We start from the raw sequence: 55,416 nt of genomic DNA, 5'->3' as shown, positions 1-55,416 counted from the left end.
CGGGCGCCTTGGCGCAGATCCTGGAACTGGGCCGCACGGGCGCGATGAGCACTTGGTTCATCCTGGGTCTGCTGGTGTTGGCCGTCCTGGTGATCACCGGTATCGTGTTCTTCGAACGCGCACAGCGCCGCCTGATCGTGCAGTATCCCAAGCGCCAGATGGGCAACAAGATGTATGGCGGTGAGGCTTCTCACCTGCCGCTGAAGCTGAACACGGCCGGCGTCATCCCGCCGATCTTCGCGTCGTCGCTGCTGCTGCTGCCGCTGACGGCGGTGGGCTTCTCGTCGGCGGGCGGGCCGGAATGGCTGGCGACGGTCACGCGTTACATCGCCCACGGCACGCCGCTCTATATGCTGCTTTATACGGCGCTGATCGTTTTCTTCTGTTTCTTCTATACCGCCATCGTCTTCAATCCGACCGAAACGGCGGAGAATCTGAAGAAGTATGGCGGGTTCATTCCGGGCATCCGGCCCGGCAAGAACACGGCCGATTATCTGGACTTCGTACTGACCCGTTTGACGGTGGTGGGGGCCGCCTACATCACGGTGGTCTGTCTGCTGCCGGAAATCATGATGGCGGAATATGGGGCCGCCTTCTATTTCGGTGGTACCAGCCTGCTGATCATGGTCACGGTGACCATGGATACCGTGGCGCAGATTCACTCCCACCTGCTGGCGCATCAGTATGAAGGACTGATCAAGAAGGCCAAGCTGCGTGGGAGACGTGGATGAACCTGATTCTGTTGGGTCCGCCGGGCGCCGGTAAGGGGACGCAGTCCCAGCGCCTGGAGAAGAAGTACGGTACCGTACAGCTTTCGACCGGCGACATGCTGCGCGCCGCCGTGCGCAGCGGGTCGGAACTGGGCCAGCGCGCCGATGCCATCATGAAGGCGGGGCAGCTGGTGCCGGACGAGGTCATGATCGCCATGATCTCCGAACGGATCGACCAGCCGGACTGTGCCAAGGGCTTCATCCTGGACGGTTTCCCGCGCACGGTGCCGCAGGCGGCCGCATTGGACAGTATGCTGTCCGATAAGGGTCTGAAGCTGGATCATGTGATTGAGATGAAGGTGGACGGACCGGCGCTGGTCACCCGCGTCACGGGCCGCTTCACCTGTGCCAAGTGCGGCACCGGCTATCACGATACGTTCAAGCCGACGGCCATTGCCGGGGTTTGCGACAATTGCGGCTCCACCGAGTTCACGCGCCGCGCCGACGACAATGCCGAGACCTTCGGCAAGCGCCTGGCGGCCTATGAACGCGACACGGCCCCCATCCTGCCCTACTACGCCTCGCGCGGCGTGCTGAAGCAGGTGGGCGGCATGGCGGAGATCGACGAGGTCACCCGTCAGCTGGAAGCCATCATCGGCTGATCCAACGGGTCGGACGAAAACGCGAAAAGGGGCGGTTGCCGAGAGGGTGACCGCCCCTTTTTTCATTTCATTGCTTTGGAGTCCTCAGCTTCTCCAGCGCAAGACCGTATCCTTCACCGGATTGACGAAGTCCCGCCCCTCGGTCCTCGCGCGCTGATACTCGTTCTTCAGCTGGTGGTACCAGCGGGCCTGGGTATCGGCATCCCGGATCAGCATCAGGGTCGGGTCATGGGCCAGCCCCTGCTGCTGCATGACCACGATGTCCCGGTCCTGGCCCAGGAAGCGGCGGACGAAGCGGCGCAGGATGGGCTTGGCCAGATCGGCCCAGCCCAGGGTCCAGTAGAAGCTGTTGGTCACTTCGGTATTGTTGGCGTCCAGCGGCGTGACGGTGGTCAGGTTCACGATGCGGTGCCGGCCGGCGGCGATGTGCTCGGTCCGCACCCCGGGCAGCCGGAAGGTGATCTCCGTCTCCGGTGCCCCGCCCAGCAGCTTATAGGCAGCGGAGTTGGAGGAGGGGCGGTGCCGCTTCATGGCAAAGCCATAGGGGGCGGGACCAAAGGCCTTCGCCTTCTCATGGATGGACCGCGACGACCGCCAGAACCAGCTTTGGTGCACAAATGGCCCATGGGCGGGGTCCATCAGGCCGATGACGGCATGATCGACGGGGCAGGGGAAATGCATCACCTCCGTCAGGTTGGGCACCCTGCCATCCATGTCGGGCATCTGTGGCGGTTCGCCTTCCGGCACGCTGTCGCCCATCCAGATCCAGAGATTGCCTTGCGCCTCGGCCACGGGATAGCGGCGAACCTTGATGCGGGTGATATCAAAATCCTGCCCCTGGACCAGAGAGGGGATGGCGGTGCAGCCGCCATCGCCGTCGAATCGCCAGCCATGATAGCGGCATTCAACTTCCCGCCCGTCAAATCGGCCGCGGGACAGCGGGATGCCCCGGTGCGGACAGATGTCACGCAAGGCAAAGGCGTTTCCGTCATTGTCCCGCGCGAACAGGATGGGCTGACCCAACAGGGTCTTGGCCTGCATCTGTCCCCGTTTCAGTACGGCGGACGGCAGGGCGAAGTACCAGATGTCGGTCAGGAAGGCGGCTGTCATGGTTGGTCACGTCGAAAGCTGTCAAGGCCCGCACCATAACAGGACATGGGGTGCGGGTCAGGCCGGGGCGGTGGCCCAATTGCTGACTTTCCATGTCGGGTCTGCTATACTGAGACCCATCAATGCCCTTTTTGTGACCCTCTTTTTGTGACCATGGTCATCGGTCATCCGACGCCGCAGGCTTTCGGAGCAGGTCGGGTGTCAACTCTGAAACACCCTCTGTTTTTGTGTTTCACATTGTTGCATTGGCGGCTGTCACATTCGGAGTTTGGTCCTCCATCCTCCGAATGCGATCTGATCAGCGGCTGATTTCGCTGCCGTTTACAACCACGCCGTCTCCACATCCAGGACTGTGCGGTCCAGGCTGGTCAGAATGCCGGCCTGGGTGGCCGTCTTGGGCAGCTCATGGGCGAAGAACCAGCGGCAGGCCGCCAGCTTGCCGTTGAGGTGGTTGCCATCGCCCTTGCCCGCCGCCAGCCAGGCATCGGCGACCAGGGCCTGCCGCAGCCAGATCCAGGCCATGACGGTGTGCCCGAACATTTCCAGATAGGTGGTGGCATTGGCCAGCGACAGCGCCACCTGACCGCCGGCCCTGACCGTGCCCAGATGGGTGGTAACGGTGGCCACCCGTGCCAGCGCCTCGCCCAGCGATGCGGCATGGGCGGCCAGGGCCGGGCGGGACACGGCCTGGGTAATGGTGGCCGTGATCTCGGCACCCAGCACCGCCAGCGCCGCCCCACCCTCCATAAACACTTTGCGGCCCAGCAGGTCGTTGGCCTGGATACCGTAGGTGCCCTCATGGATCGGGTTCAGGCGGTTGTCGCGGTAATATTGCTCCACCGGATAGTCGCGGGTATAGCCATAGCCGCCCAGGACCTGGATGGCCCATTTATTGGCCTCCAGGCAATGTTCCGACGGCCAGGATTTGGCGATGGGCGTCAGCAGTTCCAGCAGCAGGGTGGCGCGGCGGCGGTCGGCCTCGTCCTCGGCCGTGCGCTCCTCATCCACCAGCCGGGCGCAGAGCAGGCAGAGCGCGATGGCACCTTCTGATGCGGCCTTTTGCTGCAGCAGCATGCGCCGCACATCGGCATGCTCGATGATGGGCACCATGGGGCTTGTCGGGTCGCGCGCTTCCAGCGGGCGGCCCTGCGGTCTTGTGCGGGCATAGTCGGCGGAATAGCGATAGCCGGCATAGCCAAGGGCCGCCGCCCCCAGCCCGACACCGATCCGCGCCTCGTTCATCATCTGGAACATGTAGGACAGGCCGTGATGGGCCTGGCCCACCAGGAAGCCCTGGCAGCGCCCTTCCTCGCCAAAGGACAGGATGGTGCTGGTGGTACCGCGATAACCCATCTTGTGCAGCAGGCTGACCAGCCGCACGTCATTGTCTGGGCCCAAGGTTCCGTCATCATTGACGCGGATGCGGGGCACGATGAACAGGCTGATGCCCTTCACACCGGCCGGTGCGCCCTTGATCTTGGCCAGCACCATATGGACGATATTGTCCGACAGCTCATGCTCGCCGGCGCTGATCCATTGCTTGGTGCCGGTGATGGTGTAGGAACCATCCTCATTGGGTGTGGCGCTGGTCCGGATGTCGGCCAGGCTGCTGCCCGCCTGCGGCTCCGACAGGGCCATGGTGCCAAAGAACCGGCCCGTCAGCATGGGCGCCAGGAACGTGGCCTGCTGCGCCTCATTGCCGAAACTGCGGATCAGGTTGCCGGCCCCGATGGTCAGGAACGGATAGGCGGCGGTGCTTATGTTCGCGGTTTGGAAAAAGCTGAAGGCCGCCTGCACGATGCACCAGGGCAGCTGCAGCCCGCCCAGTTCCTCATCATGATGGGCGGCCAGGAAGCCAGCGGCGGCGAAGGCATCCACCGCTTCCTTCACGGCGGGCAGCATCACCACCTTGCCGTTGATCCGTTCCGGCTCGTGCTTGTCGGCCTCGTGATAATGCGGCCCGAACTTCTCGTCCGCCAGGCCGGCGGCGGTGTCCAGCACCTGGCTCAGCGCGTCGCGGTCCAGATGGGAAAAGCGCGGGCGGGAGAGCAGGCTGTTCAGTTCCAGCAAGCCATCCAGGATGAAATCGATCTCGCCACGGTCCATCCGGCTCATGCCCGCACCCTCCCGATATCCGTTCATGGCCGAATCGTGCGCCGGCCTTTCAAACAGATGTTTAAAACTTTATTGGGGGAGTGTCGAGAGGCCTGTCAGCGTCGCCAGAAGGAGGGGCTGAGCAGTACGAAGACGGTGAACAGTTCCAGCCGACCCAGCAGCATGGCCAATGACATGACCCAGACAGCCATATCATGCAGAGGCTCATAATTGCCGACAGGGCCGATCATGGTCGACAGGCCAGGGCCGACATTGCCCAGCGCCGTCGCGGCGGCCGATATGGCTGTCACATAATCCAGGCCGGTCAGGCCCAGCAGCACGGCGAAGATCAGGATCAATGCGATATAGAGGAAGGTGAAGCTCATCACTGAGACGATGACGTCGGCATCCACCGGTTTGCCGTTATAGGTCAGCGGGATGACGCGGTTCGGGCTGAACAGCCGATTGATCTGCATGCGCAGGGCCAGCCACAGAATCTCGAACCGGAACATCTTGATGCCGCCGGAGGTGGAACCGGTGCAGCCACCGACCAGGGTCAGGATGAAGAACAGCGCCACCGGCCCCGGTCCCCACAGCAGATAGTCGGTGGAGGAGAAGCCTGTGGTGGTGATCAAGGACACGCAATTGAAGAAGGAATGGCGCAGCGCCTCCGTCAGGGGCAAATGATCCGTCACGACCAGATAGCAGGTCAGGATGCCCGCCACGATGCTGGTAAACGCCGCATAATGTCGGACCTGGCTGTCATGCCAGAGAGCCTTCACGTCACCCTTCATCATACTGATGAAGCGGACGAACGGCAGGCTGCCCAGGAACATGAACAGGATGATCACCCATTCGGCCGACGGATTCTGGAAATGCCCGATGGATGTGTCCTTGGTGGAAAAGCCGCCCGTACCCAACGCCGTCATGGCGTGGTTGATGGCGTCGAACATCGGCATCCCGGCGACCCGCAGCAGGATGATGCAGGCGATGGTCAGCGCCAGATAGACCCAGCCGAAGCCCAGCGCCATGTCGGCAGCGCGCGGCACCACCTTGTCGGACTTGTCCGACGACTCGCTCCGGAACAACTGCATGCCGCCGACACGCAGGAAGGGCAGGATCACGATGCCCATGCCGACGATGCCGATACCACCCAGCCAGACCAGCAGCGAGCGCCAGAGCAGCAGCCCCGGCGGCAGCGACTGAACGGAGGCATAGGCGCTGGCGCCTGTCGTCGTCAGGCCGGACATGGCCTCGAAATAGGCGTTGGCGAATGTCAGCCGCTGTTCGGCGAAGGTGAAGGGCAGGGCTGCGAACACGCCCACCACGATCCAGGCGAAACTGGTCAGCACAAAGGTCTGGCGCAGGGACAGCGCGATGCGATCCGACCGGTTCATCAATATCAGCAGCACGCCGAAGAACAGGGTCAGGGCCGATGATACGGCGAAGACCCGCCAATCATCCTGACCGGCCGCCAGATCGGCAATCATCGGCGCCACCATCGCGACCGCAATGACGGAGAGCAGAGCACCGATCACATAGAAGATGGGACGGACGTCCAGGGAGAGCATGGCACTCCGGTGGCAGGGCAGGATTCCGCCGCCAACCCGGCGCGGAATGCGTCACACACCCTTGTTGAAGGCGACGGTCCAGTCAAGGGCGCTTGTGCCGCGCGCAAATGGAACGGCCGGGGAAATCCCCGGCCGGCTTTCGATGATCCGACGGACCCGTTTATTCGATACCCAGCGCCGCCTTGTACAGATCCAGAAGCGCGTCCATCTCCTGGCGGTCTTCCTTGGCCATCTTGCGGATACGGATGATCTGGCGCATCACCTTGGTATCGAAGCCGGTGCCTTTGGCCTCGGCATAGATGTCCTTGATGTCGTCCTGGATGCCCTTTTTCTCCTCCTCCAGGCGCTCGATGCGTTCGATGAAGGAGCGCAGCCGGTCGGCCGCGATACCGCCGACATCATTGGAGGTTGCGGCGTCAGACATGGTGCCTCTTACCTTGCAAGATATGATGGAAAGTGCCGGGACCTTAGCCAGCCGGGATCGGGGAAGCAAGCCGGTTGCGCATCGACCCTGCCCATCACCGGGCCCAACGCCGCTCGGTGTGGCGCCCCGTGCGGCGGATGAACATCGCGTTGCCCCAGCTCTCCATGCCGATTTCAGCCTCGGCCAACCGGAATCCGAAGTCCTTCAGGATCTGGGGGGCTTCAGCCCCGCCGCAGCACCAGCGCCACACCCAATGCGGTCACGCCCATACCGGCCAGCGCCAGCGGGCCCAGCCTTTCCCCGAATAGGGCCCAGGCCATCAGGGCCGTGACCGGCGGCACCAGATAGAACAGGCTCGCGACCTTTGACGCCGCCCCGCGCCGGATCAGCGCAAACAACACAAAGATGGCGCCGATGGAGATGACGAGGGAGAGCCACAGCAGGGCGAAGACGAACCCTCCCGTCCATCGCACATGCATCGTCTCCAGCAGTGGGGCCAGCACGGCCAGGACGGCGCCCGTGGCGCCATACTGGATGGCCGTGCCGGTGCGCAGGTCCATGTCGGTGCAGTAGCGTTTCTGATAGAGCGTGCCGGCCGTGATGCCGAACAGGGCCATCACGCACAGGCCCAGCCCCAAGGGGGTGCCGACGCCCAGTGTCAGTTTCTCCCAGACCACGGCCAGGACACCGGCCAGACCCAGTCCCAGGCCCAGCCATTGCCGTCCGCTCAGCCGTTCCCCGAACAGCGGCCCGGCGGCCAGGGCGGTCAACAGCGGCTGAAGGCCGACGATGACGGCAACGGCGCCGGCCGGCACGCCCTGGGCCAGACCCATGAAGACGCCGACCAGATACAGCCCGTGGACCATCAGCCCGGCCAGCGCGATGCGCCCGACGGCGCGCCAATCCTGCGGCCAGGGCGCTTTCACCCAGACCGACGCGACGGCCAATATCGCCGCCACCAGCGCCATGCGCCAGAGCAGGAAGGTCAGCGGCTCCGCATGTGGCAGGCCCAGCTTGCCGCCGATGAAGCCCGTGCTCCACAGCAGGACGAACAGGGCAGGTGCCACCTTGCCCCAGTCGGGCATGGCGAGGCTGTTGGGGGGCGATGGCGCATTCATCATGGATCATCCGCAAACGGCAAACGGCCGCTCCCCTTTGAGGGGGAGCGGCCGTCGACCTTACGCACTGACCTGATAACGTGTGGTTATCTGGGATCAGTTGCTGTTCTTGCCCTGCTTGGCGACGATTTCGTCGGCAACGTTCTTCGGCACCGGATCGTAGTGCGAGAACTCCATGGTGTAGGAACCACGGCCCGACGTCATGCCACGCAGCTGGCCGATGTAGCCGAACATGTCGGACAGCGGCACATGGCTTTCGACGGCGATATTGTTGCCGCGCTCGATCTGACCCAGGATCGTGCCACGACGACGGTTCACGTCGCCGATCACGTCACCCAGGTAATCCTCGGGCACCACAACCTCGACCTTCATGATCGGCTCGAGCAGCACCGGGCCGGCCAGCTTCATCGCTTCGCGGAAGCAGGCCTTGGCGGCGATTTCGAACGTCAGGGCGTTGGAGTCGACGTCGTGGTACTTGCCGTCGATCAGCGTGGCCTTGAAGTCCACAGTCGGATAGCCGGCGATCACGCCATCTTCCTTCTGCATCTGCAGGCCCTTATCGACCGACGGGATATATTCGCGCGGAACCGTACCGCCGACGACCTTGTCCTCGAACAGATAGCCTTCGCCACGCTCGCGCGGTTCGAAGATGATCTTCACTTCGGCGAACTGGCCCGACCCACCGGTCTGCTTCTTGTGGGTATAGATGTGCGTGACCGGACGGGTGATGCTCTCACGATAGGCCACCTGCGGACGACCCATGACGCCTTCCACACCGAACTCGGTGCGGACGCGGTCCAGGGTGACTTCCAGGTGCAGCTCGCCCATGCCGCGCAGCAGCGTCTGGCCGGTTTCCTTGTCGGTCTCCAGACGCAAGCTGGGATCGGCGCGGACCATCTTGCCGATGGCGGCGCCGAACTTGTCCTGGTCCGTGCGGTTCTTCGGCTCGATCGAGACGGAGATCACGGGCTCGGGGAAGCGCATGCGCTCCAGCACCACGGGCTCGCTGGGATCGCACAGGGTGTCACCGGTATCGGTCTCGGCCAGCGACACGAAGGCGACAATGTCACCGGCGCGGCACTCGTCCAGATCGTTGGTGTCCTTGGCGAACATCTCCACGATGCGGCCGACGCGCTCACGCTTGCCACGGGTGGCGTTGTACAGGGTCGTGCCCTTGGACACGACGCCCGAATAGACGCGCACGAAGGTCAGCGAGCCGTACTTGTCGTTCAGCACCTTGAAGGCCAGGCCCGAGAACGGCTCATCATCGGAGCACAGACGCTCGCCGTTCGGGTTACCATCGGGATCCACCGTTTTGATGGCTTCCACGTCGGTCGGGGCCGGCAGGTACCAGACCACGGCGTCCAGCAGCTGCTGCACACCCTTGTTCTTGTAGGACGAGCCGCACAGCACCGGCACGAAGGCGCCGGTCAGCGTGGCCTTGCGGATGCAGGCGCGCAGGGTGTCGGCCGACGGCTCGGTGCCGTCCAGATAGGCTTCCATCGCCGCGTCGTCCATTTCGACGGCGGCGTCGACCAGCTCGGTACGGTACTGCTTGTACTGGGACAGCAGCTCACGATCGTAGGCGTTGGTGATCTTCAGCTTGTCGGCCAGATCATCCGTGACGTCCCAGACCTCCCACTTGGCGTCCTTCTCTTCGGAGAACCAGACATAGGCCTTCATCTCGACGAGATCGATCAGGCCGTGGAAATCGTCTTCCGACCCGATCGGCATCTGCAGGCAGATGGGACGCGAGCCCAGGCGATCCACGACCATCTTCACGGTGCGGCGGAAGTTCGCGCCCGAGCGGTCCATCTTGTTGATGTAGCACATGCGCGGAACTTTATAGTTGTCCGCCAGGCGCCAGTTCGTCTCGGTCTGCGGCTCAACGCCGGCCACACCGTCGAACACCACGACCGCGCCGTCGAGCACGCGGAGCGAGCGGTTCACCTCGATGGTGAAATCCACGTGGCCCGGGGTGTCGATGACGTTGATCTTCTTGTCCTTCCAGAAGCAGGACACGGCCGCCGACTGAATCGTGATGCCGCGCTTCTGTTCCTGCTCCATATAGTCGGTCGTCGTCGACGTCTTCAGATCCTTGGTATCATGAACGTCGATGATCGTGTGCTTGCGGCCCGTATAATACAGGATGCGCTCGGTCGTGGTCGTCTTGCCGGCATCGACGTGGGCGATGATGCCGATATTCCGAATATCAGAAAGCGGGGTAGTGCGGGGCATTAGAAGGGCTCCGTCGTCCAGCGTCGTGTCAAACAGATCAACCGACCCGGCGTGGTGAGGTCGAGTGGCATGGCTAGAGCGGGAGGACCACGGATAAGGCGATACCGATCCCGCACGAAAAAAACCGGGGTGCCGATAGACGCCTAGCGCCTCGGTTCCCCGGTGGCGGCCTATTTAGCGCGGTTGGGCGCGGATGCCAAGGGGGGATATGGCATGACCGGTAAGCGCGGGGGGATGGGGAGGGAGTTACCGGGTAACGGCAGGCTCAAGTGCTTCCCCGCCAGAGGAGATCCACAGGGCACGCGCCTTGGCATCGAATGAGATGAAGATATCGCCACCCATGGCCTCGCCTTGATGGGCGATAGCGCCATCGCCGAAGTCGCCACCGGTGCGGAGGAATGCCAAGCCGGTCTGTACTGCCAGATCATCCGTGACGACGGTATCGACGGATAATATCGTTTCGATAGCGGTGGCGATGCTGCGTGGTGGAAGCCGGTAACGGCTGCGCAGAACCCATGCGACTTCACAGAATACGGTTAAGGGTATCGCTATAAGCGCGGCATTGGCCAAGATCGCTTGAGCTGACATAGTTTGATCAGGATCATCTTCGACCAAGGCCCGGATGAGGACGTTGGTGTCGAGCGTGACCTTCACCGCTCTCCAGCCCAGCCGGCGGCGGCGGCCTCGTTGATCTCCTCAATCGTCAGGACCGGTTGCCCTGGGCGCTTTAATATACCGAAGATGCTGGAGATCGGCAGACCCGACTTGGCACGGACCTGTGCGCGGCCGGAGGGCAGCAGATCAATCACCAGCTTGTCGCCTGGAGACAGGCCGAGGTGGCGCATAACCTCCGGCTGCAGGGTTATCTGCCCTTTGGTTGAGATTTCGGCTTCAATCGACATGGCAACCTCATCTGAGGATCGCAAAGTACACCAGCACTGTACCATTCCCCGCCCTAAATGAAAAACCCCGCCAGGATCGCTCCCGGCGGGGTTTCTCGAACTCGAACCACTCACCTGAAATCAGGCGGCGGCCTCTTCGTCGTCGGCAACGATCACCGGGCCGCTGTCCAGGCCCTTGGCCGACACGTCGCGGTCAACGAACTCGATGATGGCCATGGGCGCGTTGTCGCCATAGCGGAAGCCGGCCTTCAGGACGCGGGTATAGCCACCCTGACGGTCCTTGTAGCGCTCGGCGATGACGGTGAACAGCTTGTTCACAACGGCATTGTCGCGCAGCTCGGCATAGGCCAGACGCTTGTTGGCGAGGCCGCCTTTCTTGCCCAGCGTGATCAGCTTCTCGACGATCGGACGCAGGTCCTTGGCCTTCGGCAGGGTCGTCTTGATCTGCTCATGCTTGATCAGGGCGTTGGCCATGTTGGAGAACATGGCCAGACGGTGGGAGGTGGTGCGGCTGAACTTACGCCCGGACATTCCATGACGCATGGGTACTCTCCTTCATAGCATGGCACCGCTGGGCGGAACCGATGGCGATCCTTGCAAGCGCCGGTACCCTTTCGGGCCAGTACGGCAAGGTTTGGGCGGAATGCCCAGAAACTTTTGCACTGCCTTGACCGGCAAGGCGGTCAAGGGGAAGGCGGCGGACCATAGGGACCGCCGCCGACAAGGTCAAGCTCAGTACGGCTCTTCCAGACGCTTGGCCAGGTCCTCGATATTCTCGGGCGGCCAGTTCGGGATCTCCATGCCGAGATGCAGGCCCATCTGGGCCAGCACTTCCTTGATCTCGTTCAGCGACTTGCGGCCGAAGTTCGGGGTGCGGAGCATCTCCGCCTCGGTCTTCTGCACCAGATCGCCGATATAGACGATATTGTCGTTCTTCAGGCAGTTGGCCGAACGGACCGACAGTTCCAGCTCGTCCACCTTGCGCAGCAGGTTCTTGTTGAAGGGGATCTCGTCCGCCTTCGACTCGGCCACGGCCGCCTGCGGCTCTTCGAAATTGATGAACATCTGCAGCTGGTCCTGCAGGATGCGGGCGGCGATGGCCACCGCGTCTTCCGGCGTGACGGCGCCATTGGTCTCAACGGTCAGCAGCAGCTTGTCATAGTCCGTGGTCTGGCCGACGCGGGTGTTCTCCACCTTGTAGGCGACCTTGCGGACGGGGGAGAAGATGCTGTCGACCGGGATCAGGCCGATCGGGGCATCTTCCGGACGGTTCAGGGAGGCGGGGATGTAGCCCTTGCCCGAATGAACGGTCAGTTCCATGTTCAGGCGCGCACCGGAATCCAGCGTGCAGATCACGTGATCGGGGTCCAGCACCTCGATATCGGCGCCGGTGTCGATCATACCGGCAACGACGTTGCACGGACCTTCGGCGCGCAGACGCATGCGGCGGGGGCCTTCGGCGCCCATCTTCAAACCCATCGCCTTGATGTTCAGGACGATGTCGGTCACATCCTCGCGCACGCCGGGGATGGAGGAGAATTCATGCAGCACGCCGTCGATATGGATCGACGTGACAGCGGCACCCTGCAACGATGACAGCAGGACGCGACGCAGCGAATTGCCCAGCGTCAGAGCGAAACCACGCTCCAGCGGGCCAGCGACGACGATGGCTTCACGCTTCGGGTCGTTGCCCGGCGTGATTTCCAACTTGTTCGGCTTTTCGAGAGTCTGCCAGTTCTTCTGGATCACAGCTGTGCCTCTTGCCATCGGGGTAGAACAACATCCCGGAACAGGGGTTTCCGTTCAATTCTGGGTAGGCGCGATGGCGTGCGCCCACCTTTCCCGAACGGATGCTGTTCCGGGACGAGATAGGTACAGAAATCAGACGCGGCGCTTCTTCGGCGGGCGAACGCCGTTGTGCGGGATCGGCGTCACGTCGCGGATGGACGTGATCTGGAAACCGACGGCCTGCAGGGCGCGCAGAGCCGATTCACGGCCCGAACCCGGACCCTTCACTTCGACTTCCAGCGTCTTCATGCCGTGTTCCTGGGCCTTGCGGCCCGCGTCCTCGGCCGCCATCTGGGCGGCATAGGGCGTGGACTTGCGCGAACCCTTGAAACCCATCGTGCCCGACGAGGACCAGGCAATGGTGTTGCCCTGGGCGTCGGTGATGGTGATCATGGTGTTGTTGAAGCTGGCGTTCACATGCGCGACGCCAGAGGTGATGTTCTTGCACTCGCGACGGCGAAGACGCGCGGCAGCTGCATTGGGCTTGGCCATTTGGTCCTACTCCGTCTCTTACTTCTTCTTACCGGCGATCGGCTTGGCCGGACCCTTGCGGGTGCGCGCATTGGTATGCGTGCGCTGGCCGCGGACCGGCAGGCCCTTGCGATGACGCAGGCCGCGATAGCAGACCATGTCCATCAGACGCTTGATGTTCATGGCGGTTTCGCGACGCAGGTCGCCTTCGACCTTGTAGTCGGCGTCGATCGTCTCGCGGATGCGCAGGACTTCGTCGTCGGTCAGCTGGTTGACGCGGCGCTCGGCCGGGATGCCAACCTTGGAGCAGATGTCGGTAGCGAACTTCGGACCGATACCATGAATGTACTGAAGGGCGATAACCACACGCTTAGCCGTGGGGATATTGACGCCAGCGATACGCGCCACGTGTCTTCTCCTCGTTATGTCCGGCCCGCTGGCCGGACGATCTTCGTCCACGTCCCGCCTGCCGGCTCCGGTACCCGTGGCGGGGCGTCCGGTTGGCTTCGGGACATCTCATCCGAAAAAACCCTGGCGGTTGCCGGGGCCTCCAAATGCATACGCACGCCACAACCGCTCCCCCGTCTTTCACAAGATGGGCGGGCAGACATGAACGCACACGTCCAATCCCCCGTCTTTCACAAGATGGGCGGGCAGACATGAACGCACACGTCCAATCCTAGGGTCCAGGATCAGAGGCGCGGAGTATAGGCAGGGGCAAAAGGGAGTCAAGCCGCATCAATGCGCTGGACGCAGGGTCGGCCAACGGCCTGACGCATGACTTGTTTGCTCCCTCAAGCGCCGGGCGGGCGCATCCGCCCCCTTAGGCCGGCAGTCGCCGGCCTAAGGGGGCACGTTTCCTGCGGGCAGGATACCCGGTCACATGCCCGCGCACCAGGGCTGGCGTTTGCCACCCTGATAGGGGCGGGCATGGCCGGCGCGGATCATGGCCTGGGCCAGGTCGGTGCCGTCGGCCAGCGTCACACGGGCCCTCACCCGTCCGCCATATTTGTCGTACTCGACATCGTGCAGGCGGATGGAGCCGTCGCCCTTGCCCTCTGTGGCCGGCGCCACCAGGGCCGCCAGCTTCTGCCTGGCGGCCTGGGCCATGCGCTTCTCATCGGCGCAGTCCGACCGGCTTTCCGGCGTGTCGATGCCGTCCACACGCACCCGCGTCGTCACTTCCTGGTCCAGCCAGATCACGACGCGCACACCTAGCGTGTCGCCATCCACCACCTCTGTTACCCGCGCAGACACCGGGCCCGCCACCCTGCTGACGGCCAGAGACGGCACCGCGCCCAGCGTCAGCAGGGCGGCCGCGGCCAATGTCAGGGGCAGGGAACGGCGTGACATGGTGATGGTCAGGGTCCGGAAAGGGTGCATGCACGTCATTCTATGCGCATGTGGCCCCGAACGGAACAGGAATTTGTGACCATCGTCCTAAGTTGAATATACTTAGGATCATTAACGCATCTTAAACCTACAAGTAGGTTCATGTGCAACCATGAGGATCAGAAGTCGCTGCAACGACCCTTGAATTCCCAATCGCCGAAACGGGTCGGTTCCGGTCCGGCGGGACCGCCGATCTCGCCGGGCGGCTGGACCACCGGGGGCTTGCGCGTGGCGTCGGTCTGGGGGCTTTCGGGCTTCTTCTCGTCGCTCATGGTGCACTCCTTATTGTATGAGGCAGATATGGCGCGGGGCATCGACGCTGCCAAGCCTTGATGCAAGCGGGGCAGGGGCCATATCAGGAACTTGGGGTCGATCCGACCCGTTATGACAGGCATGAAGGAGCCTTGAGGGGAGATCATGAACGGCTATTTCCGCACCGCGATGCTGCTGGCAGGGCTGACCGGCCTGTTCCTGGCCGTCGGCTTCATGTTGGGCGGGCAATCGGGCATGGTCATCGCCTTTGGTCTGGCCGTGGCCATGAACGTCTTTGCCTATTGGAATTCCGACAAGGCGGTGCTGCGCATGTATGGCGCCCGCCAGGTGGATGCCGCCACCGCACCCCAGTTCTACACGATGGTCCAGCGGCTGGCGCAGCGCGCCGAACTGCCCATGCCCAAGGTCTTCATCATCGACAATGACCAGCCCAACGCCTTTGCCACGGGCCGCAACCCGGAGAATGCGGCCGTGGCCGCCACGACCGGCCTGTTGAACCGCCTGTCGGCGGAAGAGGTGGCGGGCGTGATGGCGCATGAACTGGCGCATATCAAGAATCACGACACGCTGATCATGACGGTGACGGCCACGCTGGCCGGTGCGCTGTCGATGCTGGCCAATTTTGCGATGTTTTTCGGCGGATCGCATTCCAACGATGAGAATCGCAGCAACCCGCTGGGCATTGTCGGCGTGCTGCTGGTCTCCATCCTGGCGCCGATCGCCGCCATGCTGGTGCAGATGGCCATCAGCCGCAGCCGCGAGTACGAGGCCGACCGCATGGGGGCGGAGATCAGCGGCCGTCCCGACTGGCTGGCCGACGCGCTGGAGGGCATGCAGAGCGGGGCGGCCCGTGTGATCAACCAGCAGGCGGAGAACAATCCCGCCACCGCTCATATGTTCATCATCAATCCGCTGCATGGGCGCGGCATGGACAGCCTGTTCTCCACCCACCCCCGCACGGAAGAACGCGTGCGCCGCCTGCGCGCCATGATCATGGGCGGGGGCGTCCCGCCCCGCCGTCCCGCCAACATCCCGCCGCGCCGTGGAGGCAGCGTGCCCAATGCCGGTGGTGGCCCGCGCCAGGGGGGATCGCCCTGGAGCTGATTACCGCGCAGGTGCGGCCGACGGGTCCCGTGCCCAGCGCCGCGCCGACCGCGTCCATGAAGGTGCCGGCCACACCAAAGCCGTTACAATACGGACAGGCAATCGGCGATCAGGTCGGCCAGGCCGACGGCGTTGGTCGGGTGGGGGATGCCGTCGGCCGAAATCACGGTGTCGATCCCCGCCGCCTTGAAGGTCGCCAGCCGTTCAATGGGGAAGACGGCATGCACGGTGGCGGCCAGCACACGGGTCGCCCCATGGGCATAGGCGACCTTGGCGGCATCAATCAGGGTGGCGCCGGAGCTGACGATATCGTCCACGAACAGGATGGTGCGTCCCGACAGGTTGGTCCCTTCCGGCAGGCCGACGCAGACGTCATGGTCGCCGCGCCGCACCTTCAGCCCCACAATGCCCTGCACCCCGGCAGCCGCCGCCGCACCCTGCACCAGATGGTCGGATTCCTCGTCCGGACCCAGGATCACCCAGCCCTGATCGGCCGCGCCTTGCGCCTTTGCCCAATGGCCCAGCAATGGACCGGCGGTCAGGGCGGCGGAACGGCCGCCGGGGAATATCTCGCCCAGGTCGTGGGTGCGGTGCAGATGTGGGTCGACGGTGACGATCCGGTCGAACAGGCCCCCCAGCCAGTTCCCCATGATACGCTGGCTCACCACCTCGCCGGGCCGGAACTCCATATCCTGGCGCATATAGGCCAGATAGGGGGCGACCAGCGTCAATTCCTTCGCCCCCCGCTCGCGCAGCGCGCCGGCCAGGAACTGCAATTCCACCAGCTTGTCGTTGGGACGGTCCAGGGAGCGCACGATGATGGCGCGTTCGGGGGCGGCCTCCAGCCGCACCAGACTTTCGCCATCGGGGAATCGGTGCAGCCCTACATGGTGCAGCTTCACCCCCAAGCGTGCCGACAGGTTGCCGGCCAGGGCCTCGCCTTCCGGAAAGCCGATCAGAATATCCATGCTCGTTCCATCCCCACCGGGCCGTCTGGCCGGGCCCTTCTTATGACATATGATGATCAAATTACACCTGGCAGTGCCGATCGCGCATCCGGGAAGCACGAGGTGCCAGATCAGTATGGCGGAATTTGGCATTTTTGATTATCGGCTGTAATATCGCGTCGTTTCGGTCATTTTGCCGCAATTGTTCCAGGACCCGCTCTCGCGCGGCTTGCTTCGATCGTTGCGTTCACGGCATCTTCGCATTGGCGTCGTTTGAAAGGGGTGGCCCGATGTGGGGGCTTGGCGGTAGCAGCGGCATGGATCCGTTGGAACTCTCCGACAAGGAGTACGCTGCCCTGGAGGAGGCGCTGATGGCGTCGGCCCGCGGCCGCGCGTTCCTGCGCCAGCGTGACCGGCAGACGCGCATCGTGGCCCAGGATGACTGGCGTGCCCTGCTGAGCAGCATGACGGAGCAGGTGGGACGCCTGCAGGGCATCGGCGGCGGGGGTGGAGGCCCCTTGGCCGCCGTCGCCGACCAGAGCCCGCATATCCACATCATGCGGGAGGAGTTGAAGCAGCTCTCCAATTATATTGAGCAGACAAGGCAGGAGATCGCGCAGCTGCGCCCCATGGATGCCGGTGCAAACCGCATCATGGCCGCCACGAACGAACTGGACGCCATCGTCACCGCCACCGAGCGCGCCACGTCGGACATCCTGAACGCCACCGAACGCATCCAGGCGCTTGTGGCCCGCCTGCCGCAGAACGACATCACCAACGATATCGATGCCCAGACCATCGAGGTCATGACGGCCTGTTCCTTCCAGGACATCACGGGCCAGCGCACCACCAAGGTCGTCAACACGCTGCGCTATATCGAGCAGCGCGTGAACACCATGATCGAGATCTGGGGTGTGGAGGAAACGGGCAGCAGCAAGCAGGTGGGCACCGACGGACTGATCGCGCTGCGCCCCGACGACGAGCGCCCGGACAAGCACCTGCTGCATGGCCCCGCCATGGAGGCCGTCAGCCAGGCCAATATCGACGCGCTGTTCGACAGCCTGGACGGTCCGGTGAAGGCCGACGCCAATGACGACCTGACCAACATGGATGATTGGGGCTTGTCGGCGGCGGAGGTGGCACCACCGCCCCCACCACCACCTCCGCCACCGCCTCCCCCCCCGCCGCCACCGCCCCCCCCACCACCACCCCCGCCGCCACCTCCGCCGGCAGCCGGGGCCACCGTGTCGCAGGCGGATATCGACGCCTTGTTCGGATAAACTCGTATGTCCGCAGATCCCAATCATGTCGCCCCGCGTGTGCGCCTGACCCAGGCGCAACTGGATCGTGCTTGTGAGCGGCACTTGGCCTATCTGTCCGGGATGCAGGGCGGAGCGAAGCTGAGCCTGCCCTTCTTCGATCTGTCGGGCCTGTCCTTCAATGCCCGCAACCTGACCAATGCCAACCTGTCGGGCGCCATCCTGCGCGGTACCAGATTTGTGGGCGCCAAACTGGACTATGCCGACATGTTCGGCTGCGATCTGACTGGGGCGGATCTGTCCAGCGCGCAGCTGACGCGCACCGACCTGCGGGCGGCCAGTCTGCGGGGCGCCATCCTGCGCGGCGCCAAGATGGTGGAATGTGATCTGCGCGATGGCAATCTGGCGGTATCCACCCGCGCCGACTTCAAGGTGCTGGGCCTGGATATCGGTCCGGCCGACATCTCATCCGCCGTCATGATCGATGCCGATCTGACGCGCGCGCGCCTAACGGGGTCATGCGCGCGGGCGGCGGACTTCTCCGGCGCTACCCTGGCGGGTGCCCAACTGGCCCGCGTCGATCTGCGCAATGCCCAGTTCAAGTCCACCAATCTGGACGGTGCCGATCTGGTGGATGCCGACCTGCGCGGCGCCGACCTGTCGGGTGCCAAGGTCTCCGCCCAGGCGCTGGAAACGGCCATCCGAACGGATGAGGAGGCGCTGCGCCGCGGCGTGAATGTGGGGGCCGACCTGCCGCCGCCACCATTCGCACCGGAGGCCGAACCCAATAGCCCGCCGCCGCCCGAGCGGCTGGACGCCATGCTGCGTGCCCATGCGCAATGGGTGGCAACCGGCGGGCAGGCGGGCCATCAACTGGATATCAGTGGCCTGGACCTGTCGGGCAGCGATATGGCAGGCCGTGTCCTGACCCTGATGAAGGCGACCGGCGCCAATCTGCGCGGGGCCGATCTGCGTGGCGCCCAGATGCAGGCAGCACAATTGTCGGGCGCCGACCTGCGCTCCACCAATCTCAGCTTCGCCGATCTGCGCGGCGTCTGCATGGACCGCGCCAACCTGATCGACGCCAACCTGGAAAAGGCCAACCTGTCCAAGCTGAAGACCGCCCGCGGGCACGAACTGCGCACCTCCCTGGTCCGCGCCCGCCTGGCCGCCGCCATCCTGCGCGGCGCCGATCTGTCGGAGGTGGATTTCACCGGTGCCGACCTGACCGAAACCGTGCTGGAGGGTGCCATTCTGGACGGCGCCACCATCGAGGCGGCGCGGGGGATCACGCTGCCGATGTAGGGCCTGCAGGGTCACGCAGGGTGATGGCGTCGTGAACCATCATGTCAGATCATATATTGATCACATTGTCGCGGGCTTGATTGGTCAGGGTAACGTTGATCGGCGGGTTGCATTCCGATCCGGGATTGCCGATCAGGGTCCGGGTCGCGTCCGCGCCCTCAATCAGCACGGGGATCGGACAATTCTCGGCAATATTTCCGGTCCAGGTGGAGCGGACATGGTTCCACGTGTCGAAACCGACCAGACAGTCCACAGCCGTGCATCCGAGATAGCTCACACCCGTCGCGGGGACATAGCAGAACATCTTGCGCGGATCAGGGGCCCAGCCAAAGCCGGTGCCGATCCCGATCTCCGATCCTGTATTGCCCGTGATATCCAGCACGGTGACAGAAGTCGCCCTGCAGCCGCTGAAGCTGATATCGGCACCCCAGGCGCTGAAACCGGCGGCTTGCTTGTCCTGCGGGTTGATGGCGGTGATGTTGGAGACGGTACAGTTCGCGATACTGATCCCAATCCCATAAACCTCCAATCCCGTGGCCTTGGCCCCGGTATTGTACGGGGCGGGACCGTCCAGTACGCCGGTTGCCGTGAAATCCTCCACCGTCACAAGGGCGTTCAGGAAAACCGACATGCCATGCGCATCATCGCATGACCCGATCATGTTCGTGGATGCGCAGGCGATATAGGACAGCCCGACACAGGCGATGGGGATAAAGCCCAGGACCGTATGACCGTGGGTACGGATATTGCCGTTGAAGTAGGATTGAAAATCCTGGGCGGTGCAGTTGGTGGTCGTGATATCGCTGCACAGCAGGTAATTGAATCCCTGAACCGCCCCATCATAATTCACCATATTGGCCGCCGTGCAGCCACTGACGGTCCCGCCCAATACCCCCAGCAGCTGAAACGCCGCCGCAGAGTCCGATAAGGTATAGAAATACTGGCTGGTGCAGTTGGTGATGCTCACGCCCAGGGCAAATGACACCTGGATGCCGCAGGGGGTGGCGTTGCGGATGGTCAGGTTGCGATATTCCACACCCGTGACAGTCACGCCGTCGATGGTCAGTGCCGATACATGCGTGGCCTGGATACCGTAAAGGCCCATATTGGCCAGCGTTCCTTGCAGGATGCTGACCCCGTTTGCACCCAACACCTTGATGCCGACGATGGCTTGACTGCTGTCGCCGATCTCCGCCGACAGGCAATAGCCGCTGAGATCAAGCGTGATGTCGTTGCCGACAATGGTGATGGCCGTCGCCGCCGATCCCGATGGCGGCGACCATGTGATATCGCCGGCCAACGTGTAGATGCCGGGCTGCGAGATGATTATGCCGTTCGGCGGAATGGCGTTGATCTGCGTGGAGAATTGCAGAACACCTTGCAATGCCGCCGGTTCGCTTTGCAGCAAGCTGACGCTTGTATGATGCTGGCACATGCCCAGAAAATCCACCTCCTGGAATAGGCTGTGCGCGCGCAGCTTCTCGATCACGGTCTGTGGATTTTTGAACATCAACGGTCTCCCGATCAGGCGCCACCGCCGGAAAGGGTGCCTTGAACTTCCTATAAGTGCAATTGGTAAATATTAGTCATATAACTTATCTGGAAGGGAACTCCCCTGACCTCCCAACCTTGGCGGTCGAGAGGTCAGGATGCGCTGTCACACTCAGCTGCGGTTCATGCGGCTGTTGACCAGGTCGTTGACCACATTGGGGTCGGCCAGCGTGCTGGTATCGCCCAGCGCCTCATGCTCGTTGGCGGCGATCTTGCGCAGGATGCGGCGCATGATCTTGCCCGACCTTGTCTTGGGCAGGCCCGGTGCCCATTGGATCAGGTCCGGTGTGGCGATCGGGCCGATTTCCTTGCGCACCCAGGTGACCAGCTCCTTGCGCAGTTCCTCCGTCGGATCCTCCCCGGCGTTCAGCGTCACATAGGCATAGATGCCCTGGCCCTTCAGGTCGTGCGGATAGCCCACTACCGCCGCCTCGGCCACCTTGGGATGGGCGACCAGGGCGCTTTCGATCTCCGCCGTGCCCAGCCGGTGGCCCGACACGTTGATCACGTCATCGACGCGGCCGGTGATCCAGTAATAGCCATCCTCGTCCCGGCGGCAGCCGTCACCGGTAAAGTACTTGCCTTTGAAGGTGCTGAAATAGGTCTGGATGAAGCGTTCATGGTCACCGAACACCGTGCGCATCTGGCCCGGCCAGCTATCCACGATGCACAGGTTGCCCTCCGTGGCGCCGTCCAGGACGGTGTCTTCATTATCCACCACCTGCGGCTGGACGCCGAAGAAGGGCAGGGTGGCCGAACCCGGCTTTTGGCCGATGGCGCCCGGCAGCGGGGTGATCAGGATGCCGCCGGTTTCCGTCTGCCACCAGGTATCGACAATGGGGCAGCGGCCATCGCCGACCACGCTGTGATACCAGAGCCAGGCCTCTGGATTGATCGGCTCGCCCACCGAGCCCAGCAGGCGCAGGCTTTGGCGGCTGGTCTTCTTCACCGGGCCCTCGCCCTCGCGCATCAGGGCGCGGATGGCGGTGGGGGCGGTGTAGAAGATGTTGACCTTGTGCTTGTCGATGACTTCCCAGAACCGGCTGGTGCTGGGGTAGTTGGGAATGCCCTCGAACATCAGGGTGGTGGCGCCATTGGCCAGCGGGCCATAGACGATATAGCTGTGGCCCGTGACCCAGCCGACATCGGCCGTGCACCAGTAGATGTCGCCCTCGTGATAGTCGAACACATACTGGTGCGTCATCGACGCATAGACCAGATAGCCGCCGGTGGTGTGCAGCACGCCCTTGGGCTTGCCGGTCGAGCCGGAGGTGTAGAGGATGAACAGCGGGTCTTCCGCGCCCATCACCTCCGGGGCGTTGTCGGCGGAAACCTTGGCAGTCTCCTCATGGTACCAATGGTCGCGGCCCTCCTTCCAGCCGACGGCCCCGCCGGTGCGCTTGACCACGATGACGGAGGTGACGCCCGGCGCCTTTTCCAGCGCCTTGTCGACATTGGCCTTCAACGGCACCTTGCGCCCGCCGCGCAGACCTTCATCGGCGGTGATCACCAGCTTGCTGTCGCAATCGACGATGCGGTCATACAGGCTGTCGGGGGAGAAGCCGCCGAACACGATGGAATGGACCGCCCCCACCCGTGCACAGGCCAGCATGGCATAGGCGGCTTCCGGGATCATCGGCAGGTAGATGGTGACGCGGTCGCCCTTCTGCACACCCTGTGCCTTCAGCACGTTGGCCAGGCGGCCCACCTTCTCATGCAGTTCGCGATAGGTGATGTGGGCGCTCTCTTCGGGGTTGTCGCCTTCCCAGATGATGGCTGTCTGGTCGCCGCGGGTGGCCAGATGCCGGTCGATGCAGTTATAGGCGACGTTGGTGGTGCCATCCTCGAACCAGCGGATATCGACATTGCCCTCAAAGCTGGTGTTCTTCACCTTGGTATAGGGCGTGAACCAGTCGATACGCTTGCCATGCTCGGCCCAGAAACCATCCGGGTCGTTGACCGACTGTTCGTACATGGATGTGTATTTGGCCGCATCGACCAGGGCCCTGCCGGCCACCTCTTCCGTTACGGGAAAGAACGAAGGGCTGCTCATGGCGTTGTTTCTCCCAAGGGTTGGCGGGCCGTGCCTGTCGGCGGCCTTTATCTCTGCCGGGACCCCTGTGCCGGCGGCGGTGTCATCCGCGCCTGTCGGTCCCGATCGCTTGCGCAATGTTATGTAAGCATCGGCCGGCCTGTTTGGAACATGTACATTCGTCGTGCGGTCATTTCGACGCATTCAACGGTTTTTCCTGGACAAACATCGTCCCGCCATACCGCGTGCGGGGACTTGCACAGCATGGTATGATTACCCCGGTTTCATCGAACGGGGCGGGCGGGGGCATGAGCGGGATGATTCCCAAGGGGGACGGTATGGGCCCCGTCGGAAACGATCTGGCGCAGTTGGGTACGCGCACCAGCCTGATGACGCTGAACCTGCTGCTGTCGGTCGTGCCGACGGGCGGTACGGGATTTGGCGAGGCTGCGGCCGCGGCGCGCAGCTTGTCGCGGCGCATTGACGCGGCGGCGGGAAGCTTTGAAGAAATCATGCGCAAGGCGGGGTGACATCGACGGTCATCAGGAATGGCCGTCGATGTCCGGCGGCGACTGCCGCAGCGCCGCTCATGCGGCGTAGCCAAGCCCACGGATGTGGGCGCCGGCGACTGAGGAATATGAAAAGGCCTACTCCCCGACCGCCACGAGCCCATCCGTCACGCTGAGCGGCACCGCCCGCAACGGCCGGCCCGCACAGGGGCCGATGATGCACATGCCATCCTCCACCCGGAACTGGGCGCCGTGCGTGCTGCACTGGAGATAGCGGCCGTCGATGCTCATGAAATCGTCCGGGTCCATTTCCAACGGCACCCCGACATGCGGGCAGGAATTGCGATAGCCGAAGACCTGATTGCCCCTGCGGGCCACCAGGATCTTCACCTTCGCCTCACCCTTGGGCCAGTCGAAGCCGCGTGCCGTGCCGTCGGGAATCTCCTCCACCCGGCACAGGACATGTCGGCTCATGCCGCGACCCCGGCCAGGGCGCAGATATGCGTCCATTGGGCATCGGTGACGGGGCAGACGGACAGGCGCGACTGGCGGAGCAACTGCATGTCGGCCAGGGCGGGATCGGCCTTCATCTGCTTCAGCGTCACCGGATTCTTCACTGGAGCCACGGGCGCCAGGTCGACCATGACGAAGCGGCCGGCCGGATCGGACGGGTCCGGATAGGCTTCCCTGACGATCTCGGCCACGCCGACGATCTCCAGCCCCTCATTGGAATGATAGAAGAAGGCGCGGTCGCCGACCTTCATGCTCTTCAGGTTCAGCGCCGCCTGATGGTTGCGCACGCCATCCCAATGGGTGCGGCCATCGGCGACGAACTTGTCCCAGGCATACTTGAAGGGTTCGGACTTCACCAGCCAGTAGGCCATAGCTGTTTCTTCCCTTTGTTCCTCAGGTGCGGGCCGGAAGTCGCCGGCCTTACGGCAAAACCTTGCGATACGGACGGATGCTGACCGACTTGAACAAACCGGCCTTGGCATAGGGATCGGCGGCGGCGAAGGCCTCGGCGGCGGCCTTGTCGGCGAAGTCCAGGACCAGCAGGCTGCCCACCGGCTTCTCACCGGCGTCATCCAGCAGGGGGCCGGCGATGATGATGTGGGCCATCTGGCTCTCGAGATAGGCCAGATGCTCCGCCCGCGTGGCCAGGCGCAAGTCCAGGCCGCCGTCCTTGTCGTGACATTCCAGGATGAAGTGCATGGGATGTGTCCCGTCGGTTGATGTTCCGACCCCATGCTTAGCCTTGGCTGGCGCCGACGTCCAGCGTCAGGCTTCCACCAGTTCCAGCAGCCGCCCGTCCGGCGCGAAGCAGGCGCAGATCAGCCGTCCGCCGAACCCGGCCCCGCCATCCAGGCTGGCGGTGAAGTCGGTGACGGTCGGGCCCGGCCCATGCGCAGGGTCATAGCCGCGCACGACGCGGCGGAAGCCGTTATAGGGCTCGGCAATGCGGGCGAAGCTGTTGCCGCCCCACCAGAAGATGTCGGCCTGCATATGCAGCGGCTTGGCCGGGTCCAGCCCGGCATTGACGAACAGCAGCTCCGTCGGGCTGCCATCCGCCGCACTGGTATAGGCGCAGCGCCGCACCGCATTCAGCAGATTGTCATGGCCCGGCGCGGTGCGGATGGCGGCGCGCAGTTCCGCCGTCCAGCGGGCCAGCGTCACCGCCCCGTCGCGGGCCGAGGCCAGCCCATGCTGGGCATTGCCACCATAGGCGGCCAGCGTCGCCTCCAGCCCCTGGTCGACCATCCATTTCAGCACGGCCGCCGGGTCGGGCGCGAACTGCAGCTGAAGCAGCTTGTGCCACATCTCCTCCTGCCCGCCGCGCAGATAGGTGATGTCGGTGACCACGACGCCGCGCATGGCCAGGATATGGCGGCGGAAGGACAGCAGTTCCTCCACCGTCTCGCGCACCGCGGTGCCGCGCCCGATCATGTTGCCCAGATAGACCAGCCGGTCACCGGGCTGGAAGCGCTTGCCGACATCATCATGCAGGGCCGCCAGCCGCGTCGCCTCGCCATGCACCGCTCCCACCGCCCACACGCGGCGTGGGCGGCCCAGCAAAGCGTATTTGCGATCATCCGACATACGGGACCTGGCAGGTTCTTTCTCGCCCGGACAGTGTAGGCGGTGCGGCAGTGCAAAAAAAGGGGCGTTCAACGTGTGAACGCCCCTTTCATACTAAATACCCCACCATTTTAACAGCGGGATGCTTGATCTTGTGGCAGTACCACCCTGTTCCTCACGGCTTACGCCGTTGGGTCAGGCAGCCTTGCTCAGCACGGCTTCCAGCTTCTCGGTGGCCTTGCGCTCGTCGATCATCTCGACCACGGCCAGTTCGCGGGCCAGACGCTCCAGCGCGGCATGATAGATCTGCCGCTCGCTGTAGGACTGATCGGACTGGTCTTCGCCACGATACAGGTCGCGCACGACCTCCGCGATGGAGACCGGATCGCCGGAATTGATCTTCGCCTCATATTCCTGGGCGCGGCGGCTCCACATGATGCGCTTGATCTTGCTGGGGCCCTGCAGGGTCTCCATGGCGGCCTTGATCCGGTCCTTGGTGGACAGGCGACGCAGGCCGGAGGCCTTGGCCTTCGCCACGGGGACCTTCAGCGTCATCCGTTCCTTTTCGAACTGGATGGCGTACAGCGTCACGCTCATCTCGGCGATGCTGTGGGTCTCGATCCCGATGATCTGGCCGACCCCATGGGCCGGATAGACGACGTGATCCCCGGTGGTGAAATCTAGGCTTTCGGACATGTTCGGTTGCTCTCTTCTTCCGCGCGGGCGACAGGCACCCAGGGGAACAAAAATGACTGGAGCCCCGACCGCACAGGCGGCGGGACTGCTCACTCAAAACGCTGCGATGGCGAAAGCGGTCGGCACATCAAGCCACAATCACGGGCGCCGTGCCGATCCTCGCTGAACTGAATATAGTCGATGTTACGCCAACATGACAGAGGCGGAACGCGGTGTTCGCCCTTGGTTCCGCGCAAGGCGCGTTATGTCGGTCATGCGCCCATCGCATGGGCGGGGCGGAATCTTCCTAATCAACGGTCAATATCTGGACCGCCACTTCCCCGACGGCACCGGGGAAACACCCCGGTGCCACTGGTTTTAAGCCGATTACTTGGCCGGCTTGGGGCTGAAATGCTGGGCGAACTTGTCGGGCACGCCCTTCCAGGCGTCGGCGTCGGGCAGCGCGTCCTTGCGGCGGTTGATCACCGGCCACTGCGCGGAATATTCGCGGTTCATGGCCAGCCACTGTTCGGCCCGCGGGTCGGTGTCAGGCAGGATGGCTTCCGCCGGGCATTCCGGCTCGCACACGCCGCAATCGATGCATTCGTCGGGATGGATGACCAGTGTATTTTCACCCTCGTAGAAGCAGTCCACGGGACAGACTTCCACGCAATCGGTGTACTTGCACTTGATGCAGGCCTCGGTAACGACGTAGGGCATGCCCGAACTCCAACAAACTGCCGCGCACGGTAATGGGGGTTACCAGTGGGAGAGGTAGACAATCCGCGCAGCCGGTGCAACAGCTTCCATGGTATCAGCCGACATGCGCCGGCCAGAGGGCTGCCCCACAACATCATTGCCGATGGGCCGAAGATGATCGATGAGAAACGCCATGCGCCCGCCACGGCGCGCAACCGACAGCCGCTGCTCGATGCGTTGCGCCCCCACCTGCCGGCCACCGGCCTGCTGCTGGAAATCGCCAGCGGCAGCGGGGAGCACGCCCTTTTCCTGGCGGAAAACCTGCCCGACCTGACCCTGCAGCCCAGCGATCCCGACGCGGCCGCCCGCGCCAGCATCCGCGCCTGGACAGGGGGGGCGGCCAACATTCGTCCGCCGCTGGCCCTGGATGCCGCCGATCCCGCCACCTGGCCCGACCTGGCGCCCGACGCCATCCTGTGCGTCAACATGATCCATATCGCCCCCTGGTCGGCGGCGCTGGGCCTGTTTGCCGGGGCGGGCCGGCTGCTGCGGCCCCGTGCGCCGCTGTGCCTTTACGGTCCCTACAAGCAGGGCGGGGCGCACACCGCCGACAGCAACGCCGCCTTCGACGCCGACCTGCGGGCCCGCAACCCTGCCTGGGGCGTACGCGATCTGGAGGCGGTGACGGCCCTCGCCGCCGGGCACGGGTTCAAGGAACCGGTGGTGATTGCGATGCCGGCCAACAATCTGACGCTGGTGTTCCGGCGGGAATGATGTTTCTCCCTCTTCCGCTTAACGGCAGAGGGAGAAACATCATTGCCCCTCAATAATCCCACTGGAACTGCACGCCGACCTTGCTCTCGGTGCCGACCTCGCCGCGGGCCTTGATATGGTCGGTGATGCCATATTCCACCGTGGCCTTGCTCTGGCCCGTCCCCAGTTCCTGCTCCACGCCGATATAGATATTGTCGCCGATATAGCGGCCGGCGGCGACCGTGCCGGCCCCGGACCCATCCTCGCTGCCCCGGAATTCCAGCCGGTCCACGCCCAGCGAGCGCTTCACATTGTCCACGAAGCCGGGGCCGCCGCCGAACAGGCCGGACAGTTGGGCTGCCGACTGCGCCAGCTGCACCGCCTCCAGCGCCGACAGCTGCCCGGCACCGCGGTTGAACAGCAGCCGGGCCAGCACCTCATCCTCCGGATAAGGCGGCTGGGACGACAGCTTGACGGTCGGTTTGGACGGGCGGCCGGTGACGGCGACGATGGCGGTCAGGTCGCCGCGCTGGGTCTGCGCCTCCACATCCAGGGAGGGATCGAAACTGCCATCGCCCAGGAAGGTGATGTTGGCCCGGCTCAGCGCGAAGGTCTGGCCCAGCAGTCCCATCTCGCCCTTCACCAGGGCGACATTGCCCGACAGCAGCGGCGTGTCGGTGGTGCCGCGCAGCTTGAGCGAGGCCTTCAGTTCCGCATCCAGCCCGCGCCCACCGATATAGATCTGGTTGGGTGCCTCCACATCGATATTCAGGCGGATGACGACCACCGACGGCGCCTCCGTCCCCGCCGGCTTGGCATCGGCACTGCTGACGGCACCCGGTGGGGCCACCCGGCGGGGATGGTTGATCTCGATGACCTTCACCTCCACCACCGTGGGCGGCAGCTTGTCGGGGATGCGGATATGGGCGTTGGCCACGTCGACACGGCCGGCGATGGTCATGTCGCTGGGTTTGCCGGTCACCGTGATGTCGGCGCCGGCGAAGGCCTCCACCATGTCGATGCCGGCCAGCTTGGCCTTGTTGGCGCTCAGCCGCAGGTCGATCTGTCTGTCGCCCAGTTCGGGGCGGAAGCCGACGCTGCCGGCCAGGGCAACGGTACCGCCGCCGGGAGTCTTGCCCTCGAACTTCTCGATGGCCAGGCCGTGGGGGTCGCCCTTCAGCACGGCCTGGATGTCGGTGATCAGCGTGCCCCAGCGCTGGTTCTCATAGCGGGCATTGTCCAGCGTCACGGTGCCGGTCAGTTCCCGCGCGGCCAGGGTGCCGCCCAGGGTGAGGTCCATCACCATCTGCCCGCCCAGCCGGTCGCCGCTGGTGGCCAGCAGGTCGTTCAGCCGGCGCAGCGCCAGATTGCCCTCCAGCCGGCCGCTGATGGGCTTATCGGTGGGCAGGACGATATTGGTGACCGCCCCCTGCATCTCCAGCGGCAGGTCGGCCCGGCCCGACAGGCCCACGCCCGATCCCGCACTGTCGATGCGGGCGGCAAGCGCCACGCGCCCCTTCTGCCAATCGGCGGTCAGGGTGGCGCCCAGCGGTGACGGACCCTTCAGCACCTGCGGCGCCAGGGCGAATTCCGACAGTTTCAGGTTCAGATTGCCCCGTGGATCGGCCAAAGTGCCCGACAGGCTGGCCGTGCCGTCCAGATGGCCATAAAGCGTCAGGGTCGGATCGATCAGCCGCACCCAGGTCAAGGGCAGTCTGGCCAGCGTTACCTGCCCGTCCAGCCCCCTGGGCGACAGGTCGGCATTCACCGCCAGCCGCGCATCGCCGGCCAGCAGCACCAGACCCTGCACCCCCACGACACCATTGCCGAAGGAGAGGTTGGCGGGACTGGCCAGCCGGAATTCCGTATCGGCATAGGCGCCCGACAGGCTGCCCAGGCCCAGGCGGGTGATGCCATCCTTCGCGCCCGTGGCCAATTGCCCCTGCATGGCAAGACGCACGGGCGACGATCCACGCTTGCCCGACAGGTCGAAGCCCAGCGCCACGGCCGACAGCGGCCCTTTGGCCGAGCCCTTGATCGTCTCCAGGTCCAGGGTACCGGCATCGATGCCGCTGATGGTGAAGCCGGCATCGACGCTGGGCGTTTTGCCCGCCCCGTCCAGTCGGGCGGCCAGATGGATGGCCGCCACCTTCTGCCCGTGCCAGCGCCGCCACAATTCCTTGAAATCGGCCGTCACATTGGCCGATTGCTGGCCATTGGCATGGGAAAGCGCCACCGACAGCGTGCCATTGCCCCAGACCTCGTCGCCGGCGATGAAGGCCAGGATGCCCAGATCCGGTACGGTGCCGGACAACTCGCCACTGGCCAGACCCGTGGTGGTGTCCAGGGTCAGGTCGCCTGCGATCCTGTTCAGGCCGATCACCGCCTCGATCCCGGTCAGCGACAGGGTTGATCCGTTCTGGGTCAGACCGCTACCCAGCGCGATGCGCTGGCCGTTCAGGCTGCTTTCCAGGGCCACATGGCCCTTGGGCGCCCTGGGCAGGCCTTCCATCTGCGCATCCAGCTTGGTATCGACCAGATGCAATCCATCCACCACCAGCCCATCGCCCGCCATCTCCAGCAACAGCGTATCGGCCGACAGGCTTTTCAGCCGGGCGGTGACGGCACCGGCGATCTGGACACCGAGCGCGGGGGAAAGAGGGGATAGGTCCGCCACCTCCGCCGCCAGATCGGCGGTGATGCCCTTGGGACCATAGCGTCCCTCGCCCCCGACCTTCAGGCGCGGATTGGTCAGCGACAGGCGGCGCAGCACCAACTCCTCGCCCAGGCCGACATCGGCAAAAATCGCCGTGGTGCCGATCAGCAGCGGGTCCAGGGCCGGGATGCCGGCCGCCAGCTCCTTGCCTTCGCCCTCCACCACCAACGCCGTCTGCCCGCCCGTGCGGCGCAGCTTGCCCTCCACCGCCAGGGACCCGGCCAGCGTGCGCCCCGCCAGTCCCGACAGGGGCGCCAGATCGCGGGCCGACAGGGTCAGGGCCAGTTCGCCATCACGGCCCCAGCCGGTCAGCGCCCCGCTGGCCGTGGCCGACACTGCACTGCCGATGAAGCCGGCCTTGGCGATATTGATGCCGCCCTTGGCCGGTGTGACGGTCAGTTCCGCGGCCAGATCGGCCGTGGGCCCGGTCAGGGCGGCCAGCGGGCCGGAAGCGCCCTGCATCCGGACGTCGCCGATGATCTCCACCGTGTCGCGCCCTTTGGCCGTCAGCTTCACGCCCAGGCTTTTCAGCAGCAGGTCGGGCAGGGCGACATTGTCCAGGGTCAGGTCGGTGGCCACCTGCGGCGCCTCCGGGGTGCCCGTCAGCGTGATGCTGCCGCGTGCCGCACCCAGGCTGGCCGGCGCCGTCATCGGGGCCAGGATGGCGCCGTCGGGCAGTTCCACCCAGGCGCCGATATTGATGGCGCGGGTCTTGATGTCGAAGGCGCCACCGCCGGAGATCTTGCCGAAGGCCGCACTGATGCCCACCCCATCCAGTGCCAGCTTCACGCCAGGATCGATCAGGCCACCCGCCCCGATGCGCAGGTCGGGCCCGATCAGCGGCCGGATGGAGGGGGGCAGCAGTGCCTGCATATTGCCCGACAGGTCCAGGCCGAAAGTCAGCTTCGATCCCGACGGGCGGATGCGGAATTCGGCTCTGGCATCGGCGGCGTCGCCGGCCTTGGCCGTGGCGCTCCCGGTCCAGTCGGTCAGCGGCCCCTCACCCTTCAGGGTCAGGGTCACGGGCGGGCGGCCGGGAATGTCCAGCATCTCCGCCAGCAATCCGTTGCCCTGCTCCGTGGCTTCCACCGCCAGGGTCAGGCGGTGGCCGGGCACATAGGCACCGGCGATGGTCAGGGTACCGGGTCTTTCGTCGATGCGCCGGATGTCCAGCGTTCCAGCCCCGCCCAGTTCACCGGCCGGCAGTTTTGCCTGCCCGGCCACGGTCAGCACGGCCGGGCTGCCGCCCAGCAGCGCCGCCCCCAGCGTCACCCGGTCCAGCGCCAGCGTCGCGACATTGATGGAAACCGGCAGCCGGGGCAGCGCACCGGTATCGTTGGGGTCCTCCGGCTGCGGCAGGGGCTGGCGCGCCACGTCCACCGTGGCGGCGGTTAGGGTTTCGATGCGGAGGCTGCGGGAGAACAGGGCCCAGGGGTTCCAGGCCAGATGCGCGTCGGTCACGGTCAGCCAGACGCCGTTGGCATCCGCCAGGGTCAGGCGGGCGAGTTTCAGGTCGAAGACCGACCCGTCCGCCCCCTCTACCACCAGCCCCGGCACAGTGCTTTTCGCCTGGGCCAGCACGAAATCGCGGCCCGATGGCGTGGCCAGCCAGATGCCGGCCGACACGGCCAGCACCACCACCAGGGCCACCAGTCCCGCCAGCCCGGCGGCGATCCAGATCAGGACGGAGCGCAGGTTCGTCGTCTTGTCCATCTCCATCCCCTCAGAAGGCCTGGCCGATGGAGATGTAGAACTGGAACGACTTGTCCCCGTCGCGCTTGTTCAGCGGCACGGCCACGTCCAGGCGGATGGGGCCGATCACCGTCAGGTAACGGCCGCCGATGCCGGCGGCATAGCGCAGCCCCTGGCCCAGCTTGGGATATTCCGTCGTATAGACATTGCCGGCATCGATGAAGGGCACGATGCCGATCTCATCCGTCACCATCACCCGCATTTCGGCTGACATCTCCAGCAGCGACACACCGCCCAGCGGCTCGCCCTCCGCGTCGCGCGGCCCGACCTCCTGATAGCCATAGCCGCGGATGGACCCGCCGCCGCCGGCAAAGAAGCGCTTGTCGGCCGGCACGTCCAGCAGCCCGCCGCCGATGACCGCGCCATAGACCCCGCGCAGGGCCGCGACATATTTGCCATTGTCGCTGAAGTCGAAATAGCCGCTGCCGCCGACGCGCGCGATGGTGAAGCTGCTGCTGTCGCCCAGGGCCGCCAGATAGGGGGTCACCGCGCCTGACAGGCGGAAGCCCTTGGTGGGGTTCAGCAGATTGTTCGACTTGTCCCAGGTGATGGCGGCGGGAAGGCCGACCAGGGTATTCCTGGTCGTCTGGGTATTCTCTTCGATATGCGACTGTTCGGCGGTGACGCCCAGGCTGGCCTTCAGCCCCTTGGCCAGCTGCCGCTCCACTGCCGCCGTCACCACCAAGGCCTTGCGGCGATAGGCATCGGGCCGTTCCGACAGGGCCTCGGCCGACAGGTTGAGGGACTGGCGCCGCGACAGGAAGTCGGGCTGCTGATAGGTGCTGGCCAGGCGGTAGTCGAAATCACTGGCACTGGTCTCCCCGCGACGTGCGATGCCGGCGACGGACGCGTCCACGCGCAGCTTCTCCGCATTGCCCATCAGGTTGCGGTCGCCCCAATAGGCATTGGCGCCAAACCCGTCCTCTGTGCCGTAATCGGTGCCGAATCCGACATAATTCATCTCGCGCTCAGCCAGATCGACGATGACCGGGGCCCGGTTGTCCGCCGTCGGCTCATCCGCCAGCCGCAACCGGACGGAGGAGAAGACGCCCAGATTGGCCAGGGCCTCGCGGCCCTCTTCCATGGCGGCGGGGTGATAGATATCGCCCGTGCGCCAGGGCAGGCGGCGGCGCGCCGCACGTTGCGATACCTCGTCCAGCCCGTTGAAGGTCACGTCCCCAAACGTCACCGACGGGCCCGGATTGACCATATAGGTGACGTCCATGCCCTGCACCGCGTGGTCCACCGCCAGCTGGCGGTCCAGCAGCCTGGCATAGGCATAGCTCTGTTCGGCCAGCCGCGGCAGGATGCGGCCCTCGGCATCGACCACGGCGGGCGCGCGGGCCGGCGACCCGATATTCAGGCCCAGCGCATCGGCCAGCGGTGCGCCCTTGGGCAGGGGGGCGCCGTCCGGCCCCGACAGGGCCACGCGGGTGATCTTGTAACGCGCCCCTTCCTCCACCAGGATCAGCACCTTGGCGGGCACCACATCGACGTCGATCTCGGCATTGACGATGGCGTCGTAATAGCCTTCGGAGCGCAGGGCGGCGCGGAACCTGTCCAGGTCGGCATCGGCGCGGCGGCCCAGGCCGATGGGGCTGGGTGGCGGCTGGTCCTTCAGCTCGATCAGGCTCGACACCTCATGCAGCAGGCGGGACAGGTCGGGCTGGTCCTCCACCCCATGGATCGACACTTCGTATTTCGTTTCCTGGGCATGGGTTTGCGATGCGGCCAGCATGGCGGCCGCCGACAACATCCAGATACGCCATCTGCCTTGGCTCATTATCCTCCCCCGGTTGCCGGCATGGTGGCATGGGGCGGGGTCGGCTTTCCAGGGGTAAGGCCCCGGCGCTTTGGTGTTAGGCCATGGGATAGGCACAAGTCCTTGCGGGAATATTAACTTCGTCTGTCCAAACGCAGGGCTGCCCCACCTTCTGCACCCTACCCGATGCGGTGCGAACCAATTATATTGCGCCGCGATAACAGCCCGGCCACCCAGTTCCCGCCCTCAAGCGGCGCAACAGGGTGGCCGGGCGTTTTTCATGCGCGAACCCCGATCCGGCGGACCTGGTCTATTGGGCGGCGCGCGACCAGCACCAGGCACGCAGGACCGTACCATGCAATTGCGCAACATCGCCATCATCGCCCACGTCGACCACGGCAAGACCACTCTGGTGGACATGCTGTTGAAGCAGTCCGGCACTTTCCGTGAGAACCAGCAGGTCGCCGAACGCGCGATGGACAGCAACGACCTGGAGCGTGAGCGCGGCATCACGATCCTGGCCAAGTGCACGTCCGTCGTCTGGAACGACGTCCGCATCAACATCGTCGACACGCCGGGCCACGCCGATTTCGGCGGTGAGGTGGAGCGTATCCTGAACATGGTGGACGGTGTCTGCCTGTTGGTGGATAGCGCCGAAGGCCCGCTGCCGCAGACCAAGTTCGTGCTGGGCAAGGCCCTGAAGCTGGGCATGCGCCCGATGGTCATCGTCAACAAGATCGACCGCCAGGACGCCCGCCCCGACGAAGTGCATAACGAGATTTTCGACCTGTTCGCCAGCCTGGACGCCAGCGACGAGCAGCTCGACTTCCCCACGCTGTTCGCCTCGGGCCGCAACGGCTGGGCCGTCACCGACCTGAAGGATGAGCGCAAGGACCTGACCCCGCTGTTCGAGCTGGTGGTCAACCACGTCCCGGCGCCCAAGGTCGGCAGCGTGGACGAGCCGTTCACCATGCTGGCCACCACCCTGGAAGCCAACCCGTATCTGGGCCGTATCTTGACGGGCCGCATCCAGTCCGGCCGCGTCAAGACCAACATGTCGATCAAGTCGCTGTCGCGCGACGGCAAGCTGATCGAGCAGGGCCGTGCGTCCAAGGTCCTGGCCTTCCGCGGCCTGGAGCGCGTGCCGGTTGACGAGGCGCAGGCCGGTGACATCGTCGCCATTGCCGGCCTGGTGAAGACCACGGTCGCCGACAGCATCGTCGAGATGAGCGTCGATACCGCCCTGCCGGCCCAGCCGATCGATCCGCCGACGCTGGCCATGACCTTCTCGGTCAATGACAGCCCCCTGGCCGGTCGCGAAGGCGACAAGGTCACCAGCCGCATGATCCGCGACCGCCTGATGCGTGAAGCCGAAGGCAACGTCGCCCTGCGCATCCGCGAGACCGAGAGCGCCGACGCGTTCGAGGTTGCCGGCCGCGGTGAATTGCAGCTGGGCATCCTGATCGAGACGATGCGCCGCGAGGGCTTCGAGCTGTCGATCAGCCGTCCGCGCGTGGTGATGAAGACCGACGCCAACGGCCAGCGCCTGGAGCCGATCGAGGAAGTCGTCGTCGACGTGGACGAGGAATTCTCCGGCGTCGTCGTCCAGAAGATCGCCGAGCGCAAGGGCGAGATGCTGGAAATGCGTCCGTCGGGCGCCGGCAAGCTCCGCCTGGTGTTCCATGTGCCGTCGCGCGGCCTGATCGGCTATCAGGGCGAGTTCCTGACCGACACGCGTGGCACCGGCGTCATCAACCGGCTGTTCCACGATTATGCCCCTTACAAGGGCACGATCCCCGGCCGCCGCAATGGCGTGCTGATCTCCAATGCCGAGGGTGAGGCCGTGGCCTATGCCCTTTGGAACCTGGAAGATCGCGGCCCGATGATGATCGAGCCCGGCTGGAAGGTCTATGAGGGCATGATCGTGGGTGAGCACACCCGCGAGAACGACCTTGAGGTCAATGTCCAGAAGGGCAAGAAGCTGACCAACATCCGCACCACCAGCAAGGATGAAGCCGTCGTCCTGACGCCGCCCATCCGCATGGCGCTGGAAAAGGCCCTGGCCTACATCCAGGACGACGAGCTGGTGGAAGTGACGCCGAAGTCCATCCGCCTGCGCAAGAAGCTGCTGGACCCGAACGAGCGCAAGCGCGCCGAGCGTCAGGCCGAAGCCGGCTGATCGACCGTTCGCGGTTAAGGATTGAAAGGGGGAGGCCGGGGCAACCGGGCCTCCCCCTTTTTTGATTTTCCACGCGGATGACGTAGGGCGCCTGCAATGGTATCGTTCCATGGACGCTAGGATATCGGAGGTCCAGGATTACCAAGACCCAGTTCGAGGCCATCAAGGATGCTTTGACGGAATATACCCGCAAAGCGACCGTATCCGCGCAGCAGGCACGCAAGACCCTGGTTAACGAAGGGATTGCGACCGTTATGGCAAATTGAACGCCAGGTACCGTGAAGAGCAGGCCACAGTCTCCTAACGAGCCGGCCGCACACCATCCGCCCCCCCCCCAATCCCGGCGAAATCATGACCGAAGGCCTCGCCGCCCTTGCCGGAAATGGCTCCCTTTCCCCTCGTCGCACCCTTGCGACCCTGCAATCGAAATGGAATGCTGATCTGGGATGAAGGTGCGCAGCACCTCGACCGGTAGAGGACCAGCATGGCCAACCGCGTGAAGCAGCTTGCCGAGATGCATATCGGCCGGCACCTTGCCTATAGCGACAGCGAGCGCCGGGCCGACGAGGCCAAGGGTGCGCGCGATGGGGAGAAGAATTTCCCGCCCCTGGACGCGACCCAGAACCCGGTGCAGGACCAGGTCCTGGCCCAGGTGACCGCCGATTTCGCCGCCTATGAGAAGGCCCGCCAGGCCCATCTGGCCGAGCTGGAGGCGGGCGAACGCCAGAAGGTCAAGGAGCGCGACGAGGAACTGGTCAACCGCCGCACCGGCCTGCAAGACGAGCGGCAGCGGGCCCTGCACGACCTGTCGCACAAGCTGGGCCCCGACAGTCCCGAATTCCGCGATCTGGTGGAACGGCGCACCGAGGCCGTGGCGGCATCTGGCAAGCTGGAGGCGGAACTGGCCCGGCCGCTGCGTGTGTCGCTGGTCTGGGTCTACCCGTTCCTGATGCTGCTGGTCTGCTTGGCCGAAGTGCCGGTCAACCGCATGGCGTTCGAGTTCTTCTTCCAGGAAACGCCGCTGCTGTCGCTGTTCATCTCGCTGGTCATCGGCGGGGTGCTGGCCCTGTTCGCGCATTTCATCGGGCTGTGGCTGCGCCAGGCCAGCGGGCAGGAGACGATGCGGGCACGGCTCTCCTATTATCTGGGGGCTGGCATTCTGATTGGCCTGTCGGGGACGCTGGTCTATTTCATTGCCGCCGTGCGTGAGCATTTCCTGCGCCTGCTGGAGAGCGATACCAGCAGTTCCTTCGCCGACCTGCTGCGCCAGGGCGACCTGACGGTCACCGCGACCCAGGTGACGAATGTCGAGCTGGGATCGGCCGGCTGGACCCTGCTGGTCATCAATCTGGTCATCCTGACGGTGGGTGTCGTCGCCTCCTTCGTCCGCCATGACCCGCATCCCGATTATGAGCGCCTGTCGCGGCGGGCGGAGAAGGCGCGCCGGCAGGTCACGAAGCGGGAGGGCGATTACAATAAGCAGCGCGTGCAGGTCGCGCGTAAATATGACGACATGATCGCGGCGCTGAATCGCCAGATCGAACGGCTGGAGAAGGATATCGCTGAAACCCAGGCCCAGCAGAAGGCATCGGCCGCCGATTATGAACAGAGCCTGCGGCAGGTCGGCATGACCAGCCATAACCGCCTGATCAATTACCGTATCGGCAATCTGCGCGCCCGTGGCGACGGCACGCCCGCCTGCCTGCGTGACATTCCCTCGGCGCTGCAGATCAGCGCCCAGGTACAGCGGGCCGTGCGCGGATGAGGGAGCGGGCGCTTCTCCTGGCCTTCACGCTGCTGCTGGGTCTGGCGCCGGGGGCACTGGCGGCGCGGCAGGATTACTGCAAGCTGGGCACGGGTACCGTGGCCCTGCTGGTCGATCGCACCACGGCCTATGACCAGCAGGATATCGACATCCTGGTGGCCGGGCTGGACCGGTTCGTGGGGGAGCTGAAGACCGGCGACCGGCTGGTGGTCCACACCATCACCGACGACCATGCCGCATCCGCCCGCATGTTCGAGGAATGCGTGCCCGGCTGCCCGGATGGTGGTGGCCTGACCGACTGGATCATGGCGACCTGCAAGCCCACATTGGCCAAGGCTGAGAACCGGGATTTCCGGCGACGCCTGGCCCAGGTGCTGGTCGGCATGCTGAAGGAGAAGCGATCCTATCCAAGGTCGGAGATCCTGCGCACCATCGACGGGGTCGGCCGCACCTACAAGCCGCAGGGGCTGAAGCGGATGATCGTCTTCTCCGACCTGCTGGAGCATTCCCAGGTGTTGTCCTTCACCGCCCTGTCGGAACAGCCACCGGCCCGCAACCTGCGCGCCGTCACGGAACAGCGGCTGCTGGCGCCGCTGGACCATGTGCAGGTGGACATGTTCGGCTTCGGCCGGTCGCATGAACCGGGCCGCAAGGCGCTGCCGCGCCCGATGGAAAACCGCATCCAGGACTTCTGGACGGCCTATTTGCGCGACAGCGGCGCCGGTCCGGTCAGCATCGGCCTGTGGTATGGCGGGGCGGACCGGTAGGTCCACCCCGTTGGCATCACCGACCATCCAGCACCCAGTCCGGCCGCACCCAGTGGCAGGTATAGCCGTTGGGCGTGCGCTCCAGGTAATCCTGGTGGAAATCCTCCGCTTCCCAGAACGGGCCGGCATCGGTGATTTCCGTGACCACCTTGCCGGGCCAGCGGCCGCTTTCCTCCACCTCCGCCTTCACATGGCGGGCGGTTTCGGCCTGGGCGGCGTTTTCCACGAAGATGGCGGAGCGGTACTGGCTGCCGATATCATTGCCCTGGCGATTGGCCGTGGTCGGGTCGTGGATCTGGAAGAAGAATTCCAGCAGGCGGCGATAGCTGAGATGCTCGGGATCGAAGCTGATCTCGATGGCCTCGGTATGGCCGGTGCGGCCGGTCTTCACGTCCTTATAGGTGGCGTTGGCAAGATCGCCGCCGGTATAGCCGACGCGGGTGCCCACGACGCCCGGCACCTTGCGGATCAGGTCCTGCATGCCCCAGAAGCAGCCGCCCGCCAGAATGGCGCGTTCGATGGCCATGGTTGCATTCCTTGTTGTGAACATCACTTGGCCTCTTAAACTGGTGATGATGCGATCACAAGTCCAGGGCCGGGACGGCGCGGGCCATGGGGCACCTTTGCATCATCGGCGTTCGACAAGCCGGGTTTGGCGGGGTACATCCCCACGCCATGAATGATGCGACCACCAGCCCGGCCGACGGCGCGCTTGCCACGCGCGGCGCTGCCCTCGACCTTTTGTTCAACGTGCTGGCCAAGCGCGTACCGTTCGATGACGCCTGGGACGCCAGCCGGCCCTTGCGGTCGCTGGAGCCGCGCGACCGCGCCTTCGTGCGCCTGCTGGTGGCCACCACCCTGCGCCGGCTGGGCCAGATCGATGCCGCCATCCAGTCCACTTTGAACAAGCAGGGCCAGCAGTTGAAGGCCGTGGTGCAGGATATCCTGCGCCTGGGCGCTGCCCAGCTGCTGTTCCTGGGCACGCCGGCCCATGCCGCCGTCGATACGGCCGTGGAGCTGGCGATGCTGCGCAAGCAGCATCCCTATAAGGGCCTGATCAACGCCGTGCTGCGCCGGCTGGACCGGGAACGTGACGCCATCCTGGCGGTGCAGGACCCCGGCCGCCTGAACACGCCCGACTGGCTGTGGCTGTCCTGGCGCAAGGCCTATGGCACCGCGCTGACCCGCGCCATCGTGGAAACCCACCTGGAAGAAGCGCCGCTGGACATCACCGTCAAGGGGGATGCCGCCGCCTGGGCGGAGCGGCTGGAGGCTGAGCTGTTGCCCATGGGCAACCTGCGGCGTGCGGCCGGCGGGCAGGTGACGGAACTGGCCGGTTTCGATGAGGGTGGCTGGTGGGTGCAGGATGCCGCCGCCACCATCCCCGCCCGCCTGTTCGGTGACCTGAACGGCCTGGACGTCATCGACCTGTGCGCCGCCCCCGGCGGCAAGACCGCACAGCTGGCGGCGGCCGGCGCCCGCGTCACCGCCGTTGACCGGTCTGACAAGCGGCTGGTTCGCCTGACCGACAATATGCTGCGCCTGGGCCTGGGCGCGCAGGTGGCGACGATCGTGGCCGATGCAACCGAATGGCGGCCCGACGCGCCGGTGGATGCCGTGCTGCTGGACGCGCCCTGTTCGGCCACCGGCACCATCCGCCGCCACCCCGACGTGGCGCGGCTGAAGTCGGAAGAGGATGTGGAGAAGCTGGGGCGTATCCAGTCCCGCCTGCTCTATCGCGCCGTCGACATGCTGAAGCCGGGCGGCACCCTGGTTTATTGCACCTGCTCGCTTCAGCCGGAGGAGGGGGAGAACCAGATCACCAACCTGCTCTATCGCCGGCCGGAAATGCAGGTCGTGCCGGTGACAGCGGACGAGGTCGGTGGGCTGGCGGAACTGATCACCGCCGACGGCTATGTCCGCTGCACGCCGGGCCATCTGGCCGACATCGGCGGCATGGACGGGTTCTTCGCCGCACGGCTGCGGCGCGTGGGCTGATTACGGCCCCTCCATCCGCCACACATCCTTCACATGCCGGGGCAGCCGCCTGGGCAGCACGGCCATCAGGTCGAACCGTATGGCATGATGGGCCAGATGCGGGCGCTGGGCCACGAACTGGCTGATGGCGGCATAGCGGCGGCGCCAGCTGACCCGCGGCAGCGATGACAGGGCCAGCACCATGTCGCGCCTCGCCTTCACCTCCACCACCGCCACCACACCGCGCTTGGCAGCGACGATATCGACCTCTCCCACCGGCAGGCGCAGGCGGGTGGCCAGGATGCGATAGCCCTTCAGCCACAGCACCAGACAGCACAGCCATTCGGCGATGCGGCCCAGCCGTTCGGCGCGGCGGCGGTCGAAACGGTCACGGACCCGTGCCATCGCCCCCCGTCCCGAGCTGCAAAGCCCGCGCATAGACCTGTTTCTTGGGCTGGCCGGTGATGGTGGCGACATGGGCTGCGGCATCGCGCACGCTCATTCCGCCGGTCAGCGCCTGGCGCAGCAGACTGTCCATGTCGGCGGCGTCATTGGCGGCGGCATCGGCGGCGGGCGGGCCGATGACCACCACGACCTCCCCCTTGGGCGGACCCTTCTCCGTATAATGCCGGGAAAGCTCGGATGCTGTGCCGCGCCGCACCTCCTCGAACAGCTTGGTCAGCTCCCGCGCCACCGCCACCTCGCGGTTGCCCAGGGATGCCGCCACATCGCCCAGCATCTCCGCCAGCCGCTGGGCCGATTCATAGAAGATCAAGGTAGCGGGCAGGGTGCGGAACAGGTCCAGCTCCGTCCGGCGTGCCGCAGACTTGGATGGCAGGAACCCGCCGAACAGGAACCGGTCGCTGGGCAGGCCCGACAGGACCAGAGCGGTGATGGCGGCGTTCGCACCGGGCAGATGGGTCAGGGCCAGACCCCGATCCTTGGCCTCGCGCACCAGCTTGAAGCCCGGATCACTGACCAGCGGCGTGCCGGCGTCGGATACCAGGGCGATGGATTGCCCATTGGCCACCTTGTCCAGCAGCACCGGCCGCATCCGGGCCGCGTTATGGTCGTGATAGGGCAGCATGCGGGTGCGGATGCCGTACCGGCGCAGCAGCTTGCCGGTAACGCGCGTATCCTCGCACGCGATGGCATCGACCCCGCGCAGGATGTCGAGCGCGCGCAAGCTGATATCGCCGGCATTGCCGATGGGGGTGGCGACAATGTAAAGCCCCGCCGCCGGTTTACGGATGGCGTCGCTGCCGCTAGGCTGCGCCACCACATCGTCATCGCCCTCCTCCGGGAACATCCCGTCAAGGTCGGTGTCAAGGTCGGGTTGGTCGTCCATGATGGGTGACGTCAAGGGGAAGGGGTTCCGAATGCGTGGGAATGAAGGTCGGCGCGGGGCGTCGTGGCTGGTGACACTGGTGGCGTCCGTGGGCCTGCTGGCCGGATGTGCCAGCCCCGGCAGCGTACCGGCCCCGGCCCCCACCCCGCAACCCCCGCCGCAGGTGACGGCCCCTCCGCCGACCCCCGCACCGCCGGTGGCCGAACCCGTGGCGCCCAAGGATGACAAGGTGCGCGTGGGCCTGCTGCTGCCCTTGACCGGTGCCAATGCCGCCCTGGGCCAGTCGATGCTGGACGCCGCCCAGATGGCTTTGTTCGACCTGGGCGACGACAAGTTCACCCTGCTGCCCCGCGACACGCAGGGCAGCCCCGGCATCGCCGCCACGGCGGCCCAGGGGTTGGTCGAGGAAGGGGCCGGCATCCTGCTGGGCCCCCTGTTCGGGGCGGAAGCCGCGGCGGTCAAGCCGGTGGCGGCCCGTGCCGGCCTGTCGGTGCTGAGCTTCTCCAGCGACTGGACCATGGCCGGCGGTGGGGTCTGGACCCTGGGCTTCCAGCCGCAGGAGCAGGTGCGCCGCGTGGCGGCGCTGGCGGCGGCGCGCGGCTTGCTGCGCTTCGGCGTGGTGGCCCCCTCCACCCCCTATGGCGACGCGGCGGTCGCCGCTTTGCGGGAGAGCGTGGAACAACTCGGCGGCAGCGTCACCAAGGTCGAACGCTATACGGCCGGCGCCACCAACCTGACCGAACTGGTCAAGCGCCTGTCGGATTTCGACCAGCGCCAGGCGGCATTGGGGGCCGAGCGTTCCCGCCTGACCGCGTTGGGCGACCCCGAATCGCTGGCGGCCTTGCGCCGCCTGTCCAATGCCGACACCTTCGGCCCGCTGCCGTTCGACGCCGTGCTGATTGCCGAGGGCGGGCAGACGCTGCGTGAACTGGCGGCGCTGTTCCCGTTCTTCGATATCGATCCCGGCCCCGTGCGCCTGCTGGGCACCGGCCTGTGGGATGAAGGCGGGCTGGGGCGCGAGGCAGCGCTGGTCGGCGGCTGGTTCGCCGCACCCGCCCCGGAAGGGCGCGACACGTTCGAGGCGCGGTTCCAGCAGGCCTTCGGCTATCGTCCGCACCGCCTGGCGACACTGGCCTATGACGCCACGGCGCTGGCGGCCGTGCTGGCCCGCAATGGCGGCTTCGCCGTGCCGTCGCTGACCAACCCCAACGGGTTCTCCGGCGCGGAGGGCATTTTCCGCCTGCTGCCCACCGGCACGGCCGAACGCGGGCTGGCGGTGATGGAGGTGACGCGCACCGGCACCATGCAGGTCGATCCCGCTCCGCAGAGCTTCGTGCCTGTCCCCACCCCGACCTCGTAAGGATACGCCCATGGATATCCATGTCGCCAAGGCCGCCGACGGGTCGCATATCCTGACCTGGAACGGCACATCCGTGCGCTGTGCCGTGGGACGGACGGGTATCAGGCTGGACAAGCGGGAAGGCGATGGCGGCACGCCGGTGGGCGCCTTCACCCTGCGCCGCGTGCTCTATCGCGCCGACCGGCTGGAGCCCCCGCGCACCGGCCTGCCGATCTTGGTGATCGCCAGGGATGATGGCTGGTGCGACGACCCGGCCCATCCCGACTATAACCGCCCGGTGAAGCTGCCCCTGGCCGCCAGCCATGAGGATCTGTGGCTGGACAGCGCCGTCTACGACATCATCGTCGTGCTGGGCCATAATGACGACCCGCCGGTACCGGGGCTGGGCAGTGCGGTATTCTTCCACCTGACCGGGGCCGATTACGGCGCCACGGCCGGGTGCGTGGCGGTGCAACTGCCGGACATGCTGGCAGTGCTGGCCGACGCAAGGCCCGGCGACCGCATGGTGATCACCCCCTCGCCGCAGGCCATGGCGGCGTGCGACCCGGTGGCGCGGCGGACGGACTGCTTCTGGTGAGCTATTCCCAGCTCTCGCGGTAAAGCGCCACCATCTCCGCCACGTTTGGCACGCGCGGATTGTTGGCGGGACTGCCAGAGGCCAAGGCCTGTTCGGCCATGGTGACCAGCAGCCCCTCCCACCGCGCGGGATCAATGCCGTACTGTTTGGGCGTGGGTACCTGCAGGTCTTTGTTCAGGCGGTGCAGGCCGTCCACCAGGGCGCGGGCGGCACCCCCATCATCCTGGCCGGTATCGGCGGCCCCGATGGCGCGGGCGCAATCGGCATAGCGGGTAAGGGCACCCGGCAGCGACCATCGGGTGACGGCCGGCAGCAGCATGGCGTTGGACAGGCCGTGCGGCACATGGAAGAAGGCGCCGATGGGTCGGCTCATCCCATGCACCAGCGCCACCGACGCGTTGGAAAAGGCCATGCCGGCCAGGGTGGCGCCCAGCATCATGTTTTCCCGCGCCACGCGGTCGCCCGGATCGGCGCAGGCGGTGCGGATCCAGGGCGCGATGCGGCCCATGGCGGCGATGGCCATGGCATCGGTGAAGGGGCTGGCCTTGACGCTGACATAGGCCTCGATGGCATGGGTCAGGGCGTCGATGCCGGTATCGGCGGTCAGGCGCGGCGGACAGGTAAGCGTCAGTTCATAATCGATGATGGCGGCGGCCGGCACCAGACCGGGCCCGGCGATCAACATCTTCTCGTCCGTCTCTGTGTCGGTGATGACCGTGAAACGCGTCACTTCCGATCCCGTGCCGGCCGTGGTGGGGATCGCGATGACCGGCATGCCGGGTTTAGGGATCGGGTTGGGCACCTTGTAATCGCGCAGCCGTCCGCCATTGGCGGCCAGCACAGCCATGGCTTTGGCGGTATCAATGGGTGATCCGCCGCCCAATGCCACCATACCGTCATAACCGCCCTCGGCCAGCAGGGTGGCCCCCGCCTGGATCACGTCGGTGGTCGGGTCGGGCACGGTGTCGGCAAACAGGCCGGGGTCGAACCCGGCGGCGCGCAAGGGCGCCAGCAGCCGCTCCGCAGCACCGCTGTCTCGCATGAAGGGGTCGGTGACCAGCAGCGGCCGGCGCACGCCCAGCCGGGTCAGCACGGTGCCCAGGCGCCCGGCGGCACCGCCCCCGATCTCCAGGATGGGTGGGATCAGGATGGTGGCGATCATAGCTTCCTCCGCTGTTTGGTCTTTGCCCGCATGTTCGGCCTGGGGGAGCCGCTTGCCAAGCACCCTTCGCCGAAAAGGACGCATGGGGTGATGAGGCTTGTTCATCTGTGGAATGGCGGACCCTGAGCGCCTATGGTTGTCACCAGCATGATCCAACCCTCAGGTTCCCATGACCAATCCCGCCCCCGACCTGTTCGCCGCAGCGCTCGCCGCCCGCGCCCATTCGCATTCGCCCTATTCGGGCTTCAAGGTGGGGGCGGCCATCCGGTCGGAAAGCGGGCGCATCCATGCCGGTTGCAATGTGGAAAACGCGGCATATCCACAAGGGCAATGCGCGGAGGCCACGGCCATTGGCCTGATGGTGGCGTCGGGCGACCGGCGCATCACGGAGATCGTGGTGGTGGGCGGGGATGCCGGTGCGGGCATTATGTGCACGCCCTGCGGCGGCTGTCGCCAGCGCATCCGGGAATTTGCCGGGCCGGACACGCCGATCCATATCTATGATGTCGGCTTCCATCGTCGCAGCTTCACGCTGGGGGAATTGCTGCCCTTCAGCTTCGGTCCCGACAATCTGGGTTTCTGAGCCGTGATTGATAATTCCGATACCGAAATAAACCTTTCGGCGATTGCCGAACGCACCCTGCCGCTGCTGGACTTGACCAGCCTGAACGACGCGGACGATGCCGCTACCACCGCTACCCTGTGTGCCAAGGCGGTGACGCCGGCCGGGAATGTCGCGGCCGTCTGCCTGTGGCCGTCTTTCATTGCGCAAGCGAAACAAGTCCTGGCGGGCACCGGCGTGAAGGTGGCGACGGTGGTGAACTTCCCCGGCGGGTCGCTGCCGGCGGAGAAGGTGGCGGAACAGATCGCCCGGGCACTCGCCGATGGGGCGGACGAGATCGACGTGGTCATGCCCTATGCCGCTATCCTGCATGGCCAGGGCGGGGACCAGCGCGCCGCCGACCATCTGGCCGTCTGCCGGGCGGCGTGTGGTACGACCATGATGAAGGTCATCCTGGAAAGCGGTGCCCTGGCCAAGCCGGCACTGGTGGAACGGGCAGCCGCTGTGGCCGTGGCGGCGGGGGCGGATTTCCTGAAGACCTCCACCGGCAAGCTGCCGGCCGGCGCCACGCTGAGTGCCGCCCGCATCATGCTGACCGCCTGCCGCGAGGCCGGGCGGCCCGTGGGTTTCAAGGCGTCGGGCGGCATCCGCGACGTGGAGACGGCGGCGCAGTATCTGGCGCTGGCGGATGAGGTGTGCGGGACGGGCTGGGTATCACCGGCCACCTTCCGCTTCGGGGCGTCGGGTCTGCTGGACGCGCTGCTGGGTGTGCTGGGTCACGGGCCGGCGGCACGGGTGACGACAGGTTATTAGGGTGGCCCGCTGCGTAGCACGGATGATGCTGCGCTCAAAATTTGTTGAGATTCAATAATATTTCCCATTTATCGCCTCCCCGGCGAAAGCCGGGGCCCAGGGGCCACAGGCTCAAACCTGGACGCTGCCTTGATCGAAGCAGCTGAAGGGTCGGGCACTTGGCCCCTGGGCCCCGGCTTTCGCCGGGGAGGCGATATATAAGCAGTTTTAATAAGCTATCCCCAACTTCCATCGAATCTCAACAAGCCTTAATCCGCGCTACGCGTCACCACGCCCGCCTCCACCCGCACCCAACCCGTGGCCAGTTCCGCCACCTCGTCGCGCTGGTGGGTGACATACAGCATGGGCAGGCCGGTACCGTCGCGCAGGCGGCGCAGATAGGGCAGCAGTTCCGCCTTGCGCGCCGGGTCCAGGGCCGACAGCGGCTCATCCAGCAGCAGCAGCGACGGGTTGGACAATAGCGCCCGGCCGATGGCCACCCGCTGCCGCTCCCCGCCCGACAGGTCGCGGGGCCGGCGATGCAGCAGCGGCGCGATGTCCAACAGGTCGATCACACTGTCGGGCGTCGGCCCCGCCCGGCCCCGCCCGCCGAAGAACCGTCCATAGAGCAGATTGTGCCGCACCGACAGATGCGGGAACAGGCGCGCATCCTGGAACACCTGGCCGACATGGCGGCGATACGGGGTAAGCCATTGCCGCGTGGCCGTGTCCACCAGCAGCTGCCCGTCCAGCGCGATTCGTCCAATACTGGGCCGGGCCAGCCCGGCGATCAGCGACAGCAAGGTTGTCTTGCCCGCACCCGACGGGCCGGTGATGGCGGTGACGCCGGGGCCGATGGCCAGGTCGGCCGTCAGGGTGAAGTCCCCGATGCGGTGGGTCAGCGACAGCTCAAGCATCGCGCCCCTCCACTCGCCGGCGCACGCCGCGCGCCAGCAACTCGCTTGCCGTCAGGGCGATGATGGCGATGGCGGCCGCCACCAGCGTCAGGCGCAGGGCCGCCGCGTCGCCGCCCGGCACCTGGGTCAGGCCATAGATGGCGGCGGGCAGGGTCTGGGTGACGCCGGGAATGGCCGCCACAAAGGTAATCGTGGCCCCGAACTCCCCCAGCGCCTTGGCAAAGCACAGGATGGCGCCGGACACGATGCCGGGCAGCGACAGCGGCAGGGTGACGGTCAGGAACACCATCCAGGGCGGGGCCCCCAATCCGGCCGCCGCATCCTCCAGCCGCGTGTCCACCGCCTCCATCGACAGGCGGATGGCGCGGACCAGCAGGGGGAAGGCCATCACCGAACAGGCCAGCACCGCCCCGGTCCAGTTGAAGGACAGGACGATCCCCACTTCCGCCAGCACCCGTCCCAAAGGCCCGTTGCGCCCGAACAGCAGCAGCAGGATATAGCCGGTGACCACGGGCGGCAGCACCAGCGGCAGATGCACCAGCCCATCCAGCAGGATGCGGCCAGGAAAGGATCGGCGGGCCAGCAGCCATGCCACCAGGATGCCGGGCACCAGGCTGGCGGCCGTGGCCCAGCAAGCCACCTTCACCGACAGCCAGATGGCCGTCATCTCCTCCGGCGTGAATGCACCCATTTATTTCTTCAGCACCGTGAAGCCCTGGTTGATGAAATGCCGCCGGCCTTCCTCTGACAGGATGAAGTCCAGCAGGGGCTTGGCCGTGGCGGCGTCTGCCCCCTTCAGCAGGGCCACAGGATACTCGATCGGCGCGTGGCTGTCGGCGGGGAAGACACCGACAATGGCCACACCCGGCTCCACCCGCGCGTCGGTGGCATAGACGATGCCGGCCGACGCCTCGCCACGCGCCACCAGGGCCAGGGCGGCGCGGACATTCTCCGCCGGGGCCAGCTTGTCCGACACCTTGTCCCACAGGCCCAGCCTGGTCAGCGCCGCCTTGGCATAGCGGCCGGCCGGCACGGCATTGACATCGCCCACGGCCAGGCGCTTGCCATCCAGCAGGCGGACGATGTCCAGATTGTCATCGATGGTCAGCCGCTTGGCCTGGGACCGTTCCATGACCAGCACCAGCTGGTTGCCCAGGAAAGTGACGCGGCTGTCGGCCTGCACCAGCCCGGCCTTGGCCAGGTAATCCATCCAGTCCTGGTCGGCGGAAATGAAGATATCCGCCGGCGCCCCGGCCTCGATCTGCTTGGCCAGCGCAGAACTGGCGGCATAGGCTGCGGTGGCGTTGGTTCCGGACTGCGCCTTGTAGACGGAAATCACTTCGTCCATCGCCGTCTTCAGGCTGGCGGCGGCATAGACGGTGGCATCGCGCGCGCCGGCGGCCGGGACGACCAGCAGCGACAGCGCGACCAGGAACGCGGATATCCGGGAAAGGGCCATGATGCACCCAGGCGTGATGGGAAAGCTGATCGCAGCCTATCGCTATATTTGGTTGAATACAACGCGGTTGCGTAAGTCTCGCAGGTCAGGTCGAGCGTGGCGAGCCCTGACATCTCACAGGTACCGTCGCTTGTCAGGGCTCGGCTTTCGCCTCGACCTGACCTACGGCATCGCCCGTTGCGCATCGGGTTTCGTTAGCCGGTCCCGCCAGTAACGGATGCAGAACAGTTCCAGGGCGGTCGGCATCGCCATTGAGGGTTCGCGTACCCAGACCGCGCGGACAAGGGCTTCGGGACTCATGCCTTCCAGCGCCGCGATATCGTCCAGCGCCGTCCAACCAGCGGCATGCAGGTCGATTATGTGCAGGTCGCCGCCAATGGTGATGTGCCGGCGTTCGAGATGCAGGCCGACCGGGGTGAGGCTGGCCAGGGCGAGTTCGAAACTGGGTGAATTGTCCATGGCAATCTTACCCTATATCTGCGGCTCTGAACCGCAGATTAGAAGCATGATGCTTCAGAGTCGATGCGAAGGAATGTCATTGAAACGATGGGACAGGAATATCAAGCCTTTATGAGACGTAGCCCTTCGCCCTTGCCGTTCTCGGCGGCAATGAACTCAATTCCCGCGTCTTCCAGAGCTTCGACGACCTTGAAGTAAACTTCATTCGTCAGTCCGTCCCCGTGCTCAAATCGATATATGCTGCTGCGGCTCACTTTGGCACGGACGGCCAATTCCTGCTGTGAAAGGTCCAGCAAGATGCGGGCAGCTTTGATCTGGCGGGTCGAAACACGGAACATGAAGCAGGAATGCGCATAAGAGCAGTGTGCTCGTCTATATCTGAAGCCTCATGCTTCTATTTTGAATTTCTGTGCGCCAAGTACGCACTCACATGCATGCAGATCGGACTCTGCGGCAGTGTAAAGCCGTTTCAATACCGAATCGTGCGCATTCCAAAAAACAAAAAGGGGGCGGTTCAGCCGCCCCCTTCAACGCCATTTCCCTGTGGAAGGGAAAGCCCTCTCACAGCATGTCCTTCAACGCCGCGCGCACCTTGTCCGCCATGTCGGGGCGGTCCAGGGCGTAGGCGACATTGGCCAGGACGAAGCCCAGCTTGTCACCGCAATCGAAGCGCTGGCCTTCGAACTTGAAGCCGTGAAAGGGCTGATGGCCGATCAGCTTGGCCATGGCGTCGGTCAGCTGGATCTCACCGCCGGCCCCCTTCTCGAACACCGACAGATGCTTGAAAACCTCGGGCTGCAGGATGTAGCGGCCCTGGATCGACAGGTTGCTTGGTGCCACGGCCGGGTCGGGCTTTTCCACCAGACCCTTGACGGTGACCAGCTTGCCATCCTCAGACCCGATATCCAGGATGCCGTACTTGTTGGTCTGCTCTCTCGGCACCTCGAACACCGACAGCAAGTTGCCGCCCACCTGTTCATAGGCGTCCATCATCTGGGCCATGCAGGGCTTGGTCCCCAGCACCTGTTCGTCGGGCAGCAGCACGGCGAACGGCTCATTGCCCACGAATTCGCGCGCGCACCAGACGGCATGGCCCAGGCCCAGCGGCTGCGCCTGACGGACATAGGACAGGTAGCCCGACTCGATCTGGATATCCTCGACGATCTTCAGAAGATCGTTCTTGCCGCGGCGGCGCAACGTCTCGTTCAATTCGTAATTCAGGTCGAAATGGTCTTCCAGCGGGCTTTTGCCCCGGCTGGTGACGAAGCAGAACTGGTCGATGCCGGCGGCCTTGGCTTCGTCCACGGCATGCTGGATCAGCGGCCGGTCGGCCAGCGGCAGCATTTCCTTCGGAATGGCCTTGGTGGCCGGCAGGAAGCGGGTGCCGAGACCTGCGACCGGAAACACGGCCTTGCGCACTTTCTGGGGCATCTTGATCCCTGTCTTGAATGCCATGATCGCTCTGTTCCCGCGCCCGCGGCCGTGAGGCCGATGACGCTTTTGCCTGTTGTGACACGTCCTGCACCTTCCCCGCAAGAAAGCCGCTGGCGTGCGCGCGGAAGAGGTGCCAACGCTGCGGATAACCCGCCAGAAACGCTTTTGTGCCATCGCTGGTGATGAAAGCGATGGTTGTCACAGACAGCCGCAAGATTTTGATTTAATAAGGGTGTGATGCTGTTCATAAGATGGCGGACCGTGGCGGTCTGCATCTGCCTCCGCACGGCGCGGCGCGGGGGCGGGCCGCAGAGAAATGATCGGGCTGGGATACACTGATGAAAATCCTGATTGGTGACGACCATCTGTTGTTTCGCGAGGGATTGTGCCGCCTGCTGACCCAGTTGGATGACAAAGCCAGCTTCGTGGAAGCCGGCACCTTTGATGAGGTGAGGGATCTCGCCCGCGACGGTCAGGATTTCGATCTGGTCCTGCTGGACTTGCAGATGCCGGGTTTCCCCGGGTTTTCCGGTGTGCAGGAGATCTGCGAGGCGCAGGCGGGTACCCCCGTCGTCATCGTCTCGGCCTCCGAATCGCAGGCCGATGTGCGGGCCGCCCTGGATGCCGGCGCCTCGGGCTATATCCCGAAATCATCGTCTGTGAAGATCATGCTGTCAGCAATCAACCTGATCTTCTCTGGTGGTATCTATTTGCCGCCAGCGGCGATCCTGGGTGACGGGCCCGGCCTGGGCGGCGGTGGCATGCATGCGGGCACCGGGTCAGGCGGTTCTGCCGGCACCCCGACCCTGACCCAGCGTCAGCGTGACGTGCTGCGCTGCCTGCGCGAGGGCAAGTCCAACAAGCAGATCGCCTATGAACTGGGCCTGTCGGAAGGCACGGTGAAGATCCATGTCACGGCCGTCATGCGCAGCCTGGGGGTGCGCAACCGCACCCAGGCTGTTATCGCGTCCGGTGATATCGCCACCTGACACGAAGCGCTCTTACCCTCATGACCCATGATGATGTGACGGCCCCGACGGCAACGCCGCTCGGGGCCACCGCCTATCTGGCGGCCGAGGAGTTTCTGGAACCGCTGCTGGCCGAACTGGGGGAGGTCCGCTCCGTTCATGGTCGTCTCGTGCTGGCCGACGGGCCGCCGCGCCCGGCCGCCTGGGCCCAGAATATCTGGTACGATCCGATCCTGATCCAGATCCAGTCGATCAAGCAGGGGGCCAAGGCGTTGCGCGCCATTCAGCGCAACTGGGCGCATTACGGGTTCCAGCATCATCGCCGGGCGCAACTGATCCAGGACAACCTGCCGCACGTGTCGGCCAAGCCGCTGAACTTCTTCACAGCCCCGCCGACGGCGCCCTTGGGGTCCTGGACACTGCTGAACGAGAACACGATCCTGGCGGCGGCACATTGTTCCAGCCCGTTCCGCAATGGCGAGATCGAGCTGATCGAAGACAAGGTGACGCCGCCCAACCGGGCCTATCTGAAACTGTGGGAGGCGTTCACCCGCATCGGCCATACGCCCAAGCCCGGCGAACAATGCATCGATCTGGGGGCGTGTCCCGGCGGCTGGACCTGGGTGATGCAGAGCTGCGGGGCCCATGTCATCGCCGTGGACAAGGCGCCGCTGGATCCGCGCATCGCCGCCTTGCCGGGTGTGGTGGAGCGGCGGGAGAGCGCCTTCGGCTTGAAGCCCGCCGATATCGGCCCCGTGGACTGGCTGGCCTGCGATGTCATCTGCTATCCGTCCCGGCTCTACCGCATGATCCAGGGCTGGCTGGAGAGCGGTCTGGTCCGCAATTACATCTGTACCCTGAAATTCCAGGGCGAGACGGATCATGAAACGGCGCGCGCCTTCGCCGCCATTCCCAATTCCCGTCTGGTCCATCTTTGCCAGAACAAGCATGAGCTGACCTGGATCCGCCTGGGCGAATAAACTCCGTTGAGGGTGCGCCTTCAATCGCCTCCCCCGGCGGAAGCCGGGGCCCAGGATCACAAGCCCGACCTTTCGGCCGCTTTGATCCGGTTTGCGGCAAGGTTTTCCTTGGCGGCCCCCGGGCCCCGGCTTCCGCCGGGGAGGCGGGAACAGTGATCATGGCCTCAAGGTGGCAGCGCCGGTGGAATCTGGCGAAAGGAAGGTCATTTCGTGACATCGCCAACCGGCGGGGAACTATAGCCCCATCCGTCTGTTCTCCCCGTGAAGCCGCCCTGAACCGGACGGCACGCGATACACGGAGGGATTTATCATGTCTAAGATCAAGTTCATTCTGGCCACCACCGCCATCCTCGCTTTCCCCGCCCTGGCCCATGCCGCCACGGAGAAGGGCCTGGACAACCTGTCGGGCGTCGGCCAGGAAGCCATCGCCATGTATGGCAAGCTGGAAGGCCCCAAGGCGCTGGCGCTGGCCAATGACGGCGCCGTCGGCTACGCCTCGGGCGTTGACAGCGGTGAGGCCCGCATCGCTGCCCTGGCCCGCTGCGCCGAGGTGACCCGCGAAACCTGCCGCGTCGTGTCGGTTGATGGCCAGGCCATGGCCAGCGCAGGTACCCTGGCCGAACTGGCCCGCAACCACACCGACGCCAATGACCTGCGCGGCGAAGTGGTTGCCGATTACGAGAAGGCTATCGGCGCCAAGGCGCTGGCCCTTTCCGATGATGGTGCCTTTGGTTGGGTCGTCCGCGACACCGAGGAGCAGGCCCGCGCCGACGCGCTGACCCAGTGCGAGACCCGTGGCACCAACTGCTCCATCCAGGCCTCTACCGCCGGCACCAGCGTGCAGTAAATGGCGCAGCGCCTGATAAAGAGCGGCCGGGCGGGGCTCACCCCGCCCGGCCCTGTTTATTTTTGCGGCACCACGCGCTAAGCCTGTGTCGAACGGGATGTCAGGTCCCGGACTGACAAGAGAAAAAGGGGACGTGGCCATGCGGCGCATCGGGGTGATCGGGGCGGGGGCCTGGGGCACGGCCCTGGCCATGGCAGCGGCCCGCGCGGGCGCCGATGTGGTCCTGCAGGCGCGTGAGGCCGAAGTGGTGGACAGCGTCAATGACCGCCACGAGAACAGCCTGTTCCTGCCCGGCATTCCCCTGGACGCTGCCATCCGCGCCACCACGGAGTTGGGCGAGGCGGCATCGGCCGACGCCGTGCTGCTGGTCACCCCGGCCCAGCATCTGCGCACCGCCTGCCGGGCGCTGAAGCCCGACCTGAGGCCGGGCGTGCCCGTGGTGATCTGCGCCAAGGGCATCGAGATCGATACCGGCAGCCTGATGAGCGAGGCGGCGGCCGCCGAGCTGGGCGACCAGCCGCTGGCCGTGCTCTCCGGCCCCACCTTCGCGGCGGAAGTGGCCAAGGGCCTGCCCACCGCCGTCACCCTGGCGATCCGGGATGACGCGCTGGGGCGCCGCTTGCTGGCGGCTCTGGGCGGGCGCACCTTCCGCCCCTATCTGTCCGACGATCTGGTGGGCGCGCAGGTGGGCGGGGCCGTGAAGAACGTGCTGGCGATTGCCTGCGGCATCGTCCATGGCCGCAGCCTGGGCGACAATGCCCGCGCCGCCCTGATCACCCGCGGCCTGGCCGAAATCGCCCGGCTGGGCGGCCGGCTGGGCGCGCGGGCGGAAACGCTGATGGGCCTGTCGGGCCTGGGCGACCTGACGCTGACCTGCTCCTCGCTGCAATCGCGCAACATGTCACTGGGTGCGGCCCTGGGCCAGGGCCGCGCGCTGGAGGAGGTGCTGGGCGAACGCCGCTCGGTGGCCGAGGGCGTCTATACTGCCCGCGCCGTCACCAAGCTGGCGGCGTCGATGGGCGTGGACATGCCGCTCTGCCAGGCGGTGGACGCCCTGCTGAACCACGGCGCCCATTTGGACGAGATCATCGACGCGCTGATGACAAGGCCCTTCAAGGCGGAGACGGTTTAGCCGCCCGTCGGCTTCCGCGGCATCGGCCGCCAGTCCGGCGGCGCCAGCTCGAACCTGGCGAACTCGAACCCCGGCACCACGGTACAGCCGACCAGGGTCCAGGCCCCCAGGCTGACCGCTGTCTGCCAATGGCCGGCCGGGACAATGATCTGCGGCCGGTGGCCGCTGGCAAGGTCGGTGCCCAGATGATGGGCCGATGCATCATGTCCATTGGGCGACATGGTCAGCACCAGCGGCGCGCCGGCATGGAAATGCCAGATCTCGTCGGCATCCAGTACCCGGTGCCAGTGCGAATATTCCCCCGCCTGCAGCAGGAAATAGATGGCCGTGTGCGCCGCCCGGCCGCCATCGGCAGCCGGGGCGCGGACCGTCTCCACATAATGCCCGCCTTCCGGATGGGGCTTCATGCCCAGAAGGTCGATGATTTCCTTGGGCTTCAGGTTCGGCGGATACATGGCACTCATTCCGTGGGCGGCAGGGTGGCCAGGAAGCTGGGGCGCCTGGACGCCGCCTCGAACCAATGGGCCAGGGCCGGGCGGCCGGTGCGCCAGGGCTCATGCGCGAAGCGGAAATCCATATAGCCCATGGCCGACAGCACGGCCAGGCTGCCCACGGTCGGCTGATCCGGGGCCGGCAGGTCGCCCGCATCCAGCTCCAGCCGGTCGAAGGTGCGGAAGATGGCGGCGCGCTGCCGGCTGTCCCAGTCGGCTGAGCGCAGGTTGGGCGGGCGCAGCCCCTCCACCCGGCGCAGCACGCCGGCATCGCAGATGCCGTCGCCCAGCGCCTGCTGGCGCAATGCGATCCAGCGGGCGGGGCCGGTGGCGGGGATCAGCTTCGG

The 55,416-nt window shown here is 65.4% G+C and carries 56 protein-coding genes (2 of these 56 running past the window's edge); 19 read left to right on the top strand and 37 right to left on the bottom strand.

Going from position 1 to position 55,416, the window contains the following annotated elements; all coding sequences use genetic code 11:
• Nucleotides 1–731, top strand: the 3' portion of a protein-coding gene (gene secY / locus AC1Q7F_RS22595) for a preprotein translocase subunit SecY (RefSeq protein ID WP_492510797.1). It extends 613 nt beyond the left edge of the window; 731 of the gene's 1,344 nt are visible here — the last part of the coding sequence; its start codon lies beyond the left edge, outside the window; the stop codon is at nt 729–731.
• Entirely contained in the window at nt 728–1,372 is a 645-nt protein-coding gene (locus AC1Q7F_RS22590) for an adenylate kinase (protein ID WP_492510796.1), read from the top strand. The genes secY and AC1Q7F_RS22590 overlap by 4 nt, the downstream gene beginning before the upstream one ends.
• A gap of 84 nt (nt 1,373–1,456) precedes the next feature.
• Here AC1Q7F_RS22590 and AC1Q7F_RS22585 read toward each other — a convergent pair whose 3' ends face one another.
• The 14 genes from AC1Q7F_RS22585 to AC1Q7F_RS22520 all read right to left on the bottom strand — a co-directional run bounded on the left by AC1Q7F_RS22585 (nt 1,457) and on the right by AC1Q7F_RS22520 (nt 14,752).
• A complete protein-coding gene (locus AC1Q7F_RS22585) occupies nt 1,457–2,482 on the bottom strand; it encodes a Rieske 2Fe-2S domain-containing protein (RefSeq protein WP_492510795.1) in 1,026 nt (341 codons plus the stop codon).
• A gap of 321 nt (nt 2,483–2,803) precedes the next feature.
• Nucleotides 2,804–4,597, bottom strand: a complete 1,794-nt coding sequence (locus AC1Q7F_RS22580) for an acyl-CoA dehydrogenase family protein (RefSeq protein WP_492510794.1) — start codon at nt 4,595–4,597, stop codon at nt 2,804–2,806.
• Nucleotides 4,598–4,692: 95 nt separating this feature from the next.
• A complete protein-coding gene (locus AC1Q7F_RS22575; protein ID WP_492510793.1) occupies nt 4,693–6,147 on the bottom strand; it encodes a TrkH family potassium uptake protein in 1,455 nt (484 codons plus the stop codon).
• A 160-nt stretch (nt 6,148–6,307) separates the two neighbouring features.
• The gene (locus tag AC1Q7F_RS22570) at nt 6,308–6,571 is read right to left on the bottom strand and encodes a DUF2312 domain-containing protein (RefSeq protein ID WP_492510792.1); all 264 of its coding nucleotides are present in this window, start codon (nt 6,569–6,571) and stop codon (nt 6,308–6,310) included.
• A 221-nt stretch (nt 6,572–6,792) separates the two neighbouring features.
• Nucleotides 6,793–7,692: a DMT family transporter gene (locus AC1Q7F_RS22565; RefSeq protein WP_492510791.1), complete on the bottom strand. Its 900-nt coding sequence runs from the start codon at nt 7,690–7,692 to the stop codon at nt 6,793–6,795.
• Nucleotides 7,693–7,785: 93 nt separating this feature from the next.
• Nucleotides 7,786–9,927 carry an elongation factor G gene (fusA, locus tag AC1Q7F_RS22560; protein WP_492510790.1) on the bottom strand — a complete coding sequence of 714 codons (2,142 nt, stop codon included), beginning with the start codon at nt 9,925–9,927 and terminating at the stop codon, nt 7,786–7,788.
• A gap of 246 nt (nt 9,928–10,173) precedes the next feature.
• On the bottom strand, nt 10,174–10,581 hold the full coding sequence (locus tag AC1Q7F_RS22555) for a type II toxin-antitoxin system VapC family toxin (RefSeq protein WP_492510789.1): 408 nt from the start codon (nt 10,579–10,581) through the stop codon (nt 10,174–10,176).
• Complete coding sequence (locus AC1Q7F_RS22550; protein ID WP_492510788.1) at nt 10,578–10,829, bottom strand: hypothetical protein; 252 nt, start codon at nt 10,827–10,829, stop codon at nt 10,578–10,580. The genes AC1Q7F_RS22555 and AC1Q7F_RS22550 overlap by 4 nt, the downstream gene beginning before the upstream one ends.
• 120 nt (nt 10,830–10,949) lie before the next feature.
• A complete protein-coding gene (gene rplQ, locus AC1Q7F_RS22545; RefSeq protein WP_492510787.1) occupies nt 10,950–11,372 on the bottom strand; it encodes a 50S ribosomal protein L17 in 423 nt (140 codons plus the stop codon).
• 189 nt (nt 11,373–11,561) lie between these two features.
• Complete coding sequence (locus tag AC1Q7F_RS22540; RefSeq protein WP_492510786.1) at nt 11,562–12,578, bottom strand: DNA-directed RNA polymerase subunit alpha; 1,017 nt, start codon at nt 12,576–12,578, stop codon at nt 11,562–11,564.
• Nucleotides 12,579–12,710: 132 nt separating this feature from the next.
• Nucleotides 12,711–13,109, bottom strand: a complete 399-nt coding sequence (rpsK, locus tag AC1Q7F_RS22535; protein ID WP_492510785.1) for a 30S ribosomal protein S11 — start codon at nt 13,107–13,109, stop codon at nt 12,711–12,713.
• Between the two features lie 18 nt (nt 13,110–13,127).
• On the bottom strand, nt 13,128–13,496 hold the full coding sequence (gene rpsM, locus AC1Q7F_RS22530; RefSeq protein WP_416573424.1) for a 30S ribosomal protein S13: 369 nt from the start codon (nt 13,494–13,496) through the stop codon (nt 13,128–13,130).
• Nucleotides 13,497–13,967: 471 nt separating this feature from the next.
• Nucleotides 13,968–14,471: a thermonuclease family protein gene (locus tag AC1Q7F_RS22525; RefSeq protein ID WP_492510784.1), complete on the bottom strand. Its 504-nt coding sequence runs from the start codon at nt 14,469–14,471 to the stop codon at nt 13,968–13,970.
• Between the two features lie 128 nt (nt 14,472–14,599).
• Nucleotides 14,600–14,752 carry a succinate dehydrogenase assembly factor 4 gene (locus AC1Q7F_RS22520; protein ID WP_492510783.1) on the bottom strand — a complete coding sequence of 51 codons (153 nt, stop codon included), beginning with the start codon at nt 14,750–14,752 and terminating at the stop codon, nt 14,600–14,602.
• A 145-nt stretch (nt 14,753–14,897) separates the two neighbouring features.
• Here AC1Q7F_RS22520 and htpX point away from each other — a divergent pair, with 145 nt between their 5' ends.
• A complete protein-coding gene (gene htpX / locus AC1Q7F_RS22515; RefSeq protein ID WP_492510782.1) occupies nt 14,898–15,857 on the top strand; it encodes a zinc metalloprotease HtpX in 960 nt (319 codons plus the stop codon).
• An 83-nt stretch (nt 15,858–15,940) separates the two neighbouring features.
• On the opposite strand, the gene AC1Q7F_RS22510 is transcribed toward htpX, so the two are convergent.
• Complete coding sequence (locus tag AC1Q7F_RS22510) at nt 15,941–16,825, bottom strand: ribose-phosphate diphosphokinase (RefSeq protein ID WP_492510781.1); 885 nt, start codon at nt 16,823–16,825, stop codon at nt 15,941–15,943.
• A 296-nt stretch (nt 16,826–17,121) separates the two neighbouring features.
• On the opposite strand from AC1Q7F_RS22510, the gene AC1Q7F_RS22505 reads away from it, so the two are divergent.
• Nucleotides 17,122–18,084, top strand: coding sequence for a protein phosphatase CheZ (locus tag AC1Q7F_RS22505; RefSeq protein WP_492510780.1), 963 nt, complete (start codon nt 17,122–17,124; stop codon nt 18,082–18,084).
• A 6-nt stretch (nt 18,085–18,090) separates the two neighbouring features.
• Nucleotides 18,091–19,368, top strand: coding sequence for a pentapeptide repeat-containing protein (locus AC1Q7F_RS22500; protein WP_492510779.1), 1,278 nt, complete (start codon nt 18,091–18,093; stop codon nt 19,366–19,368).
• Between the two features lie 49 nt (nt 19,369–19,417).
• Here AC1Q7F_RS22500 and AC1Q7F_RS22495 read toward each other — a convergent pair whose 3' ends face one another.
• Both AC1Q7F_RS22495 and acs read right to left on the bottom strand, forming a co-directional pair.
• Nucleotides 19,418–20,878 (bottom strand): right-handed parallel beta-helix repeat-containing protein, encoded by a 1,461-nt coding sequence (locus AC1Q7F_RS22495; protein ID WP_492510778.1) that lies wholly within the window; start codon nt 20,876–20,878, stop codon nt 19,418–19,420.
• Between the two features lie 153 nt (nt 20,879–21,031).
• Nucleotides 21,032–22,972, bottom strand: coding sequence for an acetate--CoA ligase (gene acs / locus AC1Q7F_RS22490; protein ID WP_492510777.1), 1,941 nt, complete (start codon nt 22,970–22,972; stop codon nt 21,032–21,034).
• A 287-nt stretch (nt 22,973–23,259) separates the two neighbouring features.
• Between acs and AC1Q7F_RS22485 the strand changes: the two genes are divergently transcribed.
• Nucleotides 23,260–23,481 carry a hypothetical protein gene (locus tag AC1Q7F_RS22485; protein ID WP_492510776.1) on the top strand — a complete coding sequence of 74 codons (222 nt, stop codon included), beginning with the start codon at nt 23,260–23,262 and terminating at the stop codon, nt 23,479–23,481.
• A gap of 117 nt (nt 23,482–23,598) precedes the next feature.
• On the opposite strand, the gene AC1Q7F_RS22480 is transcribed toward AC1Q7F_RS22485, so the two are convergent.
• From AC1Q7F_RS22480 to fdxA, 6 genes are all read right to left on the bottom strand, one after another.
• On the bottom strand, nt 23,599–23,934 hold the full coding sequence (locus AC1Q7F_RS22480; protein WP_492510775.1) for a Rieske (2Fe-2S) protein: 336 nt from the start codon (nt 23,932–23,934) through the stop codon (nt 23,599–23,601).
• Nucleotides 23,931–24,344, bottom strand: a complete 414-nt coding sequence (locus AC1Q7F_RS22475) for an EVE domain-containing protein (RefSeq protein WP_492510774.1) — start codon at nt 24,342–24,344, stop codon at nt 23,931–23,933. Before AC1Q7F_RS22475 ends, AC1Q7F_RS22480 begins: the two co-directional genes overlap by 4 nt.
• 49 nt (nt 24,345–24,393) lie before the next feature.
• Complete coding sequence (locus AC1Q7F_RS22470; RefSeq protein WP_492510773.1) at nt 24,394–24,672, bottom strand: YciI family protein; 279 nt, start codon at nt 24,670–24,672, stop codon at nt 24,394–24,396.
• 66 nt (nt 24,673–24,738) lie between these two features.
• Nucleotides 24,739–25,557: a hypothetical protein gene (locus AC1Q7F_RS22465; protein ID WP_492510772.1), complete on the bottom strand. Its 819-nt coding sequence runs from the start codon at nt 25,555–25,557 to the stop codon at nt 24,739–24,741.
• 174 nt (nt 25,558–25,731) lie between these two features.
• Nucleotides 25,732–26,232, bottom strand: coding sequence for a CarD family transcriptional regulator (locus AC1Q7F_RS22460; protein ID WP_492510771.1), 501 nt, complete (start codon nt 26,230–26,232; stop codon nt 25,732–25,734).
• A 366-nt stretch (nt 26,233–26,598) separates the two neighbouring features.
• Nucleotides 26,599–26,931, bottom strand: coding sequence for a ferredoxin FdxA (gene fdxA / locus AC1Q7F_RS22455; RefSeq protein WP_492510770.1), 333 nt, complete (start codon nt 26,929–26,931; stop codon nt 26,599–26,601).
• A gap of 153 nt (nt 26,932–27,084) precedes the next feature.
• Here fdxA and AC1Q7F_RS22450 point away from each other — a divergent pair, with 153 nt between their 5' ends.
• A complete protein-coding gene (locus AC1Q7F_RS22450; RefSeq protein WP_492510769.1) occupies nt 27,085–27,684 on the top strand; it encodes a DUF938 domain-containing protein in 600 nt (199 codons plus the stop codon).
• Between the two features lie 49 nt (nt 27,685–27,733).
• Here the strand turns inward: AC1Q7F_RS22450 and AC1Q7F_RS22445 are convergent, their stop codons facing one another.
• Together AC1Q7F_RS22445 and AC1Q7F_RS22440 are read right to left on the bottom strand one after the other, a co-directional pair.
• Nucleotides 27,734–32,092, bottom strand: a complete 4,359-nt coding sequence (locus AC1Q7F_RS22445; RefSeq protein ID WP_492510768.1) for a translocation/assembly module TamB domain-containing protein — start codon at nt 32,090–32,092, stop codon at nt 27,734–27,736.
• 10 nt (nt 32,093–32,102) lie between these two features.
• Nucleotides 32,103–33,914, bottom strand: coding sequence for an autotransporter assembly complex protein TamA (locus AC1Q7F_RS22440; RefSeq protein ID WP_492510767.1), 1,812 nt, complete (start codon nt 33,912–33,914; stop codon nt 32,103–32,105).
• A 334-nt stretch (nt 33,915–34,248) separates the two neighbouring features.
• Between AC1Q7F_RS22440 and typA the strand changes: the two genes are divergently transcribed.
• The 3 genes from typA to AC1Q7F_RS22425 all read left to right on the top strand — a co-directional run bounded on the left by typA (nt 34,249) and on the right by AC1Q7F_RS22425 (nt 38,604).
• Nucleotides 34,249–36,072 carry a translational GTPase TypA gene (gene typA / locus AC1Q7F_RS22435; RefSeq protein WP_492510766.1) on the top strand — a complete coding sequence of 608 codons (1,824 nt, stop codon included), beginning with the start codon at nt 34,249–34,251 and terminating at the stop codon, nt 36,070–36,072.
• A gap of 484 nt (nt 36,073–36,556) precedes the next feature.
• A complete protein-coding gene (locus AC1Q7F_RS22430) occupies nt 36,557–37,837 on the top strand; it encodes a hypothetical protein (protein ID WP_492510765.1) in 1,281 nt (426 codons plus the stop codon).
• Nucleotides 37,834–38,604 (top strand): hypothetical protein, encoded by a 771-nt coding sequence (locus AC1Q7F_RS22425; protein WP_492510764.1) that lies wholly within the window; start codon nt 37,834–37,836, stop codon nt 38,602–38,604. Before AC1Q7F_RS22430 ends, AC1Q7F_RS22425 begins: the two co-directional genes overlap by 4 nt.
• Before the next feature lie 16 nt (nt 38,605–38,620).
• Here the strand turns inward: AC1Q7F_RS22425 and msrA are convergent, their stop codons facing one another.
• Nucleotides 38,621–39,130 carry a peptide-methionine (S)-S-oxide reductase MsrA gene (gene msrA / locus AC1Q7F_RS22420; protein WP_492510763.1) on the bottom strand — a complete coding sequence of 170 codons (510 nt, stop codon included), beginning with the start codon at nt 39,128–39,130 and terminating at the stop codon, nt 38,621–38,623.
• A 149-nt stretch (nt 39,131–39,279) separates the two neighbouring features.
• On the opposite strand from msrA, the gene AC1Q7F_RS22415 reads away from it, so the two are divergent.
• Nucleotides 39,280–40,602, top strand: a complete 1,323-nt coding sequence (locus tag AC1Q7F_RS22415; protein ID WP_492510762.1) for an RsmB/NOP family class I SAM-dependent RNA methyltransferase — start codon at nt 39,280–39,282, stop codon at nt 40,600–40,602.
• Here the strand turns inward: AC1Q7F_RS22415 and AC1Q7F_RS22410 are convergent, their stop codons facing one another.
• Together AC1Q7F_RS22410 and rsmI are read right to left on the bottom strand one after the other, a co-directional pair.
• A complete protein-coding gene (locus AC1Q7F_RS22410; RefSeq protein ID WP_492510761.1) occupies nt 40,603–40,986 on the bottom strand; it encodes a YraN family protein in 384 nt (127 codons plus the stop codon). It abuts the gene before it with no gap.
• Complete coding sequence (gene rsmI / locus AC1Q7F_RS22405; RefSeq protein ID WP_492510760.1) at nt 40,970–41,944, bottom strand: 16S rRNA (cytidine(1402)-2'-O)-methyltransferase; 975 nt, start codon at nt 41,942–41,944, stop codon at nt 40,970–40,972. The genes AC1Q7F_RS22410 and rsmI overlap by 17 nt, the downstream gene beginning before the upstream one ends.
• A gap of 16 nt (nt 41,945–41,960) precedes the next feature.
• On the opposite strand from rsmI, the gene AC1Q7F_RS22400 reads away from it, so the two are divergent.
• Complete coding sequence (locus tag AC1Q7F_RS22400; RefSeq protein WP_492510759.1) at nt 41,961–43,289, top strand: penicillin-binding protein activator; 1,329 nt, start codon at nt 41,961–41,963, stop codon at nt 43,287–43,289.
• A gap of 10 nt (nt 43,290–43,299) precedes the next feature.
• On the top strand, nt 43,300–43,866 hold the full coding sequence (locus AC1Q7F_RS22395) for a L,D-transpeptidase family protein (RefSeq protein ID WP_492510758.1): 567 nt from the start codon (nt 43,300–43,302) through the stop codon (nt 43,864–43,866).
• A 1-nt stretch (nt 43,867) separates the two neighbouring features.
• Here the strand turns inward: AC1Q7F_RS22395 and AC1Q7F_RS22390 are convergent, their stop codons facing one another.
• On the bottom strand, nt 43,868–45,028 hold the full coding sequence (locus tag AC1Q7F_RS22390) for an iron-containing alcohol dehydrogenase (RefSeq protein WP_492510757.1): 1,161 nt from the start codon (nt 45,026–45,028) through the stop codon (nt 43,868–43,870).
• A 169-nt stretch (nt 45,029–45,197) separates the two neighbouring features.
• Between AC1Q7F_RS22390 and cdd the strand changes: the two genes are divergently transcribed.
• Entirely contained in the window at nt 45,198–45,611 is a 414-nt protein-coding gene (gene cdd, locus AC1Q7F_RS22385; protein ID WP_492510756.1) for a cytidine deaminase, read from the top strand.
• Between the two features lie 3 nt (nt 45,612–45,614).
• Nucleotides 45,615–46,403: a deoxyribose-phosphate aldolase gene (deoC, locus tag AC1Q7F_RS22380; RefSeq protein ID WP_492510755.1), complete on the top strand. Its 789-nt coding sequence runs from the start codon at nt 45,615–45,617 to the stop codon at nt 46,401–46,403.
• Nucleotides 46,404–46,651: 248 nt separating this feature from the next.
• On the opposite strand, the gene AC1Q7F_RS22375 is transcribed toward deoC, so the two are convergent.
• From AC1Q7F_RS22375 to galU, 6 genes are all read right to left on the bottom strand, one after another.
• Nucleotides 46,652–47,299 (bottom strand): ATP-binding cassette domain-containing protein, encoded by a 648-nt coding sequence (locus AC1Q7F_RS22375; RefSeq protein WP_492510754.1) that lies wholly within the window; start codon nt 47,297–47,299, stop codon nt 46,652–46,654.
• Nucleotides 47,292–47,990 carry a molybdate ABC transporter permease subunit gene (gene modB / locus AC1Q7F_RS22370; protein WP_492510753.1) on the bottom strand — a complete coding sequence of 233 codons (699 nt, stop codon included), beginning with the start codon at nt 47,988–47,990 and terminating at the stop codon, nt 47,292–47,294. The genes AC1Q7F_RS22375 and modB overlap by 8 nt, the downstream gene beginning before the upstream one ends.
• Nucleotides 47,991–48,758, bottom strand: coding sequence for a molybdate ABC transporter substrate-binding protein (gene modA, locus AC1Q7F_RS22365; protein WP_492510752.1), 768 nt, complete (start codon nt 48,756–48,758; stop codon nt 47,991–47,993).
• A 162-nt stretch (nt 48,759–48,920) separates the two neighbouring features.
• Nucleotides 48,921–49,217 carry a ribbon-helix-helix domain-containing protein gene (locus AC1Q7F_RS22360; protein WP_492510751.1) on the bottom strand — a complete coding sequence of 99 codons (297 nt, stop codon included), beginning with the start codon at nt 49,215–49,217 and terminating at the stop codon, nt 48,921–48,923.
• Between the two features lie 101 nt (nt 49,218–49,318).
• The gene (locus AC1Q7F_RS22355) at nt 49,319–49,555 is read right to left on the bottom strand and encodes a helix-turn-helix transcriptional regulator (RefSeq protein ID WP_492510750.1); all 237 of its coding nucleotides are present in this window, start codon (nt 49,553–49,555) and stop codon (nt 49,319–49,321) included.
• Between the two features lie 223 nt (nt 49,556–49,778).
• Nucleotides 49,779–50,648, bottom strand: coding sequence for a UTP--glucose-1-phosphate uridylyltransferase GalU (gene galU, locus AC1Q7F_RS22350; protein WP_492510803.1), 870 nt, complete (start codon nt 50,646–50,648; stop codon nt 49,779–49,781).
• 341 nt (nt 50,649–50,989) lie between these two features.
• On the opposite strand from galU, the gene AC1Q7F_RS22345 reads away from it, so the two are divergent.
• From AC1Q7F_RS22345 to AC1Q7F_RS22330, 4 genes are all read left to right on the top strand, one after another.
• Complete coding sequence (locus AC1Q7F_RS22345) at nt 50,990–51,640, top strand: LuxR C-terminal-related transcriptional regulator (protein WP_492510749.1); 651 nt, start codon at nt 50,990–50,992, stop codon at nt 51,638–51,640.
• 20 nt (nt 51,641–51,660) lie between these two features.
• Complete coding sequence (locus tag AC1Q7F_RS22340) at nt 51,661–52,599, top strand: SAM-dependent methyltransferase (protein ID WP_492510748.1); 939 nt, start codon at nt 51,661–51,663, stop codon at nt 52,597–52,599.
• A 310-nt stretch (nt 52,600–52,909) separates the two neighbouring features.
• Nucleotides 52,910–53,446 (top strand): DUF4189 domain-containing protein, encoded by a 537-nt coding sequence (locus tag AC1Q7F_RS22335; protein WP_492510747.1) that lies wholly within the window; start codon nt 52,910–52,912, stop codon nt 53,444–53,446.
• Nucleotides 53,447–53,585: 139 nt separating this feature from the next.
• Nucleotides 53,586–54,578, top strand: a complete 993-nt coding sequence (locus AC1Q7F_RS22330) for an NAD(P)H-dependent glycerol-3-phosphate dehydrogenase (protein WP_492510746.1) — start codon at nt 53,586–53,588, stop codon at nt 54,576–54,578.
• Here the strand turns inward: AC1Q7F_RS22330 and AC1Q7F_RS22325 are convergent.
• Together AC1Q7F_RS22325 and AC1Q7F_RS22320 are read right to left on the bottom strand one after the other, a co-directional pair.
• Nucleotides 54,575–55,033: a cupin domain-containing protein gene (locus AC1Q7F_RS22325; protein ID WP_492510745.1), complete on the bottom strand. Its 459-nt coding sequence runs from the start codon at nt 55,031–55,033 to the stop codon at nt 54,575–54,577. The two genes, AC1Q7F_RS22330 and AC1Q7F_RS22325, sit on opposite strands and share 4 nt — an antisense overlap.
• A gap of 5 nt (nt 55,034–55,038) precedes the next feature.
• Nucleotides 55,039–55,416 carry the 3' portion of a glutathione S-transferase N-terminal domain-containing protein gene (locus AC1Q7F_RS22320; protein WP_492510744.1) on the bottom strand. It continues 234 nt past the right edge of the window, so only the last 378 of its 612 coding nucleotides appear in the window; the start codon falls outside the window, past its right edge; the stop codon is at nt 55,039–55,041.

Source organism: Niveispirillum sp. GW835-FHT14G11 (genome assembly GCF_058793615.1).
Note: the sequence above shows the minus strand (reverse complement) of the source record. Positions and strands in the feature narration are given on the sequence as shown.

Excerpts from the sequence above, each read along its gene's own strand:
- AC1Q7F_RS22590 (WP_492510796.1), top strand. The coding sequence starts at position 728 with ATGAACCTGATTCTGTTGGGTCCGCCGGGCGCCGGTAAGGGGACGCAG.
- AC1Q7F_RS22585 (WP_492510795.1), bottom strand. The coding sequence starts at position 2,482 with ATGACAGCCGCCTTCCTGACCGACATCTGGTACTTCGCCCTGCCGTCC.
- AC1Q7F_RS22580 (WP_492510794.1), bottom strand. The coding sequence starts at position 4,597 with ATGAGCCGGATGGACCGTGGCGAGATCGATTTCATCCTGGATGGCTTG.
- AC1Q7F_RS22575 (WP_492510793.1), bottom strand. The coding sequence starts at position 6,147 with ATGCTCTCCCTGGACGTCCGTCCCATCTTCTATGTGATCGGTGCTCTG.
- AC1Q7F_RS22570 (WP_492510792.1), bottom strand. The coding sequence starts at position 6,571 with ATGTCTGACGCCGCAACCTCCAATGATGTCGGCGGTATCGCGGCCGAC.
- AC1Q7F_RS22565 (WP_492510791.1), bottom strand. The coding sequence starts at position 7,692 with ATGATGAATGCGCCATCGCCCCCCAACAGCCTCGCCATGCCCGACTGG.
- fusA (WP_492510790.1), bottom strand. The coding sequence starts at position 9,927 with ATGCCCCGCACTACCCCGCTTTCTGATATTCGGAATATCGGCATCATC.
- AC1Q7F_RS22550 (WP_492510788.1), bottom strand. The coding sequence starts at position 10,829 with ATGTCGATTGAAGCCGAAATCTCAACCAAAGGGCAGATAACCCTGCAG.
- rplQ (WP_492510787.1), bottom strand. The coding sequence starts at position 11,372 with ATGCGTCATGGAATGTCCGGGCGTAAGTTCAGCCGCACCACCTCCCAC.
- rpsK (WP_492510785.1), bottom strand. The coding sequence starts at position 13,109 with ATGGCCAAGCCCAATGCAGCTGCCGCGCGTCTTCGCCGTCGCGAGTGC.
- AC1Q7F_RS22525 (WP_492510784.1), bottom strand. The coding sequence starts at position 14,471 with ATGCACCCTTTCCGGACCCTGACCATCACCATGTCACGCCGTTCCCTG.
- AC1Q7F_RS22520 (WP_492510783.1), bottom strand. The coding sequence starts at position 14,752 with ATGAGCGACGAGAAGAAGCCCGAAAGCCCCCAGACCGACGCCACGCGC.
- htpX (WP_492510782.1), top strand. The coding sequence starts at position 14,898 with ATGAACGGCTATTTCCGCACCGCGATGCTGCTGGCAGGGCTGACCGGC.
- AC1Q7F_RS22510 (WP_492510781.1), bottom strand. The coding sequence starts at position 16,825 with ATGGATATTCTGATCGGCTTTCCGGAAGGCGAGGCCCTGGCCGGCAAC.
- AC1Q7F_RS22505 (WP_492510780.1), top strand. The coding sequence starts at position 17,122 with ATGGATCCGTTGGAACTCTCCGACAAGGAGTACGCTGCCCTGGAGGAG.
- AC1Q7F_RS22500 (WP_492510779.1), top strand. The coding sequence starts at position 18,091 with ATGTCCGCAGATCCCAATCATGTCGCCCCGCGTGTGCGCCTGACCCAG.
- AC1Q7F_RS22495 (WP_492510778.1), bottom strand. The coding sequence starts at position 20,878 with ATGTTCAAAAATCCACAGACCGTGATCGAGAAGCTGCGCGCGCACAGC.
- acs (WP_492510777.1), bottom strand. The coding sequence starts at position 22,972 with ATGAGCAGCCCTTCGTTCTTTCCCGTAACGGAAGAGGTGGCCGGCAGG.
- AC1Q7F_RS22485 (WP_492510776.1), top strand. The coding sequence starts at position 23,260 with ATGAGCGGGATGATTCCCAAGGGGGACGGTATGGGCCCCGTCGGAAAC.
- AC1Q7F_RS22480 (WP_492510775.1), bottom strand. The coding sequence starts at position 23,934 with ATGAGCCGACATGTCCTGTGCCGGGTGGAGGAGATTCCCGACGGCACG.
- AC1Q7F_RS22475 (WP_492510774.1), bottom strand. The coding sequence starts at position 24,344 with ATGGCCTACTGGCTGGTGAAGTCCGAACCCTTCAAGTATGCCTGGGAC.
- AC1Q7F_RS22470 (WP_492510773.1), bottom strand. The coding sequence starts at position 24,672 with ATGCACTTCATCCTGGAATGTCACGACAAGGACGGCGGCCTGGACTTG.
- AC1Q7F_RS22465 (WP_492510772.1), bottom strand. The coding sequence starts at position 25,557 with ATGTCGGATGATCGCAAATACGCTTTGCTGGGCCGCCCACGCCGCGTG.
- AC1Q7F_RS22460 (WP_492510771.1), bottom strand. The coding sequence starts at position 26,232 with ATGTCCGAAAGCCTAGATTTCACCACCGGGGATCACGTCGTCTATCCG.
- fdxA (WP_492510770.1), bottom strand. The coding sequence starts at position 26,931 with ATGCCCTACGTCGTTACCGAGGCCTGCATCAAGTGCAAGTACACCGAT.
- AC1Q7F_RS22450 (WP_492510769.1), top strand. The coding sequence starts at position 27,085 with ATGATCGATGAGAAACGCCATGCGCCCGCCACGGCGCGCAACCGACAG.
- AC1Q7F_RS22445 (WP_492510768.1), bottom strand. The coding sequence starts at position 32,092 with ATGGACAAGACGACGAACCTGCGCTCCGTCCTGATCTGGATCGCCGCC.
- AC1Q7F_RS22440 (WP_492510767.1), bottom strand. The coding sequence starts at position 33,914 with ATGAGCCAAGGCAGATGGCGTATCTGGATGTTGTCGGCGGCCGCCATG.
- typA (WP_492510766.1), top strand. The coding sequence starts at position 34,249 with ATGCAATTGCGCAACATCGCCATCATCGCCCACGTCGACCACGGCAAG.
- AC1Q7F_RS22430 (WP_492510765.1), top strand. The coding sequence starts at position 36,557 with ATGGCCAACCGCGTGAAGCAGCTTGCCGAGATGCATATCGGCCGGCAC.
- AC1Q7F_RS22425 (WP_492510764.1), top strand. The coding sequence starts at position 37,834 with ATGAGGGAGCGGGCGCTTCTCCTGGCCTTCACGCTGCTGCTGGGTCTG.
- msrA (WP_492510763.1), bottom strand. The coding sequence starts at position 39,130 with ATGGCCATCGAACGCGCCATTCTGGCGGGCGGCTGCTTCTGGGGCATG.
- AC1Q7F_RS22415 (WP_492510762.1), top strand. The coding sequence starts at position 39,280 with ATGAATGATGCGACCACCAGCCCGGCCGACGGCGCGCTTGCCACGCGC.
- AC1Q7F_RS22410 (WP_492510761.1), bottom strand. The coding sequence starts at position 40,986 with ATGGCACGGGTCCGTGACCGTTTCGACCGCCGCCGCGCCGAACGGCTG.
- AC1Q7F_RS22400 (WP_492510759.1), top strand. The coding sequence starts at position 41,961 with ATGCGTGGGAATGAAGGTCGGCGCGGGGCGTCGTGGCTGGTGACACTG.
- AC1Q7F_RS22395 (WP_492510758.1), top strand. The coding sequence starts at position 43,300 with ATGGATATCCATGTCGCCAAGGCCGCCGACGGGTCGCATATCCTGACC.
- AC1Q7F_RS22390 (WP_492510757.1), bottom strand. The coding sequence starts at position 45,028 with ATGATCGCCACCATCCTGATCCCACCCATCCTGGAGATCGGGGGCGGT.
- cdd (WP_492510756.1), top strand. The coding sequence starts at position 45,198 with ATGACCAATCCCGCCCCCGACCTGTTCGCCGCAGCGCTCGCCGCCCGC.
- AC1Q7F_RS22375 (WP_492510754.1), bottom strand. The coding sequence starts at position 47,299 with ATGCTTGAGCTGTCGCTGACCCACCGCATCGGGGACTTCACCCTGACG.
- modB (WP_492510753.1), bottom strand. The coding sequence starts at position 47,990 with ATGGGTGCATTCACGCCGGAGGAGATGACGGCCATCTGGCTGTCGGTG.
- modA (WP_492510752.1), bottom strand. The coding sequence starts at position 48,758 with ATGGCCCTTTCCCGGATATCCGCGTTCCTGGTCGCGCTGTCGCTGCTG.
- AC1Q7F_RS22360 (WP_492510751.1), bottom strand. The coding sequence starts at position 49,217 with ATGGACAATTCACCCAGTTTCGAACTCGCCCTGGCCAGCCTCACCCCG.
- AC1Q7F_RS22355 (WP_492510750.1), bottom strand. The coding sequence starts at position 49,555 with ATGTTCCGTGTTTCGACCCGCCAGATCAAAGCTGCCCGCATCTTGCTG.
- galU (WP_492510803.1), bottom strand. The coding sequence starts at position 50,648 with ATGCCCCAGAAAGTGCGCAAGGCCGTGTTTCCGGTCGCAGGTCTCGGC.
- AC1Q7F_RS22345 (WP_492510749.1), top strand. The coding sequence starts at position 50,990 with ATGAAAATCCTGATTGGTGACGACCATCTGTTGTTTCGCGAGGGATTG.
- AC1Q7F_RS22340 (WP_492510748.1), top strand. The coding sequence starts at position 51,661 with ATGACCCATGATGATGTGACGGCCCCGACGGCAACGCCGCTCGGGGCC.
- AC1Q7F_RS22335 (WP_492510747.1), top strand. The coding sequence starts at position 52,910 with ATGTCTAAGATCAAGTTCATTCTGGCCACCACCGCCATCCTCGCTTTC.
- AC1Q7F_RS22330 (WP_492510746.1), top strand. The coding sequence starts at position 53,586 with ATGCGGCGCATCGGGGTGATCGGGGCGGGGGCCTGGGGCACGGCCCTG.
- AC1Q7F_RS22325 (WP_492510745.1), bottom strand. The coding sequence starts at position 55,033 with ATGTATCCGCCGAACCTGAAGCCCAAGGAAATCATCGACCTTCTGGGC.